Here is a 57201-nt window from a genome sequence, read left to right on the forward strand (position 1 = left end):
CCGCGGCCGAGTACCCAGGCGACGGCGAGCTGCGCGGTGGTGACATCTCGCTCCCGGGCCAGTGCCGCCAAAGTATCGACGAGTTTCAGGTTGGCGCTGAGGTTCTCGCCCTGGAAACGCGGACTGCCCGCGCGGGAATCCGACAGGCCGGCACCGTCGCGGCCACGCAGCGAATCGCTGAGCAGGCCGCGGCTGAGCACGCCGTAGGCCGTGATACCGATACCGAGTTCGCGGCAGGTGGGCAGGATCTCGGCCTCGATACCGCGGGAGAACAGCGAATACTCGATCTGCAGGTCGGCGATCGGGTGGACGGCGGCTGCCCGGCGCAAGGTTTCGGCGCCCACCTCGGAGAGGCCGATATGCCGGACGTAACCGGCGTCGACCATTTCGGCGATGGCACCGACGGTGTCCTCGATCGGCACCGCGGGATCCAGCCGTGCCGGGCGGTAGATATCGATATAGTCCACGCCGAGCCGGCGCAGGCTGTAGCTCAGGAAGTTCTTCACCGCCGCCGGGCGGGTGTCCATACCCTGCCAGCTGATATCAGGGCCCAGCATCCCGCCGAATTTCACGCTGAGGGTGACCTCTTCGCGCGGCCGGTCGGCGATCGCCCGCCCGACCAGCATCTCGTTGTGGCCGCTGCCGTAGAAATCGCCGGTGTCGATTAGGCCGGCGCCGGAGTCGAGCGCGGCATGGATGGCGGCGACCGATTCCGTTTCGTCTGCGGGCCCGTATACGCCCGACAGGCCCATGGCGCCGAATCCGATACGGCCGACCGTGGGACCGGTGCGGCCCAGCCGCGAGGTCTGCATCTGTGTCTCAGTCATGCGTTCCACTGTGGTGACTCGTTCGCGGCCTCGGCAGAGACGCTTGATCGGGGGAGCGGCGATCCCTGGCTGCGGGCGCCGCGGTGCGCGACAGTGGAGGTATGGACCGCAGCGAACTCGCCGACTTCCTTCGCCGGCGTCGCGATCAGTTGACGCCCGCGGACGTCGGGCTGCCGCCCGGTTCGCGCCGCCGGACACCGGGGTTGCGGCGCGACGAGGTGGCGGCGCTCGCCGGGATCTCCACCGACTACTACACCCGGCTGGAACAGGCGCGGGGGCCGCGGCCATCCACCCAGGTGCTGGCCGCGCTCACCCGGGCGTTGCGGTACACCAGCGACGAACGCGACCACGTCTACTTCCTGTGCGATCATGCCCCACCGAGCGGTAGCGGCCCGGACAAACACATCGGGCCGGGGATGATGCACGTCCTCGCCAAACTCGACGACACCCCGGCAGCCGTCGTCACCGACCTCGGCGAAACGCTGGCGCAGAACCGGTTGCACACGCTGCTGATCGGTGATCAGACGGCGCTGTCCGGCCGGAACCGCTTCTTCGCTTGGCGGTGGTTCACCGACCCGGCGGCCCGTGATTTCTGCCCGCCCGACGATGTGGACCGGATATCACGCCGGCAGGTGGCCGATCTACGTGCCACCGCGGCGCGGCGCGCGAAGGACCCCGATGTGCTGGATCATGTGGGCGCGCTGCGCGCGGCCAGTGCCGAGTTCGAGCGGCTCTGGAACGAGCATCTGGTGAGCGTGCGGCTTTCCGATGTGAAAAGCATTGTGCATCCCGAAGTCGGCGCGATCGCCTTCGATTGCGAAACGCTGCTCACCACCAGCGCCACTCAGCGGCTGCTGATCTACCGGCCGCGGCCGGGTACCGATGCCGCGGAGAAGCTGGACCTGCTCCGCGTCATCGGTACCCAGCGCTTGGACCGCTGCGAGCCGGTGACTGCGCCTGCGGCCACGCTGCCCGACCAGCGGCGATTCGCAGTGCCCGAGTAACGCCCCGGTGCCACTCGGCGGCGTGGTGGCGGTACCCCGGGCATACGCGTGCCTATTCGCGACCGGCCGAGGTGAACGACATATCCGCGTAGCGTGGGCCGGCGACCTGTTCGGCGATCGGTTCCAGCCGGGTCAGTTCGGCGGCGGTCAACTCGACCGTGGCCGCTGCGACGTTTTCTTCCAATCGGGTGCGGCGGCGGGTGCCCGGGATCGGCACGATCGGCAGTTGGTGTTCCCCGGCCCGGGAGTGCACCCAGGCCAGGGCGATCTGCGCGGGGGTGAGTCCCCGTTCTTCGGCGATGGTGTACAGCGGCGTCAGCAGGGCCGCGTTGTGCGCCGCGTTGCCGCCGGTGAAACGCGGCATATGGCGCCGGAAATCGGTATCGCTCAGTTCGCCGGCTTGTGCGAACGAACCGGTGAGGAAACCCCGGCCGAGTGGCGAGTAGGGAACGAAGGTGACGCCGAGTTCGGCGGCGGTGGGTACCGCGGTGCGTTCGACGTCCCGGGAGAACAGTGACCATTCCGATTGCACCGCGGCGATCGGATGAACCGCGTGGGCGGCGCGCAGTTCCTCCCCGGTCACCTCGGAAAGCCCGAGAGCTCCTACCTTGCCCTGCTGGACGAGTTCGGCCATCACGCCGACGGTCTCCTCGATGGGTACTTCGGGATCGCGCCGGTGCATGTAGTAGAGGTCGATGGTGTCGATTCCCAGCCGGCGCAGGCTGGCGTCCACGGCGGCGCGGATATGTTCCGGGGAGTTGTCGATGCCGCGGTAGTGGGGGTCGTCCGGTTTACGGACGATGGCGAACTTGGTGGCCAGCACGACCTGTTCCCGGTTGGTGCGCACGAAATCGCCCAGGAATTCTTCGTTGTCGCCGGAGCCGTAGATATCGGCGGTATCGAACAGCGTGATGCCGAGTTCCAGCGCGCGGTCCAGGGTCGCGCGGGCTTCGGCGCGGTCGGTGGGACCGTAGAACTCGCTCATACCCATACAGCCCAGACCCTGGATGCCGACCCGGATCCCCTCGGGGCCCAGAGGGGTGCTCGGCAGTGTTGCGGGGGTGGTCATTCGCGGGAATCCCTTCACGATGCGGCGTTATCGGATGACCGGGCGGCGTCGGCTGCAGTGTGCTCCTCGTAGAGCGCGATCTTGTAGTCCAGTACCGCCACGGTCTGCTGGAGTTCGGCGATACGGTCGAGGGCCTCGGCGCGGGTGGCGCGGAACATGGCGAGCCGTTCCGGGATGGTGTTCTCCCCGGCCCGGACCAGTTCCGCGTAGCGGATCATGTCGGCAACCGACATACCGGTGGTGCGCAGTCGCGTGATCAGCGTCAGCCATTCCAGATCACGGTCGCTGAACCGGCGTCTGCCCGTGTGATCGCGACCGATATGGGAGAGCAGGCCGATCCGCTCGTACCAGCGCAGGGTGTCCTGGCTCAGCCCGCAGTGCCGGGCGGCAGCGCCGATCGTATACCGGGGGATATCCCAGCCGGGCTTGTCGCCGGTCGGTGCGGAAAGACTCACGGAATTCCCTTCGATCCTGAAAAGCGTTGCGGCCCAGCGTCTCTGTGCGGCGAACCGGGTCCTCTCGTCGAACACCGACAACGCTAGCCACCTGGAGTGGACTCCAGGCAAGCGGCGCGGCAGGAAATACTCAGCCGCGTGGCCGGCGGCCGCGGGGTTTCAGCCGGCCACCGGGTAACGGTGGCGCGGGGATGCGCTGCTCGGGTGGGTGACCGGCGATATCGCCGAAACGCGCGGTATTGCGCTGCTCCCAATCCGTGCGGGCCGCGGCTATCTCCGAGTGTTCCCGGGCGACGAAGTTCCACCACATCACCAGTTCCTCGGCCAGCGGCTCGCCGCCGATCAGCGCGAACCGGCCTCCGCCGGTACTGGACAACTCGAGTTCAGCGCGCCCGGTCCCCAGGTACAGCAGCGGGCCGGGGGTCGTCTCGATACCGGCCACGGTCACTTCCCCGTCGATCACCAGGACCGCGTACTCGTACTCCGGGTTCGTCCGCAGCGTGGCCGTGCCGGCGGGATCGATCGCGATATCCGCGCCGACCAGCGGTGTGTAGATCATCGCCGGTGAGGTGACGCCGGCCAGTGTGCCGAGAAGCACAGTCGCCCGCAATCCCGGAGCGCGGTGCACCGGCAGATCCCGGTGCTGTTCGAAATGCGGGGCGATATCGCGGTGATCGTCGGGCAGCGCGACCCACAGCTGTAGTCCGCGTCCGGCCGGAGCATCCGGCACGGTGTACTCGGAATGGGCGATCCCGCGGCCGGAGGTCATCAGGTTCAGCTGGCCCGGTTCGATCAGTACATCCGAACGTACCGAATCGCGATGCCGGATGCGGCCCTCCAGCGGCCAGGTGACCGTTTGCAGGCCGATATGGGGGTGCGGGTCGATATCCGGCGGCAGATCCGTGGTGGTCACCGTCGGGGCGCCGAAGTAGTCGAGGAAGCACCAGGCCCCGACGGTCGGCAGATCCCGCTGCGGCAGAGTGCGTTCGACGTACGTGCCGCGCACTCCGCCCAGTGGCACTTCCCGGGCCGGATAGAGTTCGGCGACCGGGCCCGGCCCGTTCACCGGCATGCACAGCGTTTCGGCCGGATGCGGGTCGAGATCACTCACCGGCTACGCCGGTCACATGCTCGGCATATTCGGGATGCCGCTCCAGATAGCTCCGGATGAAGGCGCATTCGGGGCGGATGCGGTGTCCGCGGTCGATGGTGTCGCGAATCGCGAATGCGGCCAGTTTGCTGCCGAGCCCTTTGCCTTCGAAGGCCGAATCGACCTCGGTATGGGTGAAAACGGTTTCCGTGCCGCGTTCTGTGTACTCGGCGAAACCGGCGAGATCGCCGCCGTAGAACACCTCGTAACGGTCTTTGTCCGCGTTGCGGACGACTGCGCGCTCCTCGGTCGTTCCGGTCATCTGCGCACTTCCTCTCGGTCTGCGACTACCGCCCCGGCGGCGCGGCCGGCCACCGGGACCCCGAGGGCCAGCGTACTCAGCCCGCCGTACCGTGGCACGAGCCGGACAGCGCCGAATTCCGCAGCCGGCAGCGCATCCGATTACCAGCACGTAACCTGGGATCATGGCCAAGGAAATCGACCGGATCCGGGCGCGTTCGGCCTGGGCCACGGTCAAGGAGAGCCCGGTGATCACCACCATCGCGGTGGCCCCCATCGTGGTGGTGTTCGGACTGGTGTGGTGGCTGCTCGGCGGCTGGGCGGCGTTCCTGCTCCTGGTTCTGCTGGGCGTGGGCGCCGTCTTCGGCGGCAAGCTCCTGCGCTGAGCCCGCGTACCGGTCAGCGCGGGATGTGGAAGGCCAGGTCGCCCGTGCCCGGCGCTACCCGGTCCCACGGCCGGTCGAAGCGCAGTACCGCCAGGGCCGATGTGGGGAACTTGCGGCCGAGCTGTTGCGCGTCGTCGGTATCGTGGTCGGCCGCCAGGTCCCAGGCGGCCCACGGCATACCCGGTGCGTGCCCGATCACCAGCAATGTGGACAGCGCCGGATCGGTGAGCTGGACGAGTTCGACGAGATAGTCGGGCTGCGCCTCGTAGATCCCGGCATCGAATTCCACCGGCGCGGTGATCGCGGTGGCCGCGAGGGTCTCCCGGGTGCGGGTCGCGGTCGAGCAGCGGACTGCCGATATAGGCGGCTGAGTGGCGCGTAACCAGTCCCCGGCCAGCGCGGCTTCGCGCCGGCCGCGCGGTGCCAGCGGGCGTTCGTGGTCGTCGATTCCGGGCGGGTACGCCGACTTCCCGTGCCGCATCAGGATCAGAGTCCGGGTCATGTGACCACCGTAAGCACCCTCCGTGCGGAGATGGACAACACACTCGAGGCAAACTGAAAGCGGCGTCACAATGGAGGGTGGGCCGGTGACCCCGGCCCGCAACCGATTGTCTGCCCTGCCCACCGTGACCCGGAAGGCACCAGCCCGCACATAAGTCTCGAGGATCTGCACAAATATGGCCTACGTAATCACGCAGCGTTGTTGTAACGATGCCAGCTGCGTTTCCGAGTGCCCGGTCGACTGCATCCGCCCGACTCCGGACCAGCCGGAATTCGCCACGACCGAAATGCTCTACATCGACCCCGACACCTGCATCGACTGCGGCGCCTGTGTCGACGCGTGCCCGGTGGAGGCCATCTTCTCCGAAGACGATCTCACCGCGTCGCTGGCCCGCTTCCGCGATATCAATGCCGCCTGGTTCGAGCGGCACCCGCTGGAATCCAATCTGGACCCGATCGCCACCCCCGTACGCCCGCCCAAGGACCTCGGGACGCTGCGGGTCGCGATCGTCGGTGCCGGTCCGGCGGCCGCCTATGCCGCCGACGAGCTACTGCGCCGTTGCGATGTCCAGGTGGAGATGTTCGATCGGCTGCCCACCCCGTGGGGTCTGGTTCGCGCCGGAGTGGCCCCGGACCACCCCGGTACCAAAACGGTGGCCGGGATGTTCGAATCGGCCGTCCGCCGCGACACCCTGCAGTTCTACCTGAACGTCGAGGTCGGCGAGCACATCAGCCACGAGGAGCTGCTGGCGCACCACCATGCGGTGCTCTACGCCGTCGGCGCCTCCTCGGACCGGCGGATGGGCGTACCGGGCGAGGAGCTGCCCGGAAGCCATTCGGCCACCGAGTTCGTGGCCTGGTACAACGGGCACCCCGACTACGCCGACCGCACGTTCGATCTGTCCGGGGAACGGGCGATCATCGTCGGAAACGGCAATGTCGCGCTCGACGTGGCGCGCGTGCTCACCGTGCATCCCGACGAACTCGCCAAAACCGATATCGCCGACCATGCCCTCGCCGCGCTGCGCAACAGCAATATCCGCGAGGTGGTGGTGCTGGGCCGGCGCGGACCGCTGCAGGCCGCCTACACCTCACCGGAATTCCTGGCGCTCGCGCACCTGTCCGGGGTCGACGTGGTCATCGATCCGGCCGAACTGAAACTCGATCCCGTCTCGCAGGCAGTGCTCGACGACCCCGAGGTCGAACCGCCATTGCGGCTGAAGTACACGCTGGCCGAGGAGTACGCCGCCAAACCGCCCACCGAGGGCAACAAGCGGATCGTGTTCAAGTATCTGGCCTCGCCTACCGCGGTTCGCGGAACCGACAAGGTCGAGGGCCTGGATTACGCGCACAACGAGTTGGTGGACGTGGACGGCGTGCTCAACGCCCGCGCCACCGACAGCACCGGCAGCTACGACGCCTCGCTGGTGCTGCGCTCGATCGGTTACCGCGGGGAACCGGTGCCGGAGCTGCCGTTCGACGATACGCGTGCCGTGGTGCCGAACGAACACGGCCGGGTGACCGGTCCCGACGGCTCCCCGCTGACCGGTGTGTACGTGAGCGGCTGGATCAAGCGCGGCCCCCGCGGCGTCATCGGCTCGAACCGGATCGATTCCGAGGAAACGGTCGAAGCCCTCATCGCCGATTTCATCGCCGGCAAATTGGCCGCGCCCACCGGCGACCGGGATGCCCTGCGGGCCCTGGTACAGCAACGCCGGCCGGACCTGGTGGACCGCGCCGGTTGGAAGGCTATCGATCAGGCCGAGCGGGGCGCCGGGAAGGAAGCCGGGCGTCCGCGGGTCAAGTTCACCACCCGCCCCGACCTGCTCCAGGCCGCCAAAGGCAGCGACTGATCCGGTCTCTACCCGGCGCCGGTGGATCGAATGCACAGCCGGGCGTCGTGCTTCGGACGCCGATACTCGCCGTATCCGGCGTCCGAAGCACGACATGTTCTTCCTCCCCGTGGCGCCCACTGAGATCGGTCTCCGCGGCGGCGCACAGTATGCGTGCAGCTCACCGGTCCGGTGAGCTCCGGCCGACCCTCGCAGTGACACCGGCAATTCGGCCCGACGCGGCTATCGCCGGCGCTGCGGCGATGACTCTCACCCGATCCGCCGATCTCAGCGGCCATGTCTGCACTTTCGAGAGTCTCGACGGCTAGGTGGTGCTCTTGTACGTGTCGCCGCGGCCGACGACGACGGTGATGTCCGGGCGATGCCGGATAAGCAACAGAACCCGCGCCGCCGGAGGTGGCGCAAATACTACAGCGGCGCGATGCGCACGATGGTGGTGGTGATTCCGTCGACCACGAACCATAGACGCAGAGTGGGATTCCCGTGGCTGTCGCCGGGTTCGTAATGGCTGCGGATGCTGATCTGCCGGCGCGCCAGCACCGGCGCGATGTATTCGATCACGGCCCGGTGCGGACCGGCCGCCAGTTCGGGATGGTCCACGAGATACCGCTCCACCGCCTGCCAATAGCAGGCGTTGTTCACGTGGTTGTACTGGTCGATATCGGTGGCACGCAGCGGGAACGGCAGATCGCTGTCCGATTCCGGCGGCGCGGGATCGGTGAGCCACGGCCGCCAGCGCAGGCGTTGTTCATTGGTTGTCTGCGCCAGATAGGCCAAACCCGCATCACTGATCCGGGCGGGCATATTGTTCGTCTCGTTGATCTTGATCCAGAAACCCTCGGTTTCGATCAGGCCCCCGCGGTCGCTGGTTATCCGCACCCGCATATTCGACCAGCGGGTGGACATACTGGAGCACCAGCGCAGCAGATGCACGGTGTCGGGCCACCGGACGGGCCGGATCACATCTATCACCGTGCGCCGGATTATCCAGTGCGGGTCGGTCTGCTCCAGGATGGATTGCTGCAGGTGTTCCCAGGCGATGTCCTGGAGGTAGCGGGCGATGCCGTCGAGACGCACGCGGTTGTACGGGTCCACGTCACCGGCTCGTACCGGCCACGCCGAAACAAACCCCATACCCTCCTGGGGAAGCGGGGCGAGTGGCTGATCGAGTGACACTTGCGCTCCTCGCGCGGCGGGTCGCGCCGCGGTACTTCTACTGAATTTCCTGTGCCAAGACTTTACGGTGACGTGCGTAACGCGGAGTGGGTGGTGTCAGTAGCCGACATAGCCGGAGCCGTTGGACACGCCGACCACACCTGGCACATTGTTCAGCGAGCCGTACCGTTCGATGGCGTAGCGGGTGCCGGCGATGATCGGATAGTTTGAGGTGGACGTATGGATTGGTACATATCAGCCGGTGCGTCTCATGCTCGCCGGTGAACGAACGAAAGAGGTCGGCATATGCGCGCAGCTCAGGTCAGCAGACTCGAAGGCCCCGAAGCGATCGAGATCGTCGACATCCCGGAACCGGAACCGCTGCCCGGTGGCGTCGTCATCGACGTCCACGCGGCCGGAGTCGCGTTCCCGGACGTGCTGATGACCCGTGGGCTGTATCAGATGAAGCCCGAGATGCCGTTCGTCGTCGGCGGTGAGGTCGCGGGTGTGGTCCGGGAGGCTCCCGAGGGTGCGCACGTGAAACCCGGCGACCGCGTCTGTGCCCTGACCATGCTGGGCAACGCCATGGCCGAGGTGGCCACCACTGCCGCCGAGATGGTTTTCAAGCTTCCGGACAACATCTCCTTCGAAGAGGGCGCCGGGATCCTGTTCAACGATATGACCGTGCACTTCTGCCTGCGAAACCGCGGCCGGCTCGCCGACGGCGAAACCGTACTCGTGCACGGCGCGGCCGGCGGAATCGGCACCTCGACCCTGCGGATGGCGACCGCGCTGGGCGCTGGACGGGTGATCGCGGTGGTCAGCACCGAGGCGAAAGCCGAAATCGCCCGGGCGCACGGCGCCACCGATGTGGTGCTCGCCGACGGCTGGCTCGACCGCGTCAAGGAAATCACCGGCAACCGCGGTGTCGATATCGTCCTCGACCCGGTGGGCGGCGACCGCTTCACCGACAGCATCCGATCGCTGGCGCGCGGCGGCCGGTTGCTGGTGGTGGGCTTCACCGGCGGTGACATCCCCACGGTCAAGGTGAACCGGCTGCTGCTCAAGAACGTGGAGGTCGTCGGCGCCGGCTGGGGTGAATGGATGCTGTCGCATCCCGGGTACCTCAGCGAGCAGTGGACCGAGGTCGGGCCACTGCTCGAGGCCGGCAAGATCGCCCCGCCGCAGCCGGTGCTGTTCCCGCTGGAGCAGGCCGCACAGGCCGTGGCCGCGCTGGAAAATCGCGCCGCCGCGGGCAAGGTCGTGGTGACTCTGCGCTGAACCGATACCGGCGGTGCGGGATCCATGGGCGACCTGCACCGCCGTCGGGGCCGCGGTTTCGTCGGTATTGTTCACAGCATGCGGATCAGGTCGGCGATAGTCCTCGGGTTAACCGCGGCATTTGCTCTGACGGGGTGCGGTTCCGACGCCGGCTCCGAAGAAGCCGACGGCCCTCGGGGGCCCGCGCCCAAGGTGGCCGCACTGGGTCCGTTCGTGGGGGAGTGCGGACACGTCACCGACGACGAGGTCCGCGATATCGGGGGGCTCGGCCAGATCACCCAGTCGTTCAAGAACGCGGTCGGTTGTAACTGGCAGTCCGGCGGGCTGAGTGGCTCGTCCATAACGTTCGCGTCGTATCGGGGCAGTCCGCTGGAGCGGGAGAAGGCCTGGGTCACGACGCACGGCCGCCCACCGGAACCGATCACCGTGGGTGGGCGCCCCGGCTTCGCGGCGCTGGACCCCGAGGGCCTCATCTGCGATCTGGCGGTGCAGCTCGACGACGATTTCTTCGAATGGTCGACCGCGCTGGGCAGATATTCGAATACCGGCGGCGATCCGTGTGATCGCAGCCGCGCGCTCGCCGAACTGACCATCGAGCGGCTGGAGTGAGACGATGACATTCCCCGGACGAGCCGGTCACGGCCGGATCCGCGCGCTGGCCGCGTCGGCGGCGATCCTGACGGCGGCGGTCCTCGGTGCCGGCTGCGGTAGCACGGTGGACGGCACAGCCCTGCCGGTCGGCGGCGGCGAAACCGTAGACACCGCACAGATCGACAAACTGCTCCGCGAATGCGATGTGGTCACCGACCAGCAGATCATCGATGCGCTCGGCGGTAACACCTACATCAGAGACTCGTTCTTCGGCGCGGTGTGCATGTGGGATATCGGCGGTGGTTCCGGGATGCTCACACTGAACTGGTACGAGAACGGCTCGCTGCGCAACGAACAGGAAACCAACGACAAACTCGGCTATATCACCACGAAGACCACGGTGCAGGGCACGATTGCGCTGGAGATACGCCGGCCGGACGATCCCAACTCGTGCGGGATGACGGCCAGCGCGGCCGATTCGGGAGTTATCGGGTGGTGGGTGAACTCGTCGCCCGGCGCCACCGCCGACCCGTGCGCCGCCGCGAAGAAGCTTCTCGAACTCACGCTCAACATCGCCCGATAAGGGGTACAGTTCCCACCCTGTTTTGACCGTATTCGCTGCGTCCGAGTACAGTGGACGGCTGTGCCCGGAAGGATACGGGCAAGTTCGAGCGCAGACGTAGGCCAGCGAGAGCGGCTGACGATTCCAGCGTGCCTGTAATTCGGGCCCTGAACTGCGCACGACACGCCCGACCCCGGGACGCGAGAAACGTGGTTGGACGTGCGGGTGAAAGCTCGATGAACAGACCTGACACCGCCAGAACCGATTAAAGGAAAGCCGGTCTATGCCAACCATCAACCAGCTGGTCCGTAAGGGTCGCCGCGACAAGGTCGCCAAGACCAAGACCGCGGCCCTCAAGGGGAGCCCGCAGCGTCGTGGCGTGTGCACCCGCGTGTACACCACCACCCCGAAGAAGCCGAACTCCGCGCTCCGTAAGGTCGCGCGTGTTCGCCTGACCAGCGCGGTCGAGGTCACGGCCTACATCCCCGGTGAAGGCCACAACCTGCAGGAGCACTCGATGGTGCTCGTCCGCGGCGGTCGTGTGAAGGACCTTCCCGGTGTGCGTTACAAGATCATTCGCGGTTCGCTCGACACCCAGGGTGTGAAGAACCGTAAGCAGGCCCGCAGCCGTTACGGCGCCAAGAAGGAGAAGAGCTGATATGCCGCGCAAGGGCCCCGCTCCCAAGCGTCCGCTGATCAACGATCCGGTGTACGGGTCGCCGCTGGTCACGCAGCTGGTCAACAAGATCCTGCTCGACGGTAAGAAGTCCACCGCCGAACGCATCGTCTACGGTGCGCTGGAGCAGGCGCGGGAGAAGACCGGCACCGATCCGGTCGTCACCCTCAAGCGCGCGCTGGACAATGTCAAGCCGTCGCTCGAGGTCAAGCCCCGTCGTGTCGGTGGCGCCACCTACCAGGTGCCGGTCGAGGTTCGTCCCGGCCGCGCCAACACCCTGGCCCTGCGCTGGCTGGTGAACTTCTCCCGGGCCCGCCGGGAGAAGACCATGGTCGAGCGCCTGGCCAACGAACTGCTCGATGCCAGCAACGGTCTGGGAGCCTCGGTCAAGCGCCGTGAGGACACCCACAAGATGGCCGAGTCCAACCGGGCCTTCGCGCACTACCGCTGGTGATGTCTGTCCGGCCCATCGCTCGGGTCGGGAGGCTTACGGAAGCACCGCTTCCGCTTTGACAGATATGGCGACCGCAAGGTCGTCGGCGAGAATCCCAACTAGCTACGAGCGGGGAAGAATTCCGTGGCACAGGACGTGCTCACCGACCTGAACAAGGTCCGCAACATCGGCATCATGGCTCACATCGATGCGGGTAAAACCACTACGACCGAACGCATCCTCTTCTACACCGGTGTGAATTACAAGCTCGGTGAAACCCATGACGGTGCGTCGACCACCGACTGGATGGAGCAGGAGCAGGAGCGTGGTATCACCATCACCTCCGCGGCGGTGACCTGCTTCTGGAACCAGAACCAGATCAACATCATCGACACCCCCGGCCACGTCGACTTCACCGTCGAGGTGGAGCGCAGCCTGCGCGTGCTCGATGGCGCCGTCGCCGTCTTCGACGGCAAGGAGGGCGTGGAGCCGCAGTCCGAGCAGGTGTGGCGTCAGGCCGACAAGTACGACGTGCCGCGGATCTGCTTCGTCAACAAGATGGACAAGCTCGGTGCGGATTTCTACTTCACCGTGCAGACCATCAAGGACCGCCTCGGCGCCCGGCCGCTGGTCATCCAGCTGCCGATCGGTGCGGAGGACACGTTCGAGGGTGTCGTCGACCTGGTCGAAATGAAGGCCAAGGTCTGGACCGGCGAAACCAAGCTGGGCGAGAAGTACGAGCTCCGCGACATCCCGGCCGATCTGGTCGAGAAGGCCGAGCAGTACCGGCAGGAACTGCTGGAGACGGTGGCGGAGTCCGACGAGGCGCTGCTGGACAAGTTCTTCGGCGGGGAAGAGCTCACGATCGAAGAGATCAAGGGCGCCATCCGCAAGATGACGGTCAACTCCGAGCTCTACCCGGTGCTGTGCGGTTCGGCGTTCAAGAACAAGGGCGTGCAGCCCATGCTCGACGCCGTGATCGACTACCTGCCTTCGCCGCTGGACGTCGAATCCGTGCAGGGTCACGTGCCCGGCAAGGAAGACGAGGTCATCACTCGTAAGCCGAGTGCCGACGAGCCGTTCGCCGCGCTGGCGTTCAAGATCGCCGTGCATCCGTTCTTCGGCAAGCTGACCTACATCCGCGTCTACTCGGGCAAGGTCGATTCCGGGGCCCAGGTCATCAACGCGACCAAGGGCAAGAAGGAACGTCTGGGCAAGCTGTTCCAGATGCACTCCAACAAGGAGAACCCGGTACCTTCGGTCAGCGCCGGCCATATCTACGCGGTCATCGGCCTGAAGGACACCACCACCGGTGACACCCTGTGCGATTCGAACAACCAGATCGTGCTGGAGTCCATGACCTTCCCGGATCCGGTCATCGAGGTCTCCATCGAGCCGAAGACCAAGTCCGACCAGGAGAAGCTGGGCACCGCGATCCAGAAGCTCGCCGAAGAAGATCCGACCTTCACGGTGAAACTGGACGCCGAAACCGGCCAGACCGTCATCGGCGGTATGGGCGAGCTGCATCTGGACATCCTCGTGGACCGGATGAAGCGCGAATTCAAGGTCGAGGCGAACGTCGGCAAGCCGCAGGTCGCCTACCGCGAAACCATCACCAAGCCGGTGGAGAAGCTCGAGTTCACCCACAAGAAGCAGACGGGTGGTTCGGGTCAGTTCGCGAAGGTCATCATCGGCCTGGAGCCGTTCGTCGGTGAGGACGGCGCCCACTACGAGTTCGAGAACAAGGTCACCGGTGGCCGTGTGCCGAAGGAATACATCCCTTCGGTGGACGCGGGTGCTCAGGACGCCATGCAGTACGGTGTGCTCGCCGGTTACCCGCTGGTCAACCTGAAGGTGACCCTGCTCGACGGTGCCTACCACGACGTCGACTCCTCGGAGATGGCGTTCAAGATCGCCGGCGCGCAGGCGCTCAAGGAAGCGGCCCGCAAGGCCGGTCCGGTGATCCTCGAACCGCTGATGGCGGTCGAGGTCACCACGCCCGAGGACTACATGGGCGATGTGATCGGCGACCTGAACTCCCGCCGTGGCCAGATCCAGGCCATGGAGGAACGCAGTGGTGCCCGTGTCGTCAAGGCGCTGGTTCCGCTCTCGGAGATGTTCGGCTACATCGGTGACCTGCGGTCGAAGACCCAGGGCCGGGCGAACTACTCCATGGTGTTCGATTCGTACGCGGAGGTTCCGGCCAACGTGTCGAAGGAGATCATCGCCAAGGCGACCGGCGAGTAACACCTGCCGGGCGTCTGCACGACCCCCTTGTAAACAATCCGCACTGCTGCAACTGCAAGCAACAACAAGTCCAGGAGGACACCACAGTGGCGAAGGCGAAGTTCGAGCGGACGAAGCCGCACGTCAACATCGGCACCATCGGTCACGTCGACCACGGCAAGACCACGCTGACCGCAGCGATCACCAAGGTGCTGGCGGACAAGTACCCGGACCTCAACGAGAGCTTTGCGTTCGACATGATCGACAAGGCGCCCGAGGAGAAGGCCCGCGGTATCACGATCAACATCTCGCACGTCGAGTACCAGACCGACAAGCGCCACTACGCGCACGTCGACGCTCCCGGTCACGCCGACTACATCAAGAACATGATCACCGGCGCGGCCCAGATGGACGGTGCCATCCTGGTGGTTGCCGCCACCGACGGCCCGATGCCGCAGACCCGTGAGCACGTGCTGCTCGCCCGTCAGGTCGGCGTGCCCTACATCCTGGTCGCGCTGAACAAGTCGGACATGGTCGACGACGAGGAAATCCTCGAGCTCGTCGAGATGGAGGTCCGTGAGCTGCTGGCTTCGCAGGAGTTCGACGAGGATGCTCCCGTCGTGCGGGTTTCCGGCCTGAAGGCGCTGGAGGGCGACGAGAAGTGGGCCGAGTCCATCGTCGAGCTGATGAACGCGGTCGACGAGTCCATCCCGGACCCGGTGCGTGAGACCGACAAGCCGTTCCTGATGCCGATCGAGGACGTCTTCACCATCACCGGCCGTGGCACCGTTGTCACCGGTCGTGTGGAGCGCGGTGTGGTCAACCTCAACGAGGAAGTCGAGATCGTCGGCATCCGTCCGGAGAAGACCAAGACCACCATCACCGGTATCGAGATGTTCCGCAAGATGCTGGACACCGCTCAGGCCGGTGACAACGCGGGTCTGCTGATCCGTGGTATCAAGCGCGAGGATGTGGAGCGCGGCCAGGTCGTCATCAAGCCGGGCACCACCACCCCGCACACCGAGTTCGAGGGTCAGGCCTACATCCTGTCGAAGGACGAGGGTGGCCGCCACACCCCGTTCTTCAACAACTACCGTCCGCAGTTCTACTTCCGTACTACTGACGTGACCGGTGTTGTGACCCTGCCCGAGGGCACCGAAATGGTTATGCCCGGCGACAACACCGAGATGTCGGTGAAGCTGATCCAGCCGGTCGCCATGGACGAGGGTCTGCGTTTCGCGATCCGTGAAGGTGGCCGTACCGTCGGCGCCGGTCGGGTTACGAAGATCGTCAAGTGATTCGCTGAATCGCTGGGAACGGCGTCGCTCCGAAAGGAGCGGCGCCGTTCGCTGTTTCCGGGACCTCGGGTGGTACTCGGTACGCGTATGATTCCGGTATGTCCAGGATTACGTTCGATCCGAACCAGCTCGGTGGTAGGCCGTGTATTCGTGGTATGCGTATCCGGGTCACGGATGTTCTGGAGTTGTTGGCGGCGGGTGAGAGCGAGGATTCGATGCTCGAGGACTACCCATATCTCGAGCGGGAGGACATCCGGGCCTGCTTGATGTTCGCCGCAGCGGGAGCCGACCGTCCTGTGCTCCGAACCGCGTCGTGAATTTTCTGGTCGACGCTCAATTGCCGCCCGCACTGCACTGGGCTTTTATTATTGCGAGATATGAATTCTCATCGGATATCGATGAGAATGGCAAACTTTGATATCGGCGACCTGCCGCATGAAGCGCAACTTGCGTTAATAGATCGAATGGTCGATCTGCTGATCGACTACGACGCATACAGAGCTGTTGGTGCATGAACCGGAACGGTTTGCTGCGCCGTCCGCGTTTCCGGCGCCGGAGTACTACACGTTGGTGACCGTCGACTTTTTTCCGGGGGGACTGTGGTGGCGAAACGGCGGCTCTACCGGGAAATCGTCGGGCGGCTGGGCGTCTTCGGGATTCCGGAAGATCATGTGACTGTGGTGGTCCGGGATACTCCGTGCGAGAGCTGGGGTTTTCGTGGCGGGCAGGCGGCATGCGATGTCGATCTCGGATTCGATATCGATGTCTGATTGCGGTGGGATAGGGCGGTGGGGTGGAGAATCGCCATCGGGCCGCTGCTCGGGCGATAGTGCTGAGAGGGATGAGTCGACAGGGTCCGTTGAGGGCGGCTAAGGTCCGACTCGGCCTGGTAACCGGTGGGGCACATCGTCATCAGTCGCGCCGAACAGATTCGGCGGATGATATGCCGGACAACCGGATACGCCGTACATGGCGGGCCGAGTAACCGGACGGGGGCTCCGAGTGGTGCCGGCGCCGGGGGTCGGGTCCGAAGAAAGCAGGACGAGGTAGATGACGAACCCGCAACAACCCGGTGCCGGCGATCAGCAGGGGGGATTTCCGCCGCAGCCGCCCGGGGGGACGCCGCCTTCTTCCGGCGGGCACCCGCAGCCCGGGATGTACGGGCCCGGACCGCAACAACCGTATGGTCCGGACCCGCAGCAGTTTCCGCCGCAAGGTATGCAGCCTGGATATGGGCAGCCGCCGTACCCGCCGCATCCCGGGGGACCGTACGCATCGCAGCCCGAGGGGCCGTACCCATCGCAGCCCGAGGGGCCGTACGCATCGCAGCCCGGGGGACCGTACGCATCGCAGCCCGAGGGGCCGTACCCATCGCAGCCCGGGGGACCGTACGCACCGCAGCCCGGGGGACCGTACGTATCGCAGCCCGGCGGGCCGTATCCACCGCAGCCCGGCAAGAGCCGCGGGACCGTGGTGATGGTGACGCTGGCAGTGGTCGCGCTGGTGATCGGTCTCGGCGTCGGCGGGTATTTCCTGCTGTCCGGCGGCGGGGCCGGGGATCCGCGCGCTGTCGCTCAGCAATTCGTGGACGGTGGCGGCGAGAACAAGGAGCTGATCTGCGCATCGGACCTCGCGAAGATCGAGGAAGCCGGAGCGTCGGCGCCTCGCCCCACCGAACCCGTCACGATGCCGGACGGTACAGCCGCGACGAGTGAGCTGGTAGATGTCGATGTGCCCGAGGGAAGCGACCGGGGGACCTTCACCGTCGAGACGGACGTGACGGTCGGTACGCAGAACCACAGCCAGACCTTCGAGTACGACCTCGTCCGCGAAGACGGCGAATGGAAGGTCTGCGGCATTCTGGGGGCTTCGGCGCCCGGAGACAGTGACTCCGACGGAAGCGGTGACCCCGGCGAACCCGGGAACAGCGATACCGGCGAGCCCGGCAGTAGTGACTCCGACAGCAACAGCGCCGGTGGCAGCGGCTCGGGCGATCCGCGCGATACCGCCCAGCAATTCGTGGACAGCGACGGGACAGACAAGAGGCTGATCTGCGAAGCGGATGTCGCGGCGCTGGAGCTGGCGGAGAAGGCGGGGACCGGACCGATCCAGCTGCCGGATTCCGAGTATTCGACGAGGACGATCACGAATATCGATGTGCCCGCAGGCAGCGATAGTGGGTCCTTCACCGTCGAACTGGGTGCGAAGGGGGCTGCCACACCCCTCAGGTCGCTCGACTACGAGCTTGTCCGGGAAAACGGTGCCTGGAAAGTTTGCGGCATCCTGGACGCTTGGCTCGGTTGATCCGCTGCATGCCTGCGAAGGTTGCTGCCTTCGCAGGCACGGGCAGGCGCCGGTTGCTCCACTCAGGAGCGGTGCCTGTGGGCGAGGAGCTGGGCGGCGGCAAGTACCGGGGCTACCGCGGTCGTGGCCGCCGCGCCGAGCGGGGAACCGGTGGCGCGCATCAGACCGACGGTGCGCATGGCCGCGACGAGTACTTCGCTACCGCGTACCCGCATATCCGCCTCGAAGCGGCTCACCGCGACAGGCAGGGTGACCGTGCCGGCAGCGACCGCGCGCAGGTTGGCGACCAGGCTTGCGGCGTCCCGGATGGCAGCGCCGGCTCCCATACCCGCGGTGGGTGGGGTCGCATGGACGGCGTCGCCGAGAGCGGTGACGGCGCCGGCGGGCCACGGCGCGAGATCGCGGGCCCGGGTGGAGGCGGCATTGAAGCGGAACGCGCCGATACTGCCGGGTTCGGCACGTTCGATGACCTCGAGCGCCGACCGTCGCCACCCTTCGCGATCGAACGCGGTGAGAAGCGCGGACCGCAGCTCGGCGCCCCGCAGCGCGCGCAGCGCATCGGTCGCGGCGGATTCGGCGAACATGGCGCCCCAGATGTAGGTGGGGCCGGTAGTGACCGACTCCCTCGGACCGGTCGTGTGGAGGACGGCATTGCCCACCGGGTCGAGGTAACCGATGTACAGGGCGGTGGTGCGCGGCCCGAGCACCATACTGGAGCGCGGTCCGAGCCGCTGCCGCTCGGCGGCGCCGAGATCTCCGGCGGCGGTGCGGCCGGAAAAGCCGATGATTCCGGTCGGTTCGCTCGTCGCGCGGCCCGCGAGCCGGCGGGCGACCAGCGAGTGCGCACCGTCCGCACCCACCAGAAGATCGCCCGAAACGGTGGTTCCGTCGGCGAGCAGCGCCTGCGGTGCGCCGGTGGGGGTGCGGGCGATATCGGTGACCGGTGAACCCAGTTGCAGATCGGCGCCGGCCGCATCGGCCAGAATCGTCCGCAGGGTGATGCGGTCGATATCGACGCCGGGATTGTCGTCGAGGCTCGGCCCGTGACCCAGCAGCCGGCCGTGCCGGTCCCAGAAGGCGTCTCGGGCTCGTAACCGCAACGCCGAGGACGATCCCAGCAGCCGTTCGAAGATCTCCGGCTCGACGAGTTCCTGCAGCGCCGCCTGCGCTCGGCCGTCGAGCGTGATGTGGTAGCCCCCGGTCTGCGCGATATCGAGATCGCGATCGAAAACCGAGACCTCGAAATCGTGCCGGCGTAGCCCGGCGGCCAATGCCAGGCCGCCGATTCCGCCTCCGACGATGATGATGCGCACTAACGGTCTCCCGGATTCGTGGTGAGTTACTTCCGGGCCCCGACAGTGCCATCGGTAGTGGCCATCGAATGTCCACTACTTTGGTGCCGGTGGCCGAAACTTCCCGGCGCGCTCTGCGCCTGCTGTCACTACTCGCCGCCCGGCGCATCTGGTCGCTCGGTGACCTGGCGGCCCGGCTGGAGGTGAGCACTCGAACGGTCCGGCGGGATATCGATACGCTGCGCCGGCTGGGCTATCCGGTCGTATCGTTGCGCGGCCCGGACGGGGGCTACCGGCTCGAGGCGGGGCATACACTGCCACCTCTGCTGTTCGACGCGGAGCAGGCGCTCGCCGTCGCGGTGGCGCTGCAAACGGCCCCGCATTCGGTGTCGGGTCTCGGTGAAGACGCCGCGCGGGCCCTGGATGCCCTCGAACAGGTCATGCCCCCCAGACTGCGGGCCGCGGTGGAGGCGCTGCGGCTCACCAGATTGCAGAACTACTGGGAGTTTCCGGCGCCACCTATCGAGGCGACGGCGTTGCAGGTTGCGGGCAGTGCCGTCCGCCGGCACGAAATGCTCATCGTCGAACCCTTCGGCCCCGACGGCATCCGCTCGGATCCGGGTACGGCGGGTTTCACCCCGGCCCGGCGCCTCGAACCGCATCACCTGGTGGTCTGGGCGGGCCGGTGGTATCTGGTCGGATTCGACCACGCCGACAATGCCTGGCGCGTGCATCGCCTCGACCGTCTCCACCTGCACGCGCCCACGGGAATTCGGTTCGCTCCGCGAGAACTGCCCGGCGGCGATGTTGCCCACCTGGTCATGACCAGCTATGACCGCGGCGATACGCCTGCTGCGTGGAAGTACACCGGAAGTGCCCGGCTCGATCTTCCGGCCGAGACTGTCGCGCGCTGGGCACCCGGCGGATCGGTTGTCGAACATCTCGATTCCGGCCACTGCCGCCTCACCGTCGGCGCATGGTCGTGGGCCGGAATCGCCGGACTACTCGCCACCTTCGATACCGACATCACCGATGTCCAACCCCCGGAACTGGTAGCCGCGTGCAGTCGGCTCGAGGAAAGATTTCGGACCGCCGCGGGTATCGATCGGACGCGGTGCAGAAGGGCCGGCGCGACCTGGACCCCGGATTCCCTATCTACCGCGGCCGAGCCGAGCGCACCCGAGTAGTCGCCGATCGGTGGCCCGACGGGACCGGCGTCGACGGGCTGAATCTCGGGGCCGGTTCCGACGGCAGCGATGTGGCCGTAGGTATCACTCGGCTACAGCCGGCCGGTACCGGCAGTTCGGCTCAGCGCCGCTTCACGATTCGCGGGCCGCCTGCAGTAGGGCGTTGGCGAATTTCACCATCTGAGCCGGACCGCCGTACCAGGCGGAAACCGCCGAGAGCACCGCAGCACGCGCTTCCCGTGCCGCCTGGGCGACCTCGGTGGTCGATACCTCGCCGGCTTCCGCCTTACCGGCGAGAACCTCGAGATCATCGCTTGCCGTGAGCAAACGCATGATGAGGTGAATATCGATATCGGCGCCTTCCTCGCTGCGGCTGTGCCGGGATGGGGTGTCGGCCGGTACCGGGCCGCGCTCCGGTTCGGTGAGCGCCGGGGCGGTGAGGTCGGCCGTGATCGGCTCCGGCCGGTCGGCCGGCAGTGGTGACGGGGCTTCCGCGGCTTCGCGGGCGCGCCGGGACCGCCGGGTTTCCAGTGGTGGGCGCGACTGGTCGTTACCGGCCGGCGCTTCCGGTGCGGTACGGGGTTCGTCGGGCACCAGAGTCAGCGGTGTCGACGTTGCGCGGCGCGCAGTGGGCTGTGGATCGGCCGCCGCTTCGGCTGCGGTGCTCTCGGCGTGCCGGGAGGCGGGCGGTTCCTGCTCGGACTCCAGGATGCGGGTGAGGATTTCGGAGACGGGGGCCGTGCCGGAATCATCGTCGGAGTCGCTGCTGTGTGCCGATTCCGGATCGAGCAGGCGATCGAGTATCGGGGTGGCGTCCGCGGGCGGCGCGAGTCGCGGGGGCGCTTCGGCCTCCGGCGCAGAATCGATACCCTGACCGCCGGTATCGGTCTCCTCCACCGGCCCTTCGGCGCGGGATGCGGCGGCATCCGGTTGCCGGCGGGCGGAGCGTTCGCTATCCGGCTTGTAGCGGGACGCGGACCGCGGCATCCGGCGTGGAGCCGGGAGTTCCGCGACCGGTTCGGATTCCTGGCTGCCGAGATTCGGCGGGGACGAGGGCGGCGAGTCCGCGACGGTAGCGGCCGCCGGAGAGTCCCCGGTGCCGGAACCGGGTGCCTCCTCGATTCCGGCGGGGGCGTGCCGGGCCGCGGACCGGGGCAGGCGGCGGGCCGGTAGCGCGGGCGGGGCGGATTCGTCTTCGGTGGTAGTCGCCGGTGCGGGGGCGTGACCGCGCGAAGTACGGGTGGGCAGGGCGGACCTGGCGGATTCGGGACCGTCGGCGGACTTGCCCGCGGAGGGCAGCTCATAAGAGGCGCCGGAACGGGAGCCGGATTCTTCGGGGCGGTGCTGGTCTTCGAACGGGTTGAACTGGTCCGCGTCGGATTCGGCCGGTTCGGTCAGCGCCGGTTTACGGCGCCGGCCACCACTTTCGAGCGCCTGCGGTACCGGTTCCTCGCCGATCGAACTGAGCCAGCTGGGCAGCGAACCGGTATCGGCGGACGATCCGCCGCAGGAATCGGATTCGGGGGCCGGACGATAGGTACCGGGATCGCCGGCCGGCGGCAACGCGCCGCCCGAACCGCCGTCGTCGTTCTGCTCGGCGGTGTGCAGTTGAGTGGTTGCGCGGGGCATCTCGGCCGGGCCGCCGGACGGTACGGTCAGCTCGTCGGGGCGCTGGGAATCCGGCTGGTACGCCGCGGGCATCGGGATCCGCGATGACGACGACAGTGCGGGCGACGGTTCGCCGGACTGGGAAATCCGCGGCAGTGCCGCGGAATCGGCTTGACCGGAAACCTGATGCGATCCGCCCGTTGCCGCGGCGCGCGTGTGCAGCGCGGCTGTTTCGGGACCGTCGTCCGGTACATACGGGGGCCCGTCGGCCGGTGGCGTGGTGAAACGGGAATTCGATTCGTGCTCCACCGGGCTCATCGCCTGGACTTCCGGTGCGTCGCCGATGACACCCGAGGTGTTCCAGGCGGCGAACGGGTCGAGAGCCGCTGACCCGGCAGTGTTCTGGGGGTTCTGGTGTGGGGCGGACGGTGGTGCGGGGGTCCACGTGTAACCGCGGTCCGGAACGGACTCGGGCAGGTTCGTGGCGCCGTTCGAACCCTCCGCCGAATCGAATCCGTTGGATCCGAAGCCGGCGAAGCCCCTCGACTCGGAGTTGCGCGGCCCGCGCCCGTACTCCTCCGGGCGGGCGCGGCGTTCGTCTCCGAGGCTGGCATTTTCGGCATCCATGCGCTCATTCTTACCCACCCGAGTGGGATTCGTTCTAGTGCGCGAGGCTCCTCATCTCCGCACGCGGTACTCAGGGTGACGAGGATTACAGCGACGCCGAGTTCGCGCCCGACGCCGTCGGGTTCCGCAGGTTTTCCGGACATGCCGCGCTGACGTGCTCCTACGGTGAGAAGTCCCGGCACTGGCGAGGAACGGCTCGGGGACGCGGTGGCACGCACGTCGATCAGCGCCCGCGCCGCGGTTGCCCTCGGGTGGCGATGGCGCAAATGCGCCCCGTTGGTGCCCCCTGGACGCGACGCGCAGGGACGAAGTGCGCAGTTCGGTGAATTCGCACCGGTAACCTGGTTCGTTGCGCTGTAGGCAGGAAGGCGGGTGGCCTGTGTGCAGGCCGGATGAATCCGTCGCCGGAGCAGCGGAATCGAGCCGGGTGAGCTTGGCCGGTGAGCCGAGCGCTCACCCGGCAGGGCGCCCCGGTGGGCGAGCGGGAGCGGCCGCGATCACCTGCCCGCCGAGGCAACCGGCGGGAAGATCGGTGGCGCCGGGATCAGTGGTGCGGCGCCGCCCGGTGCATTCGTCCCGCGACGGCCGGCAATGCCGCGACCGCCAGTACGACGGTGACGATGCCGACGACCCACGACGTCCATGCCGCGCCGTTGTATGCGGTGTAGTCCATGACCCAGGGTGCGAGGAACAGCAGCGCGCCGAACAGGCCCATCGCGTAATCGGTGGCCGCCAGCGCCGGCCGGTACATCTGGGCGAGCCCGGTCAGTGCGATGAGTAACCCGAGCACGATCATCGTCCACACGGCCCGATCGTTGGTGGCCACCCAGATCGGCGAGAGGGCGGTGAAGATTCCGAGCACGACGGCCAGGAAGTCCTGGGTCCGGCTTTCGGTGAACATAATGGCCTCCTGAAAGTGGAAACAGGTCCGTTGACAGGGCCTGACCTCGGTATAGCTGGCGCAGCGCGGCCGGTCGATATCGCGATGGACACGATTGCGCGGCGAAACGATGCGGAAGGTGTCGCTGGCCTCGACCGGGCTGCCCAAGTTAGGGTGGGCTACACATTTTTCTAGAACACGTTTCAGTCGCGGCGCGAGCGGGCCGCAGGAGGGAGTTCGGTATGTCCGCGCCGATCGTGATCGCCGGTGCCGGCCTGGCCGGGCTGCGCACCGCCGAAGAACTGCGCCGAGCCGGGTACGCCGGGGAACTGGTACTGCTCGGCGACGAGGCGCACGCGCCCTACGACCGCCCGCCGCTGTCCAAACAGTTCGTACGCGGCGAAATCGACTCGACCCCGTTGCGTCCCGAGGAGTTCTACGGCGAGAAAAATATCGATCTCCGCCTGAAAACCGCGGCCGTCGGCGTGGACTCCGCCGCTAAGAAGGTGCGGTTGGCCGACGGTTCGGCGCTCGAATACGAACACCTCGTGATCGCCACCGGACTGACCCCCCGCCGCCTGCCCGGCACCGAGGATGTCACCGGCGTCCACGTGCTGCGCAGCCACGACGATGCCGTAGCCATCCGGGAAAGCGCGCGCACCGCCGAGCAGGCCCTGATCATCGGCGCCGGATTCATCGGCTGTGAACTCGCCGCCAGCCTGCGCGCCGACGGAACGGCTGTGGTGCTGGTGGAACCGCAACCCGCTCCGCTCGCCGGTGTGCTCGGTGTGGAAGTCGGGGAACTGGTGGCCCGCCTGCACCGCGCCGAAGGGGTCGACCTGCGCTGCGGTACCGGTGTCGACACCCTGCTGACCGATCCGGACGGCCGGGTCCGCGGTGCTCGGCTCGCCGACGGTTCGGAAGTTTCGGCGCAACTGGCGGTCGCGGGTATCGGCTCCCGTCCGGTCACCGATTGGCTGGCCGATTCCGGGATCGAACTGGCCGAACCCACCGCAGGCGGCGGTGTGTTCGCCGACGAGGCCGGCCGCACCAGCGTGCCCGGTGTCTGGGCGGTGGGCGATGTCGCGGCCTGGCGGACCCCGACCGGTGAGCATCGCCGGATCGAACACTGGACCAATGCGGGCGAACAGGCCAAACTGCTGACCTGCGCCCTGCTGGGAACCGAACCGCCGAGCGCGCCGCAAGTGCCGTACTTCTGGAGCGACCAGTACGACCTCAAGATCCAGGCGCTGGGCACCCCGCGCGCCTCCGACGAAATCCGTATTCTCGCCGACGACGGCCGCAAATTCCTTGCCTACTACATTCGCGAGGGCCGGCTGGCCGGGGTGGTGGGTGCCGGAATGACCGGCCGGGTGATGAAGATGCGGTCCGCGATCGCCGCGGCCGCCCCGGTGGACGAACTGCTGGGCGCCACTCAATAACCTGTTCGGTGTGATCGTCGCGCTCATCGATTCGGGTTTCGGGCTGCTGCCCACCGCGGCGTGGCTGCGCAAGCTACGCCCCGATGTGGATCTCCTGCTCCAGTTGGACCCAGACGGCGCGCCGTGGGGTCCCAAACCACACGACTGGGTGATCGAGCGGGTGGTCTCGACCGCGCGCACTGCCCGCGACCTGGGCGCCGAGGTGGTCGTGCTGCCCTGTAACACCGCCAGTGTGACCGCGCTCGAGCACGTCCGCGCCGAGCTGGGCTCGCAGGTCCCGGTGGTGGGTACCGTTCCGGCCATCAAACCGGCCGCCGCGGCCTGCCGGTCGATTGCGGTGTGGGCGACTGCCGCGACCACGGCCAGCCCTTACCAGGCCGATCTGATCGCGCGGTTCGGCGGGGACGCGAAGGTGACCGGTGTGGCCTGTCACGGGCTTGCCGAAGCGGTAGACCGCGGCAGTATGGCCGAGGTCCGGGCGGCGGTGGCCGATGCGGCGGCCCGCACCCCCGCCGATGTCGAGGGCGTGGTGCTCGGCTGCACTCACTACCCGTTGATCGTGGACACGATAGTCGCTGCGCTGCCGGACGGTGTCCGTTTGTTCGACAGCGCGCAGGCCGTCGCCGCGCAGACGGTCCGGCGGATGGAGGCGTTGGGGGATATGGTGCCCGGTGACGGCACCGTGCAGGTCCGCCTGAGTGGACTGCCCGGGGCGCTACCGCTCGGCGCCGCGGCGTACGAGTCCGGGCGCATTTTGGGTGCCGGCCGAAAGTAGCGGACAGTCGCTCGAACTTCTCGGCCGGCGGTTCGCAGGTCGACGGGACGTCAGCCCGGGCGTTCGACGGCCGGCTGGATATTCAGGTCCGCGGCGAGCAGCCGTGCCGATCTCCTCGCCCGTCGCGACGCCGTTCCGGACAGATCGGCGTGCGCGAGGCTGTCGAGCTGATGCCATGCCGCGACACTGCGGAGCTCGGCCAGGGCATCGATGGCGCGGTTGCGGCAGTAGTCGTCGAGTCTCGGGATGGTATGGCCGAGAAGGTGAACGGTCGTATCGTCACCCAGTAGTCCCTGGGTCCGCAAAACCCAACGGCTTACCGGCTGGGATGATTCGCGACCTGGGCGCGCGAAGTTCGCGTACCAAGCGCGGAACAACGCCCGGGCGAACGCCGCGAGCGAGCGCGGGTCGGCGGCCTCGATCAGCGCTCGAACGCCGTCGTAGGGTTCGTGTGATTGCCACATTGCGAGCATGGTGCAGATCCGTGCGGTCGTCGGCCTCGGTAGCGCGGCGTGGCCGTCACGCAGCAGAATCTGCGGCAGCAGCGTCGGCTGTACCCACTGCGGCACGGGCGGAATGTATCCCGGAAGCTGCCAAATGCGTCTGCTGGGATGCAGCATGGCGTCTGCTTCCCGCAGTGCGGCGTCGCCGTATTGCTCTGCGGCAGCGCGAATCGCCCCGAGGTGGCCTTTTCGAACCAGCTGGTGCAACGCTGATTCGGCCCGGTTTCGCATCGTGCCGTGCGCGCCCAGCGCCCAAGCCACCAGATCGACGGCGGCGGTATCGATATGCCGGTCGAACCATGCGGCGGCTGCGTGGCGCGGTGCCTCGCTGTCGAGGAGTAGATGCAACATCAACCGCGTGACGGCGGTACCGTCCATCGTGGCCAGGGCGGGCGCCATGGCCGCCGGGTGTCGCTGGGCGGCTTCGAGGGTTATGTCGAGTGCATCGCGTTCGAACCGGCCGATCATCCGCCGATAAGGTCCGAACCAGTAGGGGTACGACCACTTGGTCTCGCGCTCGAGCTCACGCAGCCGCTCTCGTGCCTCCGCCTCGGGCCCCAATGCGATGGCGGTGACCATATCGTAGCCCCAAGATCCCCATTTGTTTTCGGCCAGCACCCCCTGTGCCCATCCGGGTTCGAGTTCTCGCACGGAGCCGGTCGGCGTTCGCGCCCAGCGTTCGCGTTCGCCGGGAAGCCACTTCACTTCGAGCGGCCGCCCGGGTGGTGTGCGTACGACGCGGCGGGTTCGCGGCCGTCGCCCAAGGTCTTCCCAGGGCGGATTTTCCAGCAGACCGGACAGTTCCGCCGGTATGGATTCGGGGAACTGCTCACCGAAGCCGAGCTCGTGCAGGTCGTGCGGCGAGTTTCGGCGCTGCGTAATCAGCAGGCCCGGGTTTCGGCGGGCATGTTCGTGCAACAGCCGTTGGAGCTCGGGTAGCGCGCTGGTTGTGCCTCGTTGCACAAGTATCCGCATCGCGCGCCGCGGAAATCGGCGTGCTGCCTGCTGCAGGGCATCGACCACACACTGCTGGGGCTCCCCTTCGTCCGTTACGGCCCGCGCGAGCAGCAGCTCGAACGCTTCGTCGGTCGGAAAACGAGCGAGGGTCGAGCACAGTTGTTCGGTACTGATCATCGCAGGGGTTGCCGGCACCTCGGTCCGCCTCGGAACCTGCAACTTCTCGTCGAGATAACGGGCAAGGACCGGTGCCGCCTTCGGACCACAGTTGACGATCACGTCGGGGTAGCGCTGGGCCATCGGTGCGAATCCGGCCAGCTCTACGATGCGTGCAAGCTGTTCACCGGTGGTGGCGGAAGCCGCGAGCAGCGCGTACTTGCCGGTCTCGGCGAGCGAGGACAGCTCTTCGACCGGTTGTCCGGACGCGAGCTCCTTATTGAGCCAGCGCTGTTCGGTCGGCACCAAGAACACGGAAGCATATGCCACGTCCGACAACATGTGGTCGGCGCGCAGCCGAGCGAGTCGGGCCACCGCGAGTCGGTAATCGCTCTCGGATGCTTCCGCCAGGCGCTCGCGCACCCGTTCGACTGCCGCCGACCACACCTCGAGAGGGTGGTCCTGAGGTAAAACCTTGTGCAACACACCGCCGGTCCACAACTGCCCTGGGTCACCGCGGTAGTGAACGACGGTGATCGAAGCCCGGACACCGCCCCACACTGCGACCCGGCGCGGGCGCAGCCCATAGAGGTCGCTCTGTAATTTCGTGAGCCGGATGGCGGCTTCGGCCGCGAATACGAGGCCGTGTTCGGCGACCCAGGCGTCGGCGACGGCTCCCGCGGCGGCGGCATCGAATCCGTCGCGTGTACTGGCCAGCACGCAGATCAACGCCCCGGCACGTGGGGTGCGGTCCGGGTGTGCGAGTTCGGCCACCGCACCGCTGAGAGCCGTCGGACCGTAGTCGGCGTCGGCTGCCAGCAGACTATCGACCGTATGGGCGCATCCGCCCATAAATTGCGCCAGCGAAGTGCCGATCGCGGCAAAGCGTTCGAGATCGCCGGCCCGCCCCGACCCGCGAAACGGAGCAGCGTCCGCCCACCAGTGCTCGGGTACGACCCAGGTGTCCTCCGCCGCTTCCGGCGCAATTTCCACCATGAACGATCCCTACCGAGAGAAGTCCGATTCGAACGGAGCATGCAGTCTCTCAGCGCCGCGGCGGTACCGGTTCGCTGTTGTTCTCAACCCTGGCGAGAGCGGGACAAGCCGACCTCAGAACTGAATCCGCAGCCGATCCGTAACCGGCCGTGCCTGGCAGCCGAGGATGTACCCGGCCTCGATGTCCTCGGGGTCCAGAATCTCGGCGTTCTCCATTTCGACCTTGCCCTCCAGCACCGTGCAGGCGCAGGACCCGCATTCGCCTTCCTGGCAGGAGTACGGCACATCGAGACCTTTGTCGAGCATGATGTCGACCAGCGTCTGTTTCCGCGGCCAGCTGAGGTTGTGTACCTCGCCGTCCAGTTCCACTTCGACCGTGGCCGCGTCGGCGGCTTCTTCCGCCGAGATCTCGACGGGCGCGCTGTCGGCGAAGGGGTCACCGGCGAGGGAGTTGAAGATTTCGGCGTGCGTGCGGTTACGCGGGACACCGAGCTGGCCGAGGGCGTCGTGGACGCCGTCCATGAACGGGCGTGGCCCGCACATGAAGGCCGAACGGTCGGTGTAGGGGCGGAACAGTTCGGCCAGTGCGGTGACGGTGGGCAGCCCCTGCAGTGTTTCCAGCCAGTGCAGTACGACCAGCCGTTGCGGGTGCTTTTCCGCCAGTTCGCGTAGTTCGGTGGCGAAGATGACCGATTCGGGGTCGCGGTTGGCATAGAACAGCACGATCCGGCCGGTGCCGCGGTCGAGCGCGGATTTGAGGATCGACATCACCGGGGTGATACCGCTGCCGGCGGCGCACAGCAGCAGGTCTTCGTCGAGGTTCTTGGGGGTGAATACGCCCGACGGCGGCAGCACCTCCAGTTCGTCGCCCGGTTTGATGTTGTCGCAGAGCCAGTTGGATCCGTAGCCGTCCTTGGTCCGTTTCACCGTGACCTTGGGCAGGTCGTCGGTGAAGGGGGAACTGGCCAGCGAATAGCATCGCGCCACCGACCCGGTGCGGTCGCTGGGGATACGCAGAGTCAGGAACTGGCCGGGCTGGTAGGCGAACTTTTCCCGGGCCTGCTCCGGTACCTCGAAGACCAGCGAGCTCGCGTCGGTGGTTTCCGCGATGACCTGGGCGACCCGCAGTACGACGGATCGTGACCCATGGGGTACTTCGACGGTGGTCATCTCGTCCTCTCGACACCTGATAGCCGACGGCATCCAGCCTACGGCAAAACTAGAACGTGTTTCAATTTTAGCCTATGTCGGCTGCCTGCTGTCGAGTGAGCTGGCCCTCGAGTCCGGCGACCAGCACGCCGACCCCGAAATCGTAGGAGTATTTGCCACGCAGATCGGGCAGGTATTCCATTGCGCGGGCAACTCGCTCCGGCATCACCACATCGGGCGGGGTGTCGAGGTTGCGCGGGTTCACCCGGCGGCGACCGAACAGGTAGGTGTGGATGGTCGCGTAACCGGCCAGCACATTGCGGTCGTCGAAGCCGGCCTCGTAGAGGATCTCCATGATCGCGGCGATCAGATCGAGCTGCTTACCCAGCATCTGCTCGATGAGAATGTCGCCCAGACCGGGGTGACGGCGCAGGCGTTCGTCGATCTGGGCGAGGAGGTCGATCAGCCGGTCCTGCCAGGTCCCTGATTCGGGCGGAGGTTTGCGGACTCCGGTGAGCGCGGCCGTGGCGACCAGGTCGAGCAGTTCACGCTTATCGGCCACGTAGTAGTAGGGGGCCATGGGGGAGACGCCGAGTTCGCGTGAGAGTCGTCGCATGGATAGTTTCTCCACCCCGTCGGCGCGCACGACCCGGAGCGCCGCCTCGACGATCTCCGTCTCCGAGAGGGTACTTCCGTTACCGCCCCCGCCCCCACTCGTCTGCATTCGCACGACTCCCATTGCCACCTCTACATGCTGGGCGGCACGCGCCCGTCACGTTCTGTTCAGCTGCTTTGCCCCCGCAGTCTAGAGGTCGCGTTCCGGCGTGAGCGTCCACATTACTCGAAAACCCTTTCTTTTTGTCAGTGTATGACGTTATGGTGTGACTGCGGTCGCATCCGGCGACCGCAGCGCCGGCCCTGTGCCACCGCTCACCAGCGGTATCCCATGCGGTACCGCGGGGCAGCGTCGTGGCAGCCCCTGGCCGGCGCAGGCGCCAATCAGTGGAGGTAGCCATGGCGGACAACCGTTCCTTCGGACCGGCCGAAACCGATCACCGCGGACCGATCGGCACAGTCGAGAACCAGGCGAGCGAGGACGCTCCCATCGTCGAGGAGACCCTGATCGAAGAGGTGTCCATCGACGGTATGTGCGGCGTCTACTGATCGGGCCGGAGATGCTCGATCTGGAAACCCGCTGGCAGTTACATCCCCGCGTGGCATTGCGGCCGGAACCCTTCGGTGCGCTGCTGTACCACTTCGGGACCCGCAAACTGTCGTTCCTGAAGAATCCGCGGATCGTCGAGATCGTGCGCTCCCTGCCCGGGCACACCTCGGCCCGTGCGGCCATCCGGGCCGCCGGCATCGGGGACTCCGCCGCCGATCCGTATGTGCAGGCACTGGCCGACCTGGCCGAATCGGACATGATCCAGCAGGCACCGGAAACGGCCGCGCTCACCGAGACCGCGCCGTTCACCGGTGTCGGGCCCGCCGATCCGGCGATCCGGCTGGTGGATCGGTTCGAATCCGGGCTGGCCGCGCCGATCTGCCTCACCTGGGAACTCACCTACGCATGCAACCTGTCGTGCGTGCACTGCCTGTCCTCCTCGGGCCGGCGCGATCCCGACGAACTCAGCACCGAGCAGTGCAAGGCGCTGATCGACGAGTTCCAGCGGATGCAGGTGTTCTACGTGAACATCGGCGGCGGTGAGCCCACCGTCCGCCCGGATTTCTGGGAACTGGTGGACTACGCGACCTCCCATCAGGTGGGCGTGAAGTTCTCCACGAACGGTGTGCGCATCACCCCGGAGGTCGCGCAGCGACTGGCCGCGAGCGACTATGTGGACGTCCAGATCTCGCTGGACGGCGCCGATGCCGAGGTGAACGACGCGGTGCGCGGGCCGGGGTCCTACGATACGGCGATCCGGGCGCTGGAGAATCTGGCGAACGCCGGGTTCGAGGATGCGAAGTTGTCCGTGGTGGCGACCCGGCACAATATCGACCAGCTCGACCAGTTCAAGGAGATCGCCGATCGTTACGGCGCCACCCTGCGGCTCACCCGGCTGCGGCCGTCGGGTCGCGGTGCGGACGTCTGGGACGAACTGCATCCGCTGCCGGAACAGCAGCGGACTCTCTACGACTGGCTGGTGCGCAACGGTGAAGGTGTACTCACCGGCGATTCGTTTTTCCACCTCTCCGCATACGGCGAGGCCCTGCCGGGGCTGAACATGTGCGGGGCCGGGCGGGTGGTGTGCCTGGTGGATCCGCTCGGCGACGTCTACGCCTGCCCGTTCGCGATCCACGAGCGGTTCCATGCCGGAAACGTCGTCACCGACGGCGGTTTCGCCACGGTGTGGCGGGAATCGGAGCTGTTCAACGAGTTGCGGGAGCCCAGCGATGGGGGTGCGTGCAGCAAATGCGCGCATTACGACTCCTGCCGCGGCGGCTGTATGGCGGCGAAGTTCTTCACTGGGCTGCCCGCCGACGGGCCGGATCCGGAATGCGTTCAGGGTTACGGGGAAGCGGCGCTGGCCGACGCCGGGCGGATCATCCCGCGTCCGGCGGTCGACCATTCGCGCAAGAGCTCCCCGCGCCGGCCGCGTTCGGGTGGACCCGTTCCGCTGACGTTGCTGCCGCCGGCGAAACGTCCGGCGCGTGCCTGCGACGAGAGTCCGCTCGTGTGAAAATTGTTGGATGACACCGCCCCGAGCAACGATAGCCGGATCGTTGCTCGGGGCGGTTCCTTATGTCCGTGCTACCGCTCCGGTGACCCATTTCATGACTGTGTCCACCGTCGTTCGGCAAATTTCTCCCGAACGAAACACTTTTTCCCGGACTGCTGATGTCTCGTAACGAATCGGCAGTTACCATCCGTGGAATGCGCCATGATCGCCTGCCCGACGGATTCGGGGTGCGGATCGACCCACGGGTACGCGCATACTCGGGGGGACGCATCCTGATCGGTGGCTCACCCGCTCGTTTGCTGCGCCTCGCTCCCGAGGCCGCGGAGATGATCGGCGACGGCTACCTGGAAGTGAACGGCCCGCAATCGGCGGTGGTTGCCAGACGGCTACTGGATTCCGGTGTCGCCAACCCCCGGCCCCGGCTCCTGCCGAAACCGGAGGACGTCACCGTCATCGTCCCGCTGCACAACAACCCGGACGGTCTGCGGCGGCTCCTGGCGACCTTGAGCGGCCGCACGGTCATCGTGGTCGACGACGGTTCCGACGAGCCGGTGCAGGTGCCCGACGAACACGGCCGCCGGTGTCAGGTGAAGGTGCTGCGCCACGAGCAGCGGCGGGGTCCGGCGGCCGCCCGCAATACCGGTCTGCGCGCCGCGTCCACCCAGTTCGTCGCTTTCCTCGATTCCGACGTGGTCCCGCGCAGCGGCTGGCTCGAGGTGATGCTGGGTCATTTCAGCGATCCGCAGGTGGCGCTGGTCGCCCCGCGGATCGTCGCATTGGACCCGGAATCCACGACGCTGGCCCGCTACGAACACACCCGCTCGTCGCTGGATCTGGGCCGGCGGGAATCGGCGGTGCAATCCGGCGGTGTGGTGTCCTATGTTCCGAGCGCGGCGCTGCTCGTGCGTCGTGCGGTCCTCGAAGCCGAGGGCGGGTTCGACGAAAGTATGCAGGTGGCCGAGGATGTCGACCTGTGCTGGCGGCTGGAACGCGCAGGCTGGCGGTTGCGCTACGAACCGGCGGCGCATGTGGCCCACGATCATCGGGTCTCGTTCCGCGAATGGTTCCGGCGCAAATTGTTCTACGGCACCGGCGCCGCACCGCTGAGCCGGCGGCACGCCGGGAAGGTCTCGCCGCTGCAGATACCCAAATGGACCGCGCTGTCCGCGATCTTCCTGGCGACCCGCAACCGCTGGGGCCTGCTGGCCGCGGTACTGACCCTGCTGGTGCCGTTGCGCCGGCTGCGGATCGCGTTCGCGGGCGTGGACAACCCGACCGGGGTCGCGGCGATCTATGTGGCCCGGGGTTTCTTCGCCGGACTGTGGCGGCTGTCCTCGGCCATGTTCCGTCACTATTGGCCGATAACCCTTGCGGCGATGCTGTTCTCCCGCCGGGTCCGCCAGACCGCGCTGACCCTGGCACTCGCGGAGGGCGCGGTCGACTGGTACACCCATCGGGAGCCGGGCGGGCTGGACCCGCTGCGCTATATCGCGTTCCGGCGGGTCGACGATATCGCCTACGGAACCGGTCTCTGGGTGGGGGCGTGGCGGGCCGGCAGCCCGGCCGCGTTGAGACCCACCGCCCCACCCCGGTAGCGGAAGCGGGCACCATGGTGGACACGCTGATCATCGGTGGCGGAAGCGCCGGTTCGGTGCTGGCCGCGCGGCTGAGCGAGGACCCCGGGCATACCGTGCGGTTGGTGGAGGCCGGTAGTCACCGCCGGTCGGCGGCCGATTTCCCGCCCGAACTCGCCGACAGCGCCGCGTTGCCGGTGGGCGGCGCAGCGCCGTGGCTGTGGCGGTATCCCGCGGCGCTGACCCCGGAACTGCCGGGGCAGATCGTGCGCGGTCGCGGGATCGGCGGTTCGGGTGCGGTGAACGGCTGCTACTTCATCCGGGCCGCGGCCCGCGATTTCGCGGCCTGGAGCCGGGAGGCGGGCACGCTCGCCTGGGATTTCGAGGAAGTGCTGCCCTACTTCCGGTCGCTCGAGAACGACGAGGACTACGGCGACCACGCCGGGCACGCAAGGACGGGGCCGGTACCGGTGCGCCGGATCGCCCGGCCCACCCGGCTGGCCCAGGAATTCGCCGAGACCTGCATGGATCTCGGTTTCTGCGAAGTGCCCGACTGGAACTCGATGCCCGGCGGGCCGGATGCGGGTGTCGGTCCGGTGCCGTGCACGATCGGGCCGCCGGATGCTTCGGGACGGCATCGGCGGATCGGTCCGGCGCATTCCTATCTTCTGCCCGCGCTGTCACGGCCGAACCTGATCGTGCGCGGCGATACCGTGGCGGTCCGCCTGCGCTTCGCGGGAAACCGGGTCGTCGGGGCGGATTGCCTGGCCGAGGGGAAACCCGAGACGATCCATGCCGATCGGGTGGTGCTGTGCGCGGGGGCGATCGAATCCGCTGCGTTGCTCTTGCGTTCCGGCATCGGTCCTGCCGGTCAGCTCACCGAGCTGGGGATCCCGGTTGTCGTCGCGGCGCCGGTCGGCGAATGGGCCGTCGATCATCCCGAGATCGGTATCGAGTACCGGCATCCGGCCCCCGCGGCCGGTGCGGTCCCGCTGGAATACGTGCTGGGATTCGACGATATCGAGATCCGCCCCTATACGGTGGGTTTCGCTCCCGGGGTGCACCGGATGGGCGTCGCCCTGATGCGGCCGACCAGTCCGGGCCGGGTCCGGTTGACCGGCTCCGATCCGTTCACGCCCCCACTGATCGAACAGGGCTATCTCGCTACGGCCGCCGATCGTTCACGGTTGCGGGCGGCGGTGGGGCTGGCCGGCAAGATTCTGGACGTGATGTCGGCGCAGTGGTCCGGCGCAACGGACGAGGACGCGATCTCGGATCGCTGGTTGTACGAACGTCTCGGTACGTCTCAGCATCTGGCGGGTACCTGCCGGATGGGCCGCTCCGACGATCCGCGGGCAGTGGTCGACGAGCGGTGCCGGGTGCACGGTGTGGCCGGATTATCGGTGGTCGACCTGTCGGTGGTGCCGGTACCGCTCAGCCGGGGCCCCCATGCGACGGTGGTGCTGCTCGCCGAACGCGCCACGGCGGATCTGCGCTGAGCCGTCCGGCCGGATACGGTGGCGCACCGGGCAGGTCGAATCGCCCGGCGCTATTCGGGACACGTACCGGCTATTGTCGCGCTAACGGCCGCCGGACCGTGCCGTGGCGGAAGGCATCCATCACCCGGCTCCCCCCGGGTGGCGTCGCCGGTTCCACTGGGGTACTTTCCTGCGGTGCGGTACGCCGGTCGGGCCGCGCCGCCCGGATCGTAGATACCGCCGCGGCCACGATTCCCGCCTGCGAACCGCCCGCCCGCGGGTGCGGCCACCGGCCATCGTCGCACCTCGACAGCCTGCGCCGGGGCAACCGGTCCGGTAGGTGAGCTGTATCGGTCGGGGATACAGCTCACCGGGTGGCCCGGACGAAATACCAAGTGGCGCCGGGCAATATTGCATCTCCATTTTCGACACCCCGGCCCGATCTCCCCGGTTATCCGCGCCGAGCAAGTACTCTGGTCCCCCGGGAGGCCCGGAGCGGCAACGCGATCCGGCCCCCGGGAATCCGCACCCGGCGCCGAACACCGGGGAAGGTACGGCGCCGGTGCGGAAGGTCCCAGCGAACTTCCCGCGACTCCGCTGTCCTGCGGCGATCCGATCTATCGGCCGCGGAGTCCGGACAGGGTGATACCGCGGACGAATGCCTTCTGCGCGAGAATGTAGGCCAGCAGCAGCGGCAACAGGATAAGCATGGACGCGGCCATCAGTACCGGCCAGTTCGAAACGTACTGCCCCTGCATCCACACCAGTCCGAGGGTGACGGTGGAAATGTCCCGGCGCTGAATCATCACCAGCGGCCACAGGAAATCGTTCCAGACGTTCACCCAGGTGAGCACCGCCAGCACCATAACCGCCGGTTTCGCGTTGGGCAGCAGCACCCGCCAGTAGATCTGCCACGGTGAGCAGCCGTCCAGTACCGCGGCTTCTTCGAGTTCGGCGGGCAGCGTCCGGAAGAACTGCCGCATCAGGTAGGTGCCGAAGGCATTGCCGAACAGACCCGGCACGATCAGTGCCCAGGGCGTATCCGCCCAGCCCAGCGTGCGGATGAGCAGGAACTGCGGAACGACAGTCACCGTGAGCGGGACCATGAGCGTGGCGAGATAGGCCACGAACAGAACCTCCCGGCCGCGGAAGCGCAGCCGGGCGAACGCGTATCCGGCCAGTGAACAGAAGAAGACCTGTCCGGCCGTGATACACCCCGCGTAGACGACGGTGTTGACAAACATCCGGCCGAACGGCATCAGCTCGAAAACCGCCGCATAGTTGGACCACTGCGGATCCCGGGGGAACAACGCCGGCGTGGTGACCTCCGACTGTTCTTTCAGCGAACCCGACAGCGCCCACAGGATCGGCAGCAGGGCACACCAGGCCATCGCGATGAGGACCAGATACAGCGCCACCGCCCGGCCGGCAGCGCGGGGCGGCCGCCACTGTGCCGGCCTCACGTATCCGCGGCGTTCTTGCGCGAGAACCGAACGTGCGCGGCGGTGAGGGCCAGCAGCACCACGAAGATCAGCCACGCAATGGCGCAGGCATAGCCGGCGTCACCGAATGCGAACGCGTACTGGAAGATCATGATGCCGAAGACGTAGGTGCCGGTCTCGGGGCCGCCGTGGCCGCCGGTGAGAACATAGATCTGGTCGAAGGCCTGTACCGCGTTGATGATCGAGACCACCAGGATGAACGACAGCGCGCCCCGGATCATGGGCACGGTGATGGATACGAACCGCCGGATCGCGCCCGCGCCGTCGATTCTCGCCGCCTCGTAGAGATCGTCCGGTACGCCCTGCATCGCGGCGAGCAGAACAACTGTCGCGAACGGCACGCTCTTCCAGATGGTGACCAGGCAGACCGAGACCATCGCCCACGACGGGTCCACCAGCCAGGGCACCGGGCCGACTCCGGCCCAGCCGAGCATCGTATTGAGTAAACCGTTGTTGGTATCGAAAACGAAACGCCAGATCACCGCCATCACCACGCTCGACACCGCCAGCGGCAGGAACATGACGGCCCGGAAGACGGTGATTCCCTTGATCCGCCGGTTGAGCGCGCCGGCGACGACCAGGCTTATCGCCACGGTCGGTAGCACGGTGCCGAGCGTGAAAACGATCGTGTTCCGCAAGGCGATGACGAACAGCGGGTCGGCGGTGAGCAATCGGCGGAAGTTCGTGAAACCGGTGAACCGGATCGGGCCGAACAGGTCCCATTCCTGAAAGCTCAGGTAGAGCGAGAATCCCAAGGGGAACAGCAAGAACACCAGGACGGCCAGCAGGTTGGGGGCGATGAACAACCGTGCCGCCCGGGCCCGGCGTACGGCCAGTTCCGGGGGCCGCCGGGCCGGAACGGGTGCGGCGGATTTCGCGAGGACGGTCTTCTCGGTGAGAGTCATTGGTTGCGCAGCACCTCGTCGGCTTCGGGAGCGAGTCGGTTCTTCAGCGATACGGCGGGCCTGGCGCCCCGGAGCACCGGGCCCAGATAGCGATCCATCAGGGCATCTATTCGCGCCCAGGCCGGAGTGACCGGTAGTGGTGCGGAATTCGTGGGTCCCTCGACGAGGATGTCCAGGTTGCCGATACTCGTATGCGCTTCGGCGAACCCGCGCGACCGTACCGCGGATTTTCCGGCCGGTACGAAAAGCCCGGTTTCGGCCACCACGGCCTGCCCGGCCGGTCCCGCCGCGAATTTCAGGAATTCCCAGGCTTGCTCTTTGCGCGGGCTGTCGGCGGCGATGGCCAGACCGGTGGTTCCGATATTCGACCGGGCCCGACTGCCGTTCGGCCCCACCGGTAGTGCGGTGATATCGAAGTCCAGTTCGTCGGCGGCCGAGAATGTCTGGTAACGCCAATGCCCGCCCAGGGCGAGCGCGGCCTTGCCCTGCGTGAACAGGTCCATGGTCGAAATCGACTGCTGATCCGCCGGGGTCGGGGCCACACCGTGCCTTGTCGCCAGATCGGCGTAGAACTGAACGCCTTCGATGAATGCCTCGTCGGCGAAGGCCGAGCGGTCCGGTACGGTCCGCGGGATGGTCCATTCGGCGCCGTTGTCGATGGCGAACAGGCCGGCCGAATAATACGGCACCCAGGTGTCGACGAACCCCCACTGCCCGACCCGCCCCGACCGGTCACGCTCGGTGAGCGCCCGGCAGATATCCAGGAACTCGGCAAAACTCCAGGCTCGGTCCCAGTGCCCGGGTGGTCGGATACCTTCGGCATCGAACAGGTTCCGGTTGTAGTACAGGAAGTTTCCCGACCACTGCTCCGGCAGCGCGTACTGACCACCTTTGTAACGGAACGTGTCGTACAGTGCCGCGACACTATCGGCTTCCAGTTCGGCGGCGAACCCCGGATCGCGCTCGAGCATGGTGTTCAGATCCAGCAGGACGCCACGATCCGCGAGCCCGGCATAGGTCTGCTCCCACGCCATCAACACGTCCGGGCATTTACCGCCCGCGCAGAAGGTGAGCATCTGCTGCATCGGATCGGGACCCGACAGCACCGTCCGCACCCGGATCTCCGGATACCGGCGGGCGAACTCGTCGATCACTCGCTGCCGGCCATCGGCTTCGGCAGGGTTGGCCTGGAAGAAGAACGTCAGCGCATCGTCGTCGCCGGTGCATCCGGTCAGGATCGGAGCCGCCAGCGTGACGCCGATTCCACCGGCGATACCCAAGAATTCGCGCCGGCCGAGCGCTGGTCCAGTCTGCTGCACGCCGCGTCACCTCGTTCCTGCGCGGCGTCCGCCTACGCAGAATCATCCGGATCGGGAACCGTGGATCTCCTACCGTCGCCGGTTCGGCAACGTCGGTACCCGCAGATTGTCCAATGCCGGACGGCGAATCGGCCCGAACGACTCACCGCTCCGCACCGCGGTCAGTGATTTGCGAGCACACGGTGATATCGCAGGCGACCGAAGGCCGGCGCCTCGGCGGCGAGGCCGGGTGAGTCTCGCTCGGTGGGGCGACCGTATGCGGTCCGCCCGGTTGCGTAGCGTGCACGACCGACAAGATTCCGGTGCCCTGGCTGCCGCGAGATCACGCGTGAGGTGATCACAGGGTGCGCCGCCGGGCGTCAGAGGAGTTTCTTCTGTTTCTCGATGCGCCGGCGGACATCGGCCATGAGGGCGTGGCTGCCGCCGTGGCGCAGGAAGCGGGGGATGAAGCGGTTGACGAACCCGACGAAGAGGAAGAGATTTTCGAAGCGGCGCTGATCGGCGGCGGACCATTCGACCTGCATCTGTTCGCGGAAGTACGGGGCGAGAAAGCCGATGGTGAGGAAGCGCAGCAGGCCGCGGAACGGCAGGCGCAGGTACCAGTGGATCATGCGCAGGTTCAGCAGGTCGTCGAGATAAGCGCGGACGTAGTCGTCGAGAACGGCGTCTGCACAGGCATCGTTCCAGTATTCGTCGAACTCGGCGCGGGTGGCCGGCCACATCTCCTCGGTGACCTGCAGAGTCGTGGCCAGCGACGACGATGATCGGTAGAAGGCCTCATTCTGTTCCGGGCCCATCCTTCCGGCGAGTAGCTGGTAGGTGTCCTCGAAGCCGATGTAGAGGCAGGCCGCGACCCAGAGTTGCAGCTTGCGGTCGAAGGCGTTGTATTTCACCGGGGCGCCGGGTTCGGAGCGCACCTGCCGGTGGACTACGTTCACCGCCGCACGGAAGATCTTCTTTTCCTCCTCGTTGCCGAGGATGGCGACGGCCAGGTACTGGGTGGTGGTGCGGGCGCGTTTCCACGGGCGCTTCATCAGCGACCCCGATTCGACCTTGCTCTCGGCGACACCGTAGCCGACACCGGGGTTGGCCATCTGCATGATCACGTTCGCGGCGGCGCCGGCGAACTGCCAGAAGTCGAGGGCGTCGGTGAGTTTCAGGGGGCGTCTGGTGAACGGGCGGTGGGTGGTGGCGATCCGGATACGGGTCTGTTCGGTGGTCAGCGGCAACTGGTTTCCCGGCTGCGGACCGTGCGGGCTATCGGGTTGCCAGGAGTGTGCTGCGGCTGTCATGAGTGTCCTTCCTCAGGGATCAGATGTGGTCTAAGTTACTCCAGATTCTCACAACAGTCGCTTGATATGAAGGAACGGTCACTAACTTTTGAGCCGGTGAATTGATTGGTAAACGTACCTAGATCAGGTGCGTAGCCGTTATCGGCGACCAGTGATCTTCGCGAAAACCTTCCGCTGTGGCGTGAATCGTGCGTAACATACCGCTCCAACCCGACCGTCTCAGACGTTCCCCGGCGGGGAGGGCGCGTAGCGGCCGGACAAGGAAGGAGCGCAGCATGCTCAAACGGCTGGATCGCATATTCAGCTATGAGATGAAGGTGTCGGAGTTCCTCGGCACTCTCATCATCCTCGGAATCCCGTACGGAATCATCGGAATCGTCTGGTCACTCACCCACACCTCGCATCTTCGCGAGCTGCACGGCCTGGACGTGATCATCTCGTTCCTGGGTTCGATCGTGTGCTGGCCGGTGCTCCTCTTCTCGAACGTGACGATGACCTGATGATGGCGCTGGTGTGGCTCATCGACCTCTTGGTGATCGTCGTCAAGATCCTCGGTGGGCGGACGAAAGTGAACCCGGTACTGCGCTTCGGGTTGTGGCTCGCCCTGCTCTGTGTGCTCGCCGCCGGGCTCGCGGTGGTGGGCGCCGGACTGGTGCTGCTGCAGCAATACCTCGGCGGTGACTTCGAGACGACCGGGCCGGAACTGCCATGGTGACCACTGGAAACAGCCAACCGGAGCAGCGCACCGACCTCGAACAAGCCGTCGACGATCTGTTGGGCCTGTGGCAACGCCACCCCCAGCGCTCCCTGGAAACCCTCGGCCGTCAGGTCACGCTGGGCCGCGAGGCCGTGGTGGAGACGGTGAAATCCATCGCCGCACGCCGATTCCCGTTCGCCGAGTTCGCGAAACAGTGCGCGTTCATGGCGAACGTCTCGGCCGCGCCCACCATCTTCGTCGCCATGCCGATCGCGGTCGTGGTGTCCATCCAGATCGGTGCGCTGGTGAACCAGGTCGGCGCCACCACGTTCATCGGCGCGGTCGCGGGCCTCGGCATCATCCGCCAGGGCGCCCCACTGGTGACCTCGCTGATGATCGCGGGCGCCGTCGGTTCGGCCATCTGCGCCGACCTGGGTTCGCGCACCATCCGAGAAGAGATCGACGCGATGATGGTGATGGGGGTCAACCCCGTCCGGAGACTCGTGGCGCCGCGGCTGGTGGCGGCCGTGGTGGTGAGCATGCTGCTGTGCGGGTTCATCGTGTTCGTCGGATTCGCGACTGCCTACATGTTCAATGTCTACGCCCAATCCGGCACACCGGGCTCGTTCATCGGCTCGTTCGCATCTTTCGCGGTGGCCAACGATATGGCGGTGGCGCTGGTCAAATCGGCGATCTTCGGGCTGCTCACCGCGATCATCGCCTGCGATATCGGGCTGCACGCCAAGGGCGGTCCGGGCGGGGTGGCCAATGCGGTGAACTCGGCGGTCGTGTCCTCGGCACTGATGCTGTTCGCCACCAACATCATCATCACGCAGGTGTACAACACCGTCTTCCCGACGAAGGTGATCTGACGTGGGCACTCCGTATACGCCGCCGGCGCTCAAACCGGTCCGTATGGTGGCCTCCGCGGCGGCGGTGCCGGTGGAAGCCAACCGGCGGCTGGGCCACCAGGGGATCACCTTCGTTCAGGCACTCATGGCGATCCCGTTCGTGCTGAAGCACTATCGCAAGGAAGTGCTGCGGCTGACCGCCGATGTCGGGTGGGGCAACGGCTCGCTGGTCGTGGGCGGCGGCACCGTCGGTGTGGTGATCATTCTGTGCGGTTTCGGCGGAATCACCGTGGGGATGGAGGCGTTCAGCGCGCTCGAGCTGCTGACCATGGGGCCGCTCACCGGCGCGATATCCGGGTTCGCGACCACCCGTGAGTTAGCGCCGATTCTTGCCACGCTCGCATTCGCGATCCAGGCCGGCTGCCGGTTCACTGCACAGCTGGGGTCCATGCGGATCGCCGAGGAGATCGACGCACTGGAATCCATCGCCATCCGCCCGCTGCCGTATCTGGTGACCACCCGGATGATCGCGGCAACCCTGACCATCATCCCGCTCTACAGCGTGGGCCTGGCAGTGGCGTACCTGGCCACGAAGCTCTCGGTGCTGATGCTGGGCGGGACCTCCGCGGGCACCTACGATCACTACTTCTTCCAATTCCTGCTCGGCCCGGACCTGTTCTTCTCGCTGCTCAAAGTCGTGGTGTTCGTCCTGCTGGCCACATTCATCCAGTGTTACTACGGCTTCTTCGCGGCGGGTGGCCCCGAAGGCGTCGGGGTGGCGGCCGGACAGGCGATCAAGATGGTGATCGTCGTGATGGTGTTCGCGAATCTGTTCTTGACACTGGCGATCTGGGGAATCGACCCCGGCTTCCGGATTTCGGGGTGAGGTGTCGATGATCATCGATCACAGCGGCCGGGGCCCGCGGCCGTGGCATGTGACCGTGGCCGGACTGGTGATGCTGACCGTTGTGGCGGTGCTGCTGGGTCTGCTCGGGCTGCGCTACACGGGACGATTCGAGGACCGGGTCCAGGTGCGGGCGGTGCTCACCAGCACCGGGGACGGATTACCGGAACGCGCGGACGTGAAATTCCGGGGCATGGTCGTGGGGGCGGTATCCGCCGTGGACGTCGTGGCCGCGGGGAAGCGGCAGCGGGTACAGATCGACCTGGACTCGCGGATCGCGCCGACCATCCCGGACAACGTCACTGCACGGGTCGTCCCGAACAACCTGTTCGGCGTTACCGGTATCGAACTCGTGGACAACGGCAGCACACCGGGCCGGCTGACCGCCGGCGCCGAGATCGCCGAGGACACCAGTGCGGGCACGGTCCAGCTACAGACCACGCTCACCGTGCTGCGGGATGTGCTGAACAAGATCCAGCCGGAGAAACTCGGCCGGGTACTGGCCACCTTCTCCGAAGCGCTCGATCCCGGCGCGCGCGCCCCGGGTTCGACGATCGAGCGGCTGGACACCTGGGTCACCGAGGTGCGCAAGATCGAGGGCGTCGGCGAGTTGCTGGGCGATCTCGGCCGTGCGACCACCGCGCTGAGCCGATCGGCGCCGGAGCTGGTGGGTGTGCTGTCCGAATCGGTGACCACCGCACGCACCGTCACCGAACGACGCGAGAACCTCATCACCATGCTCGCCAACGCCAGTGGCGCTGTGGGTTCGGTGAACAGTCTGTTCGCGCGGAGCCCGGACGCGGCCAAGGAACTGGTACCCGGACTCGACGGCCTGTTCGGTTCGCTGGCCCGGGATCCGGAGGCCATCCCGACCGCTGTCGCCAACCTCGATACCGCACTCGGGAAACTGTCCGGTGCGTTCGGCTGGGGAGCGCAACGGCAGATGCGCTGGAGCCTGGACGTGTCGTTCACGCCGTTCCAGCAGTACACGGCGCAGGACTGCCCCCGCTACGGCGAGATGGCCGGCCCGCGCTGCGGTGGCCCGTCCGTCCCGCAGGTCGCGCCGGTACAGCAGTACCCGCCGAACCTGCTGCCCGGCTGGTTACCGGGCGCGGGACCGAAACCGCAACTACCCACCGCGCCCGCGCCCGTACCGAAACCAGTGCTCCCGCAGATCCCGGGACTGCCGGTACTGCCCGGCCTGCCCGCCATCCCGGGGATCACCGTGCCTCTGTTTCCGGCCCCGCCGGGACAACCCGCACCGCCGGGGCAACCCGCACCGCCGGGGCAAGCGGTACTGCCGGGGCAACCGGCGGTGACACCGGCCGGGCGGCCGATCGCCCGGTTGCGCGGGCACGCCGCCGTCGCCGCGCTGCTCGGCCGGCAACCGAGCACCTCCGAATTGCTCCTGCTCACACTGGTACTGGCGGGCGGCACGATCGACGTCTACTCCGAGGGGGCTGCCTGATGCGCCTGGCGCGGACAATAGCCGGTTTCAGTATTTTCGCCGTGATCGCGATCGTGCTGACCTACACGATCTGGTCCACGCTGCAACGGTCGGTGCCGGGGGAGACCGAAACCTATTCGGCCACCTTCACCGATGTGATGGGCGTGCGGGTCGGCGACGATGTGCGCATGGCCGGGGTGCGGGTGGGCCGGGTCGATGCGATCGAGTTCGAACCGGATTACCAGGCTCGGCTGGTGCTGCGGATCGAGGAACGGCAGCGGCTCACCGACACCACCAAGGCGCTGGTGCGTTACCAGAACCTGATCGGGCAGCGCTATATCGCGCTACTGCCGGGTGCCGAGAAGGGCGTGGAGGTTGCACCGGGATCGCATATTCCGGTGGAACGTACGGAGCCTTCCTTCGATGTCTCGGCGCTGTTGTCCGGGTTCGAGCCGCTGTTCAGCGTGCTGCAACCGGATCAGATCAATTCGCTGTCCGACACCCTGATCCAGGCGTTGCAGGGCGACGGGGTCTCGTTGAGCGCGCTCATCACCCAGGCCGCGGAACTGGCCACCACCTTCGGTGAACGCGACGAGATCCTGGGCGCGGTGATCACCAACCTGAGCAGCGTGATCGCCGGTCTGGCCAACCGCAGCCAGGAACTGGAAACGTTGATAACCCAGACCAGGGGCCTGATGGACGCGTTGTACGCGCAGGGTGAAACCCTGAAGGCGTCGGTGGATACCGTGGCGCGTTCCACCGATGCGCTGACCGGCCTGATCGCCACGGTCAAATCGGATATCGCGCTGGCGCAGGACGAGGCAACCACCGCGGTGGAACTGCTGCTGCTCAACGGTGCCGCGCTGGACCAGGCGGCGATCGAACTGCCGAACGTCCTCAACGGGCTGGCCCGGTTCACCGGCTACGGCGCGTACGGCAACGCCTATATCTGCAACCTGGACGTCTCGCTGTGGGGTGTGCTGTTCCCGCCCGGACTGTTCTCCCAGATCGGCGGCGATTCGCAATCGGAGGTGTGCCGCTGATGGCGAGGCTAGGAATACCTTTCGCGAAGAACCGCTTCCTGTGGCAGGGATTGATCGCCGCGGCCGCCGTGGCGTTGCTGGTGGCCGGCTCCAGTGTGCTCTCGCAGATGCGGCTCACGGACAAGACCGTGGTCGCGGAATTCGCGCAGGCCGCGGGAATGCGCGCCGGAGCAACGGTGGACGTTTCGGGAATCGAGGTCGGCGAGGTGCGCGCGGTGCGGCTGGCCGGCGACAGGGTCGAGGTCGAGATGAAGATCAGCCGGGATATCCGGGTGGCCACCGACGCCCGCGCGGCGATCAAGATGTCCACCATTCTCGGCCGGTTGCATATCGAACTGATCCCGGGCGTGGGCGATGAGTCACCGGACAACCGGATCGCGCTGGCCGATACCACCGTTCCGTACAACCTGGCCAAAGTCATCCAGGACCCAACCTACAAATCGTCGTTCGAACGGATCGAGCGGATCGACCCCGCCAAGTTGCGGCAGGCTCTGGACGTCTTCTCTCGGCAGATGGGCGATTCGCCGGAGCTCGCGGTGACCGCACTGGACTCGATCGGCTCGCTGGCCGAGGTGATCAATGCCCGGCGCGACGAGGTCGATGTGCTGCTCAAGAGCATGGACCAGGTTTCGCAGCTGGTGGCCGACAACCAGAACAGTGTGCTCATGCTGCTCACCCGCGGTGAGGCGATCGGCAACGCGGTGGCCCTGCGCCAGGACATGCTGCGCCGGCTGCTGGACAATGTGGCCGCACTGTCGAGCCTGCTGCGGGATATGGGGCTGGAGAACAACGGCCAGCTCGGCCCGCTGATCCAGAACCTCGACACCATGACGCAGGGCCTGGAGAAGAACAAGGACAACCTGGACCGGCTGTACGAGATCATGCCGGTCACCCTGCGGCAGTTCAACAATGTGCTCGGCAACGGGCCCTACGCCGATGTGTGGGCGCCCTGGTTCCTACCGGACAACTGGTTGTGCTTCGCGCAGGTCGTCGAGGGGTGTGGTAAATGAGGCTGCGGAGGATCGCGCGCGTGCTCGCCGCCGGAATCGCCGGACTCTGCGCGGCCGGTTGCTCGGTGCTGCCCGACAGTATCGCCGGGCTGCCGGAACAATATCTGGGGGAACATATTCGGATCAGCGCCGATTTCGAGAACGTGGCCGGCCTGTACGCCGGTAACGAGGTCGCCGTGCTCGGTGTGTCCGTGGGCCGGGTGGAAACGGTGACCCCGCGCGGAAGCTTTGTCGAGGTCACCATGGCCCTCGACAAGGATGTGGAAGTGCCGGCCGATGCGATGGCCGCGCTGATCTCCCCCCAGCTGATCACCAACCGGCATGTCGAGCTCGCCCCTGCCTACAGCGGTGACGGGCCCACACTCACCGACGGTGCGCATATCCCGTTGGAACGCACCCGGGTACCGGTGGAACTCGACCGGATCCTGGAGAATTTCGACCAGCTCGGCGCCGCGCTCAAAGGCGATAACGAGGTCGGGCCGCTGGCCAGCCGGGTGCTGTTCCCGCTGCTCGAAGGTAACGGTGACCGGCTGCGGGAAACGCTCGACGACCTGTCCGCCGCCTTCGAGGTGACCTTCGCCAACAAGGACCAGATCGCCGGCACCATCATAAAACTGAACGAGATCACGCACGTCGTCGCCCAGAACGATCAGACCGTCCGTGATTTCAGTGCCCGCCTCACCGAATTGGTGCAGTTGATGGGGGAGCAGTCGCCGGGTCTGCACGCGGTGCTCGTGCAGTTGAACGATTTCGTGAACAACACCTCGACCCTGGTCGGACAGAACCGCGACCAGCTCGCGGGGGCGTTGCAGCGATTCGTCACCATCACCGACCAGATGCGTGCCAACGCCCGCGGCCTCACCGAACTGGTGGACGTCGGCCCGCTGTTCTTCGAAAATCTCGCCAACGGTGTGAGCCACGAGCATCGGGCGTTCCGAGTGCACGCGCTGTTGGACAAAGCCCTGCTGGACAACGAGGTGCTGTCCACGTTCTGTGAACGGATCCAGCTGCGCGCCGACGGCTGCCGCACCGGCCGGGTCCAGGACTTCGGCCCCGATTTCGGGATCACCGCGGCGCTGCTGGGGTTGACCCGATGAAACAGATTGTTGTGCCGGGTATACGGCGGCTTGCTCTGATGTTGACGGCGGTGCTTGCGGTTTCGGGCTGTGGTGCGCTGACAGTGCAGGAAATACCGATGCCGGAACCGGGAATCGGTGGTCCCGGGTATACCGTGCGGGCTCGTTTCGAAGACGCGCTCAACCTGCCCGACCGCGCCCACGTGAAGATCGGCGGCACCGATATCGGGGTGGTCACCGATATCTCCACCACCGACTTCGTGGCCGATGTGGATATGTTGATCCGCGCGGACATCCGGCTGCCGCGCGGTACCACCGCCGAATTGCGGCAGGCCACGCCGCTCGGCGATATTTTCATCGCCATGACCCTCCCGAGGGAGGAGCCGAACGCGGCACTGCTCGGCGAGGGCGATGTCATCGATACCGATCACACCGGTGCCGGTGCGTCGGTGGAAGAACTCATGGTGTCGGTATCACTGCTGCTCAATGGTGGTGGCCTGAACCAGGCGGCCCGGATCACCGCGGAAATGGATTCGATGTTCGGCGGGCGCGCGCCGCAACTGGCGCATCTGATCACCGAGATGACGCAGGTGCTGAGCGCCCTGAACGCGCGGACCGCCGATATCGACAGTGTGTTGCACGGGCTGAACGTTCTCACCGGTGAACTGGCCGCCAGGAGAAACGAACTGGGACAAGCGGCGGAAACGTTCCCGGATCTGCTGGGCCTCGTGGCGGAGAACAACCGTGATATCACCGCCTTGATCCAGAAGATCTCGGTGACCATGGCGGCACTGGGCGATTTCACCGATACGACCAGTCCGGAGTTCATCAGCCTGTTCGACAGTATCCGCCGGCTCATGGGCGGGTTCACGGCGATGGGCGACAACCTACGGCAGACACTGGACGGCTTGCATGCCCTGTATCCCTCGCTGGAGCAGTCGTTCGAAGGACCGACTCTCGCGGTGGCGGCACGGGTCTCCTACCTGAGTGTCGGCGCGCTGACCGATCCGACCCGGAGCCGGTTGCCCGACGGAACCGATATACCCGCCTTCATCGGCAGCCTCGCCCAGGTATTGCAGAAGATCCAGGGCCGGCTGACCAGTCCGCCGCAGCCCACCCCGGCACCACAGGAAGGGCCGCGATGAATATTCCGTTGTGGAACTGGCTGGTCCGGCATCGGATCAGGGTCGCGAATCTGGGGCTCGTGGTGGTGCTGATCGCCGGTTGCGGATATCTCGGCGCGGAAGTGCTGCGGATCAACCTGTTCCCCAACAGCACCTACCGGGTGACGGTAGAACTCGCCGGGTCGGGCGGATTGCTGACCGGCAACGATGTGAACTTCCGTGGGACCCGGGTGGGACGGGTCGCCGATGTCCGGGTTTCCGATACCGGAATCGAGGCGGTTGCCGAAATCGACTCCGGCATGCGGATTCCGGTCGGCGGCACGGTGGTGGTCGGGCGGCTGTCCGCAGTGGGCGAGCAGTACCTGGACTTCCGGCCGGACTCGGATACGGGCCCCTACCTGCGCGACGGTGACCGGGTGGCGGTCGAGCGCACCCATATCCCGGTGACGGTGCATTCGCTGCTGTCGAATATGAGTGCCATGATCAGCGGTCTCAATCCCGACCGGCTCACGGTGATCGTCGACGAACTGGACAAGGCGCTGGCCGGTGGCCCGGACCGGCTCCAGAACATGATCTCCGGGATCAGCCGGGCAATGGCGGGCCTGGAAAATCTGCTGCCGCAGACCCGGCAGCTCATCGAGAACCTCACGGTGATCGCCGAGACCACGCAGTACGCCCAGCCCGATCTCGGCACCCTGACCGGTTCGGCGAGCGCGCTGTTCCAGCAGTTGACCGCCGCCGATCAGGAGGTCCGGCGACTGCTGGACCTCGCGCCCGGGCAACTCGCCACGCTGGGCGGTTTCATCGACGAAACCCAGGACCCGATCACCAATCTGGTCACCAACTTCGTCGCCATCACACGGGCCGCGAAACTACGCCGGCCCGCGATCGCGGCCCTCTTCCCGGCTCTGCGGGCGGGGACTTCGGCGCTGAATGTGCCGGTCCACGACGGGATGTTCCACACCCTGGTCGATATCTGGCCGCGACCCACCTGCGAGTACAACACCATTCCACTGGTTCCCACCGAACCGGTGGCCGATACCCGGGTCCGTTTGTACAACTACTGCGTCACGAACGATCCGGCGCTGCAGGTGCGCGGTTCGGCCAACGCGCCGCGGCCGAATGTTCCCGACAACACCGCCGGCCCGCCGCCGGGAGTCACCGGTAACGAACTGTCCCGTCCCATCCCGGGCCGTTAGGAGACGACGAGAATGAGCGATGAACCCGCCGAATCCACCGCCGATGAACCGGAGGACGACGCGAAACCGGGGACCGGTGAGAAGTCCGCCGATCCGGCAGCGACCGCCGAGTCCGGCTCGGCGACTCCGGACGCCGCCGAGCCGATGCGGTCCGATCCCGGCCTCGGCGAATCGGCGGGAACCGGGTCCGCGAGCGTGGAGGCAGATGAGCCCCGGCGCGCCGACAGCGGCACGGCGCCGAGTGCGTTCGCGTCCCCGAGTGCGGATTCGCCGGAACCAGCGGTCCGGACCGCGGTAGACGGTTCAGCGACGGTGGGCGGCTCGGAAACGACTGCGGAACAGGGGAAGGCTGTTTCGATGAAGAAGCTGCTCGCCGGCCGGAAAACGGGTGGATCCGCCGGCGCGCCGGAACAGGCCGGCTCGGGGGTGCGGCCGCGAGTACTGTCCGGCGCGCTGGCGATGGCGGTGCTGCTGCTGATCGGGGCGATCGGGGTCGCCGGGTACCTGTACGTGCAGGAGCGGGACAAAGCCGAGTTGCTGGCCGCCTACGACGAGGTACAGCGGGCGGCATGCCGATACGCGCCGGTACTGGCCAACTATGACGCGAAGAATCTGGAACCGTACTTCTCCGCCGTCCTGGACGGCGCCACCGGCGATTGGAAGAAAGAATTCGAGACCACCACCGGCGAACTGCGCGAGGCCCTCGTGGCCGGTGAAGTCGTCTCGACGGCCGGGGATATCCAGTGCGCGGTGAAGACCGCGGATACCACATCCGCGCAAGTCGTGGTGGTGATCGGACAGACCATCACCAGCCTGGGCACCCAGGGGCGGCCCGCCCCGGGACAGTTGGCCATGGTGATGCGGATGCAGAAAACCGACGGCCGCTGGCTGGTCGATCAGATGACCTCACCGCTGACGGCGCCGCGGCAGTGAACAACCGGTGCGGCCACCCCGCCCGGGCTCAGCTTCCGGCGGGGTGGCCGTACAGGACGGTCTGCATGAGCAGCGTGACCCGCTCCTGGGACGCGATCGGGACGGTACCGAAGGATCGGCCGAGATCGACGACCAGGGCGAATGCCGCGTGCACCAGGAATCGCGCCTGCGGACCGGACAGATCGGGGCGGACCTGGCGCACCAGCCGGGCCCATTCGTCCACGCTGAGCCGCTGTACGTTGCGCAGCGCGGCGCGTTCCTCGGCGGGGACGTGCTGGAACTCGGTGTAGTACACGAAGGTGAGTTCCCGCTCGGCGAACGACCCGGCGACGTACTGTTCGATCAGCGAATCCAATGCTTCGCGGGGGCCGGCCGCGGACGCCACGGCCGGCCCTATGGCGCTCGACACGCGTTCGGCGGCGCGCCGGAACGCGGCGGTGAGCAGATCGCTCTTACCGCGATAGAAGCGATATACCGCGGACGCCGCGGAAAGTCCCGCGGCGGTGGCGATATCCTCCACGCTCACATTGGGATAGCCGCGCGCATGGAACAGTTCCACGCCTTTGCGCAGCAGCAGTTCGTGTTTGAACGAGTCCGGAATTTCCACCGGCGGGGCGGGCGCGGTGTCCACCGGTGGCGGCAAAGTGACTTCCGCAATACCGGCGCAGATCGAAACCAATAGAGCGACAAGAGGTTTCGTGGGAAGCGCCGCATGGTGGTCGGCGATGCTGGTGATGACCGACAACAGCGATATCGCCAGCACCTTGCGGTCGCCGTTGCTCAGGCCGGGGCAATACGCGGTGAGCCGGCTCTCCAGCGCGTCCAGCACCACCGCCTGCTGCTCGGCGCGGACCTCCTGATCCGCGGGTTCCAGATAGCGACCTTCCCAGCGCACCAGCGCGACACTGGCCCGGTTGGCGACGGTGACCGCGCTCAGCGCCTCGAGCACCTGCCGCAGCGCCTGCTGCGGCGGCAGGTCCGCGGCGTCGGCCGGCAACCGGACCGATTCGGCCATCGCCTGCCCGACCCGCAGCGATTCCTCCTGGAACAGCGCGTACTTGCTCGGGTAATGCCGGTACAGCGCCGCCGAACTGATCCCCAGGCCGCCGGCGATATCCTCCATGCTCACACCGTGGTAGCCCAGGGACCCGAAGGCATTGGCCGCCGCGGCGGCAATCTGCGCCCGCCGGTTCTTCGGCCGGCGCCGCACCGGGCGCGCGGGCAGATCACCCGTGCTCTTGCGGGCGTCGGCGCCGTCTCCGGCCAGGTCGTCGCGGCCGCGCACGCGCACCGCGGGCGTGGACGGCCGGGCCCGGCTGTTGTCGACGCTCATCCCGTAATCCTATCGTCGGCCGACCGGCGTCCGAGCCCCGCACCCCGGTCAGGCAGGTATTCCGTGCTGCTCGGGATGGGGTATCGCCGGTGGGCGAGTTCGTGGCCGGCCGAGACCTGCCGCGAACTCGGTGGTAGCTGGTAGTCCTGTGGGCTACGGCACGATCACCGCTCGTCCCCGCAGGGTTCCGGCGGCGAGCCGGCGGTAGGCCTCCGGCGCATCGTCCAGGGAAAACCGCTCGACCGCGATATCGAGAACGCCGTCGCGCGCGAGATCGATCAGCTCGATCAGTTCGGCACGGGCTCCCCAATACGGGGAGGTCGCGGTCGCCTCGTACGGGCTCACACCGAAACCGATTCGCGCGGCCGATTTACCGTCACCGATACCGACGATGGTCACATCGGAGTCCACGCCCGCCACCGCCATCGCGGTATCGATGGTCGGCTGGAAACCGACGAAATCGAGTACCAGGCTCGCACCGGCCGGCCCGGTGAGCTTGCGGACGTTGCCGGCGGCGTTCGCATCGGAGAGCACGGCCTCGTGGGCGCCCACCGAACGTGCGAAATCGAGCTTGTCGTCGTTGACGTCCAACGCGATGACCCGGGTGGAAGTCAGATGCCGCAGTAGCTGGATGGCGACATGGCCGAGACCGCCGCTGCCGATCACGACTGTCCAGGATCCCGGGCGCAGTTTGCCCAGCGAGCGTTTGATCGCGTGATACGGGGTGAGCCCCGCATCGGTGAGCGGCACGGTGGCCACCGGGTCCAGATCGCCGATCGGCACCAGGTGGCGGGGCGAATCGACGATCAGATATTCGGCGATGGCCCCCGGTGCGCCGAGACCGGGCGGAAGAATGCGCAGTTCGGCCGCGCGGGAACAGTAGTTCTCCAGACCTTGCGCGCAGAACCAGCAGTTACCGCAGCCCCACGGGCCGTAGACCACGACACTCGTGCCGATATCGATCCCCCGGACCCCGGCGCCGACGGCCGCGACCTCACCGGCCCCTTCGTGCCCGAGTGTCAGCGGAAGTTCGATACCGAAGTTCTCCGGCGGGTTGTTCATGACGAAATCATCGGAATGGCATACACCGGCCGCAGTCACCCGGAGCAACACCTCACCGGGGCCTGGTTCGGGGGTGGGAATTTCACGGACCTCCGGTTCCGCACCGACGGCCACATGCTGCAGAGCCTTCATAAGCGTGTCTGTCCTCTCCCTGAGCCGAACGACTGTGTGCGTACAGATGGAGCGGGACTTGCTTCTGGATCAGCTCGGTTCAGGCTAGTTCGCCCACCTGCCCGTCCGGTGGATTTTGCGGTTACCGGGACCTACCCGCCGCACCGGCATCGCCGCGCTGGGCAGCTCCACGATCGGCGAGTCGGGCACCCCCGCCGCGTATATCTACGCGTGGCCGCGCTCGTGGTGGGCGTTCGGCTGTATCCGATTCCGTCGCCCGGGGCGCATGTGTACGACGTGTGCGGGCAGCAGGTACGAATGCCGTGCCGGTGGTGGTGGCGGGTTGCCGACGAGTGCAGTTGTGTATGGGGTCGCGCTGGGGTGGGCCTGCGGCCACCACCAGTTCCGCCGCTCGGCCGATCGATACGTCATGCGCGCGACCGCCGGGGGCCGGGTGGTCGGTGATCGTCGGCCCACGGGCCCGGTTCGGGTGATGTGCGTGGATGGTGTGTGTTCTGGCCGGCGCCGACGTGGCAGTCTTGCCGCCCGGTGTGCATGCGTGCCTGCGCGGGACGGTACGGGCGTGTGACCGCCGCGTCACAGAGGCCGGACCCTGCGGGATCGGGCGCGGTCAGCGGCTGCCGGGTGGGCGGATACCGCTGTACCAGTCGAGTAGGGCCGGATCGTCGACGGCGCTGCGTTCCACCACCCGGGCCGGGTCGGCGCCTTGGAACAGGCGTTTGATCGGCACCTCGAGTTTCTTGCCGGTGCGGGTGTGCGGGACGGCGGGTGCGGCCAGGATCTCGTCGGGGACGTGGCGCGGGGAGACCTCGGTGCGGATCACCTCTTTGATCCGGTCACGCAGGTCGTCGGTGAGTTCGGCCCCCGGGGCGAGTACGACGAACAGCGGCATCCAGTAGCCGCCGTCGGCCTGCTCCGCGCCGATGACCAGGGCTTCGCTGATCTCGGGCAATCGCTCCACCGCCTGGTAGATATCGGCGCTGCCCATCCGGATACCGTGCCGGTTGAGAGTGGAATCGGAGCGGCCGTGCACCACCACGCTGCCGTGTCCGGTCAGGGTGATCCAGTCGCCGTGCCGCCAGACGCCGGGATAGGTGTCGAAGTAGGCGTCGTGGTAGCGGGCGCCCTCGGGGTCGCGCCAGAAGCGGATGGGCATGGACGGCATGGGGGCCGTGACCACCAGTTCGCCCACCTCGTCGCGGACCGGCTGACCGGACTCGTCGTAGGCGTCGAGGGCGACCCCCAGGTACGGCGCCGACAGCTCGCCCGGCCACACCGGGACGGTACGCACCCCACCCGCGAATGCCGACACCACATCGGTGCCGCCGCTGATGGAGGCCACCGGGACCCCACCCGCGTTCTCGTGCAACCACAACGAGGAGGCGGGCGGCAGCGAGGAACCGGTGATTCCGATGAGTCGCAGTGCGGACAGGTCGTGATCGGCGGCCGGTGTCGAGCCCGCCTTCATACAGCCCAGGACGTAGCCGGGGCTGGTGCCCAGCACGGTGGTGCCGGTGCGGGCCGCGATCTCCCACAGCGTGTCCGGCTGCGGATGGGCGGGACTGCCGTCGTAGCAGACGATGGTGGCGCCGGTGAGCAGGCCGGCGATCTGGAAGTTCCACATCATCCAGCTCGGGCTGGTGTACCAGAGGAAGGTGTCGTCGGTTCCGATATCGGATTGCAGTGCAACGGCTTTGAGGTGTTCCAGGACCACGCCGCCGTGACCGTGCACGATTCCCTTGGGAAGCCCGGTGGTGCCGGAGGAGAAGACGATCCACAGCGGATGCGCGAATTCGACCGGCTCGGTCTCGGGCAGCGCCGGCGTAGGCCCGGCCGGATCGGCGGCCACCGACCACGGTGTGCTGTCGGGGATCTCGATACCCAGCCGGGACACCACGACGGTGGCACGCAAGGTATCCAGTCCGGCGCGCAGCGCGGCGATATCGGCGCTCTTGTCGTGCGCCTTGCCGCCGTAGCGGTAGCCGTCGGCGGTGACCAGGATCGTGGGTTCCAGCTGGCCCAGCCGGTCCAGGGCGGCCTTGGCCGAATAGTCCTGACCGCAGGCGCTCCACACGGCGCCGACCGCCGCGGTGCCCAGGAAGGCGATTACGGTTTCGGTGATATTCGGCAGATAACCGATCACCCGGTCGCCGGGCCGGACCCCCAGTTCGCGTAGCGAATGGGCGAAAGCGGCCACCGCAGCCAGCAGTTCGGCCCAGGAGGTTTCGGCGACCTCGCCGGTCTCCTCGGTGACCTGCAGTATCGCCGGGCGGTCGGTGCGAGCCTGGGCAACCACCCGGTCCACGTAGTTCAGGCCGGTCCCGGGAAACCATTGCGCCCCCGGCATATCGGGCCGGGGCAAAACCTCGCCCGCGACGGGGCCCAGATCGAAGTAATCCCACAGCGCTGCCCAGAAATCGGCGAGATTGTCCACCGACCACCGCCACAGGGCGTGATAGTCCGGTAGCTCGGCGCCGGTCCGCGTTTCGACGAAACGGGCGAAATCGGTAACCCGGGCATCGGCGATATCGTGTGCGCTGGGGACCCACTGTGGTTCCACCACAGAAACCTCCTATTTTCGATCAGTGCTCATCATCGCGCAGGTGCAGGTCGCGCAACCGGTTGTAGGGGTGAGCTTCGGGAGCCGGCGTCGACAGCTCGGGCAACCGGTGTGTACTGTGCGCGTCCGGGCGGGCCGCTGCCGGGCGGCGATGAAACTCGAGCACGGGGTGGTCCGCGGTGCGGAGAGGCCGGATCATCTGCATATCAGCCGGTGGCCCGGTCGCCGATTCGCTGGAGGATCTGTTCGGCGTGGCGGAGTAGCGGGGCATCCACCATGCGGCCCTCATAGGTGAAGACGCCGCGGTGATTCGGGGCGGCGGCGAGGACACCCCGCGCCCATTCCACCTCCGCTTCGGAGGGCGCGTAGGCCGCGCGGATCACCGGGATCTGGGACGGGTGGATGGCGACCTTGATATCGAACCCCACGGCCACCGCGTCCTCGGCTTCGGCGCGTAAACCGTCGAGGTCGGGGATGTTCAGGTACACCATGTCCAAGGCGAGCCGCCGGTGTGCCTTGGCGGCGAGCAGGCCGGTGCTGCGCAGGTGCAGCGCCACATCCCGGTAGCCGCCGTCGGGGCGGCGGGTGCCGGTGCCGCCCATGGCGGCGACGAGATCCTCGACACCGCACATCACGCCCAGCGTGCCGGGTGCGGCGGCGATGGATTCGATGGCCAGCGCGCCCGCGGGGGATTCGACGAGCGCGAAGACTTGGTAGCCGGTGAGACCGCCGATCTGTTCGGCGGATTCGGCTTTCGGCAGCATGATCAGCCGGTATTCGGTGCCGCGCAGGGCCTGTAGGTCCAGGTCGTGCTCGGCGGTGCCGGCCGGGTTGACCCGGACGACGGTGGTGGCGGGGTCGAGCGGGGTCTGGGTGAGAGCCCTGCGGGCCGCCGGTTTATCGGCCGCTGCGACACCGTCCTCGAGGTCGAGGATCACCACGTCGGCGGCGTCGGCGGCCTTGCGGTAACGCTCCGGGCGGTCGGCCGGGCAGAACAGCCAGGCGGGCCCGGCGGGCCGCCATCCGGTGTCTGCGGTGGGTGGCACGGTCACCGGCCGGTCTCTCATCCCTGCTCCACCGGCCGCATCCGGATCATGGCGTGCCGGGTCGCGATACCGACGATGGTGCCGTGCTGATTGCGCGCCACATGCCGGAACGTGACCACGCCCTGACCGGGCCGGCTCTTGGATTCGCGTTTGTTCAGGACAACGGTTTCGACATAGATGGTGTCGCCGTGGAACAGCGGTGCCGGGAATTTCACATCCTCGAAACCGAGGTTGGCGACCGTGGTGCCCTGGGTGAGATGCGCGACCGCCAGCCCGACCATCGTGCCGAGCGTGAACAGCGAGTTAACCAGCCGCTCGTGGAACGGTTCCTGGGCGTCGCTGTAGGCCTTGTCGATGTGCAGGCCCTGGTTGTTCATGGTGAGGGTGCTGAACAGCACATTGTCGGTTTCGGTCATGGTGCGGCCGGGCCGGTGCTCGTAGAGCACACCT

55 protein-coding genes (2 of these 55 running past the window's edge) are annotated in these 57201 nt (G+C 67.0%); 32 read left to right on the forward strand and 23 right to left on the reverse strand.

Features of this window, described 5'->3' with window-relative positions; all coding sequences use genetic code 11:
- Window positions 1-827 carry the 5' portion of an aldo/keto reductase gene (locus tag IU448_RS27390; RefSeq protein ID WP_228814395.1) on the reverse strand. The gene continues 184 nt to the left of window position 1, outside the view, so 827 of the gene's 1011 nt are visible here — the first part of the coding sequence; it begins with the start codon at window positions 825-827; its stop codon lies beyond the left edge, outside the window.
- A 101-nt stretch (window positions 828-928) separates the two neighbouring features.
- Here IU448_RS27390 and IU448_RS27395 point away from each other — a divergent pair, with 101 nt between their 5' ends.
- A complete protein-coding gene (locus IU448_RS27395) occupies window positions 929-1831 on the forward strand; it encodes a helix-turn-helix transcriptional regulator (RefSeq protein WP_195058578.1) in 903 nt (300 codons plus the stop codon).
- A 52-nt stretch (window positions 1832-1883) separates the two neighbouring features.
- Here IU448_RS27395 and IU448_RS27400 read toward each other — a convergent pair whose 3' ends face one another.
- The 4 genes from IU448_RS27400 to IU448_RS27415 form a co-directional block, all read right to left on the reverse strand.
- Window positions 1884-2900: an aldo/keto reductase gene (locus IU448_RS27400; protein WP_195058579.1), complete on the reverse strand. Its 1017-nt coding sequence runs from the start codon at window positions 2898-2900 to the stop codon at window positions 1884-1886.
- A 14-nt stretch (window positions 2901-2914) separates the two neighbouring features.
- The gene (locus IU448_RS27405; RefSeq protein ID WP_195058580.1) at window positions 2915-3355 is read right to left on the reverse strand and encodes a MerR family transcriptional regulator; all 441 of its coding nucleotides are present in this window, start codon (window positions 3353-3355) and stop codon (window positions 2915-2917) included.
- A 130-nt stretch (window positions 3356-3485) separates the two neighbouring features.
- The gene (locus IU448_RS27410; RefSeq protein ID WP_195058581.1) at window positions 3486-4466 is read right to left on the reverse strand and encodes a pirin family protein; all 981 of its coding nucleotides are present in this window, start codon (window positions 4464-4466) and stop codon (window positions 3486-3488) included.
- The gene (locus IU448_RS27415) at window positions 4459-4767 is read right to left on the reverse strand and encodes a GNAT family N-acetyltransferase (RefSeq protein WP_195058582.1); all 309 of its coding nucleotides are present in this window, start codon (window positions 4765-4767) and stop codon (window positions 4459-4461) included. Before IU448_RS27415 ends, IU448_RS27410 begins: the two co-directional genes overlap by 8 nt.
- Window positions 4768-4930: 163 nt before the next feature.
- Between IU448_RS27415 and IU448_RS27420 the strand changes: the two genes are divergently transcribed.
- Window positions 4931-5131: a hypothetical protein gene (locus tag IU448_RS27420; RefSeq protein ID WP_228814401.1), complete on the forward strand. Its 201-nt coding sequence runs from the start codon at window positions 4931-4933 to the stop codon at window positions 5129-5131.
- A 13-nt stretch (window positions 5132-5144) separates the two neighbouring features.
- Here IU448_RS27420 and IU448_RS27425 read toward each other — a convergent pair whose 3' ends face one another.
- A complete protein-coding gene (locus tag IU448_RS27425; RefSeq protein ID WP_195058583.1) occupies window positions 5145-5633 on the reverse strand; it encodes a SixA phosphatase family protein in 489 nt (162 codons plus the stop codon).
- 175 nt (window positions 5634-5808) lie between these two features.
- Between IU448_RS27425 and IU448_RS27430 the strand changes: the two genes are divergently transcribed.
- Window positions 5809-7485, forward strand: a complete 1677-nt coding sequence (locus tag IU448_RS27430; RefSeq protein ID WP_195058584.1) for a 4Fe-4S binding protein — start codon at window positions 5809-5811, stop codon at window positions 7483-7485.
- Window positions 7486-7893: 408 nt separating this feature from the next.
- Here the strand turns inward: IU448_RS27430 and IU448_RS27435 are convergent, their stop codons facing one another.
- The gene (locus IU448_RS27435; protein ID WP_195058585.1) at window positions 7894-8661 is read right to left on the reverse strand and encodes an acyl-[acyl-carrier-protein] thioesterase; all 768 of its coding nucleotides are present in this window, start codon (window positions 8659-8661) and stop codon (window positions 7894-7896) included.
- Between the two features lie 285 nt (window positions 8662-8946).
- Here IU448_RS27435 and IU448_RS27440 point away from each other — a divergent pair, with 285 nt between their 5' ends.
- From IU448_RS27440 to IU448_RS27490, 11 genes are all read left to right on the forward strand, one after another.
- Window positions 8947-9921 carry an NADPH:quinone oxidoreductase family protein gene (locus tag IU448_RS27440; protein ID WP_195058586.1) on the forward strand — a complete coding sequence of 325 codons (975 nt, stop codon included), beginning with the start codon at window positions 8947-8949 and terminating at the stop codon, window positions 9919-9921.
- 78 nt (window positions 9922-9999) lie between these two features.
- Window positions 10000-10530, forward strand: coding sequence for a DUF3558 domain-containing protein (locus IU448_RS27445; RefSeq protein WP_195058587.1), 531 nt, complete (start codon window positions 10000-10002; stop codon window positions 10528-10530).
- Window positions 10531-10534: 4 nt separating this feature from the next.
- A complete protein-coding gene (locus tag IU448_RS27450) occupies window positions 10535-11095 on the forward strand; it encodes a DUF3558 domain-containing protein (RefSeq protein WP_195058588.1) in 561 nt (186 codons plus the stop codon).
- 262 nt (window positions 11096-11357) lie between these two features.
- Window positions 11358-11732, forward strand: a complete 375-nt coding sequence (rpsL, locus tag IU448_RS27455; RefSeq protein ID WP_014353064.1) for a 30S ribosomal protein S12 — start codon at window positions 11358-11360, stop codon at window positions 11730-11732.
- 1 nt (window position 11733) lies between these two features.
- Complete coding sequence (rpsG, locus tag IU448_RS27460) at window positions 11734-12204, forward strand: 30S ribosomal protein S7 (RefSeq protein ID WP_014353063.1); 471 nt, start codon at window positions 11734-11736, stop codon at window positions 12202-12204.
- Between the two features lie 123 nt (window positions 12205-12327).
- The gene (gene fusA / locus IU448_RS27465) at window positions 12328-14430 is read left to right on the forward strand and encodes an elongation factor G (protein ID WP_195058589.1); all 2103 of its coding nucleotides are present in this window, start codon (window positions 12328-12330) and stop codon (window positions 14428-14430) included.
- A gap of 86 nt (window positions 14431-14516) precedes the next feature.
- Complete coding sequence (gene tuf / locus IU448_RS27470) at window positions 14517-15707, forward strand: elongation factor Tu (RefSeq protein ID WP_195058590.1); 1191 nt, start codon at window positions 14517-14519, stop codon at window positions 15705-15707.
- Window positions 15708-15805: 98 nt separating this feature from the next.
- Complete coding sequence (locus IU448_RS27475; protein WP_195058591.1) at window positions 15806-16024, forward strand: DUF433 domain-containing protein; 219 nt, start codon at window positions 15806-15808, stop codon at window positions 16022-16024.
- Between the two features lie 60 nt (window positions 16025-16084).
- Window positions 16085-16222: a hypothetical protein gene (locus IU448_RS27480; protein WP_195058592.1), complete on the forward strand. Its 138-nt coding sequence runs from the start codon at window positions 16085-16087 to the stop codon at window positions 16220-16222.
- 87 nt (window positions 16223-16309) lie between these two features.
- Entirely contained in the window at window positions 16310-16477 is a 168-nt protein-coding gene (locus tag IU448_RS29255; RefSeq protein WP_324188733.1) for a tautomerase family protein, read from the forward strand.
- A gap of 706 nt (window positions 16478-17183) precedes the next feature.
- A complete protein-coding gene (locus IU448_RS27490) occupies window positions 17184-18011 on the forward strand; it encodes a hypothetical protein (RefSeq protein WP_195058593.1) in 828 nt (275 codons plus the stop codon).
- A 62-nt stretch (window positions 18012-18073) separates the two neighbouring features.
- On the opposite strand, the gene IU448_RS27495 is transcribed toward IU448_RS27490, so the two are convergent.
- Window positions 18074-19324: an FAD-dependent oxidoreductase gene (locus tag IU448_RS27495; protein ID WP_195058594.1), complete on the reverse strand. Its 1251-nt coding sequence runs from the start codon at window positions 19322-19324 to the stop codon at window positions 18074-18076.
- Window positions 19325-19413: 89 nt separating this feature from the next.
- Here IU448_RS27495 and IU448_RS27500 point away from each other — a divergent pair, with 89 nt between their 5' ends.
- Window positions 19414-20490: a helix-turn-helix transcriptional regulator gene (locus IU448_RS27500; protein WP_195058595.1), complete on the forward strand. Its 1077-nt coding sequence runs from the start codon at window positions 19414-19416 to the stop codon at window positions 20488-20490.
- Between the two features lie 132 nt (window positions 20491-20622).
- Here the strand turns inward: IU448_RS27500 and IU448_RS27505 are convergent, their stop codons facing one another.
- Window positions 20623-22725, reverse strand: a complete 2103-nt coding sequence (locus IU448_RS27505) for a hypothetical protein (protein ID WP_195058596.1) — start codon at window positions 22723-22725, stop codon at window positions 20623-20625.
- A gap of 544 nt (window positions 22726-23269) precedes the next feature.
- Entirely contained in the window at window positions 23270-23626 is a 357-nt protein-coding gene (locus IU448_RS27510; protein WP_195058597.1) for an SPW repeat protein, read from the reverse strand.
- Between the two features lie 221 nt (window positions 23627-23847).
- Here IU448_RS27510 and IU448_RS27515 point away from each other — a divergent pair, with 221 nt between their 5' ends.
- Both IU448_RS27515 and IU448_RS27520 read left to right on the forward strand, forming a co-directional pair.
- On the forward strand, window positions 23848-25047 hold the full coding sequence (locus IU448_RS27515) for an NAD(P)/FAD-dependent oxidoreductase (protein ID WP_195058598.1): 1200 nt from the start codon (window positions 23848-23850) through the stop codon (window positions 25045-25047).
- 10 nt (window positions 25048-25057) lie between these two features.
- On the forward strand, window positions 25058-25822 hold the full coding sequence (locus IU448_RS27520; RefSeq protein WP_195058599.1) for a glutamate racemase: 765 nt from the start codon (window positions 25058-25060) through the stop codon (window positions 25820-25822).
- A gap of 50 nt (window positions 25823-25872) precedes the next feature.
- Here the strand turns inward: IU448_RS27520 and IU448_RS27525 are convergent, their stop codons facing one another.
- From IU448_RS27525 to mftR2, 3 genes are all read right to left on the reverse strand, one after another.
- Window positions 25873-28434: a hypothetical protein gene (locus IU448_RS27525; RefSeq protein WP_195058600.1), complete on the reverse strand. Its 2562-nt coding sequence runs from the start codon at window positions 28432-28434 to the stop codon at window positions 25873-25875.
- Between the two features lie 114 nt (window positions 28435-28548).
- Complete coding sequence (locus IU448_RS27530) at window positions 28549-29604, reverse strand: ferredoxin--NADP reductase (RefSeq protein ID WP_195058601.1); 1056 nt, start codon at window positions 29602-29604, stop codon at window positions 28549-28551.
- Window positions 29605-29671: 67 nt separating this feature from the next.
- Complete coding sequence (mftR2, locus tag IU448_RS27535) at window positions 29672-30322, reverse strand: mycofactocin system transcriptional regulator MftR2 (RefSeq protein WP_228814520.1); 651 nt, start codon at window positions 30320-30322, stop codon at window positions 29672-29674.
- A 275-nt stretch (window positions 30323-30597) separates the two neighbouring features.
- Here mftR2 and mftA point away from each other — a divergent pair, with 275 nt between their 5' ends.
- From mftA to mftG, 4 genes are all read left to right on the forward strand, one after another.
- Window positions 30598-30747, forward strand: coding sequence for a mycofactocin precursor MftA (gene mftA / locus IU448_RS27540; protein WP_063916007.1), 150 nt, complete (start codon window positions 30598-30600; stop codon window positions 30745-30747).
- An 11-nt stretch (window positions 30748-30758) separates the two neighbouring features.
- The gene (gene mftC, locus IU448_RS27545) at window positions 30759-32264 is read left to right on the forward strand and encodes a mycofactocin radical SAM maturase (RefSeq protein WP_195058602.1); all 1506 of its coding nucleotides are present in this window, start codon (window positions 30759-30761) and stop codon (window positions 32262-32264) included.
- Between the two features lie 194 nt (window positions 32265-32458).
- Entirely contained in the window at window positions 32459-33859 is a 1401-nt protein-coding gene (gene mftF / locus IU448_RS27550; protein WP_195058603.1) for a mycofactocin biosynthesis glycosyltransferase MftF, read from the forward strand.
- Window positions 33808-35337, forward strand: coding sequence for a mycofactocin system GMC family oxidoreductase MftG (gene mftG, locus IU448_RS27555; RefSeq protein ID WP_324188734.1), 1530 nt, complete (start codon window positions 33808-33810; stop codon window positions 35335-35337). Before mftF ends, mftG begins: the two co-directional genes overlap by 52 nt.
- Window positions 35338-35933: 596 nt before the next feature.
- On the opposite strand, the gene IU448_RS27560 is transcribed toward mftG, so the two are convergent.
- From IU448_RS27560 to IU448_RS27575, 4 genes are all read right to left on the reverse strand, one after another.
- On the reverse strand, window positions 35934-36734 hold the full coding sequence (locus IU448_RS27560) for a carbohydrate ABC transporter permease (RefSeq protein ID WP_416383054.1): 801 nt from the start codon (window positions 36732-36734) through the stop codon (window positions 35934-35936).
- A gap of 41 nt (window positions 36735-36775) precedes the next feature.
- Window positions 36776-37723 (reverse strand): carbohydrate ABC transporter permease, encoded by a 948-nt coding sequence (locus IU448_RS27565; protein WP_195058604.1) that lies wholly within the window; start codon window positions 37721-37723, stop codon window positions 36776-36778.
- Entirely contained in the window at window positions 37720-39042 is a 1323-nt protein-coding gene (locus tag IU448_RS27570; protein ID WP_416383051.1) for an ABC transporter substrate-binding protein, read from the reverse strand. The genes IU448_RS27565 and IU448_RS27570 overlap by 4 nt, the downstream gene beginning before the upstream one ends.
- A 359-nt stretch (window positions 39043-39401) precedes the next feature.
- Complete coding sequence (locus IU448_RS27575; RefSeq protein ID WP_195058605.1) at window positions 39402-40334, reverse strand: oxygenase MpaB family protein; 933 nt, start codon at window positions 40332-40334, stop codon at window positions 39402-39404.
- A 275-nt stretch (window positions 40335-40609) separates the two neighbouring features.
- Between IU448_RS27575 and IU448_RS27580 the strand changes: the two genes are divergently transcribed.
- From IU448_RS27580 to IU448_RS27630, 11 genes are read left to right on the forward strand one after another with little or no spacing between them, the layout of a single operon-like run.
- Entirely contained in the window at window positions 40610-40834 is a 225-nt protein-coding gene (locus IU448_RS27580) for a hypothetical protein (RefSeq protein ID WP_195058606.1), read from the forward strand.
- Window positions 40834-41049: a hypothetical protein gene (locus tag IU448_RS27585; RefSeq protein ID WP_195058607.1), complete on the forward strand. Its 216-nt coding sequence runs from the start codon at window positions 40834-40836 to the stop codon at window positions 41047-41049. The genes IU448_RS27580 and IU448_RS27585 overlap by 1 nt, the downstream gene beginning before the upstream one ends.
- On the forward strand, window positions 41043-41903 hold the full coding sequence (locus tag IU448_RS27590) for an MlaE family ABC transporter permease (RefSeq protein WP_195058608.1): 861 nt from the start codon (window positions 41043-41045) through the stop codon (window positions 41901-41903). The genes IU448_RS27585 and IU448_RS27590 overlap by 7 nt, the downstream gene beginning before the upstream one ends.
- 1 nt (window position 41904) lies before the next feature.
- Window positions 41905-42768, forward strand: coding sequence for an ABC transporter permease (locus tag IU448_RS27595; protein ID WP_195058609.1), 864 nt, complete (start codon window positions 41905-41907; stop codon window positions 42766-42768).
- A 7-nt stretch (window positions 42769-42775) separates the two neighbouring features.
- Window positions 42776-44254, forward strand: coding sequence for an MCE family protein (locus tag IU448_RS27600; protein WP_195058610.1), 1479 nt, complete (start codon window positions 42776-42778; stop codon window positions 44252-44254).
- The gene (locus IU448_RS27605) at window positions 44254-45276 is read left to right on the forward strand and encodes an MCE family protein (RefSeq protein WP_195058611.1); all 1023 of its coding nucleotides are present in this window, start codon (window positions 44254-44256) and stop codon (window positions 45274-45276) included. Before IU448_RS27600 ends, IU448_RS27605 begins: the two co-directional genes overlap by 1 nt.
- Complete coding sequence (locus IU448_RS27610) at window positions 45276-46286, forward strand: MCE family protein (protein ID WP_195058612.1); 1011 nt, start codon at window positions 45276-45278, stop codon at window positions 46284-46286. The genes IU448_RS27605 and IU448_RS27610 overlap by 1 nt, the downstream gene beginning before the upstream one ends.
- Window positions 46283-47383, forward strand: a complete 1101-nt coding sequence (locus tag IU448_RS27615; protein WP_195058613.1) for an MCE family protein — start codon at window positions 46283-46285, stop codon at window positions 47381-47383. Before IU448_RS27610 ends, IU448_RS27615 begins: the two co-directional genes overlap by 4 nt.
- 38 nt (window positions 47384-47421) lie before the next feature.
- Window positions 47422-48507 (forward strand): MCE family protein, encoded by a 1086-nt coding sequence (locus IU448_RS27620; protein ID WP_228814528.1) that lies wholly within the window; start codon window positions 47422-47424, stop codon window positions 48505-48507.
- The gene (locus IU448_RS27625; protein ID WP_195058615.1) at window positions 48504-49685 is read left to right on the forward strand and encodes an MCE family protein; all 1182 of its coding nucleotides are present in this window, start codon (window positions 48504-48506) and stop codon (window positions 49683-49685) included. Before IU448_RS27620 ends, IU448_RS27625 begins: the two co-directional genes overlap by 4 nt.
- A 12-nt stretch (window positions 49686-49697) precedes the next feature.
- A complete protein-coding gene (locus tag IU448_RS27630) occupies window positions 49698-50618 on the forward strand; it encodes a hypothetical protein (RefSeq protein ID WP_195058616.1) in 921 nt (306 codons plus the stop codon).
- A gap of 28 nt (window positions 50619-50646) precedes the next feature.
- Here IU448_RS27630 and IU448_RS27635 read toward each other — a convergent pair whose 3' ends face one another.
- The 6 genes from IU448_RS27635 to IU448_RS27660 form a co-directional block, all read right to left on the reverse strand.
- A complete protein-coding gene (locus tag IU448_RS27635) occupies window positions 50647-51951 on the reverse strand; it encodes a TetR/AcrR family transcriptional regulator (protein WP_195058617.1) in 1305 nt (434 codons plus the stop codon).
- A gap of 153 nt (window positions 51952-52104) precedes the next feature.
- Complete coding sequence (locus tag IU448_RS27640; protein WP_195058618.1) at window positions 52105-53145, reverse strand: NAD(P)-dependent alcohol dehydrogenase; 1041 nt, start codon at window positions 53143-53145, stop codon at window positions 52105-52107.
- A gap of 610 nt (window positions 53146-53755) precedes the next feature.
- Complete coding sequence (locus IU448_RS27645) at window positions 53756-55705, reverse strand: acetoacetate--CoA ligase (RefSeq protein WP_195058673.1); 1950 nt, start codon at window positions 55703-55705, stop codon at window positions 53756-53758.
- A 22-nt stretch (window positions 55706-55727) separates the two neighbouring features.
- Window positions 55728-55904 (reverse strand): hypothetical protein, encoded by a 177-nt coding sequence (locus IU448_RS27650; protein WP_195058619.1) that lies wholly within the window; start codon window positions 55902-55904, stop codon window positions 55728-55730.
- Between the two features lie 7 nt (window positions 55905-55911).
- Window positions 55912-56772, reverse strand: a complete 861-nt coding sequence (locus IU448_RS27655) for an HpcH/HpaI aldolase/citrate lyase family protein (RefSeq protein WP_195058620.1) — start codon at window positions 56770-56772, stop codon at window positions 55912-55914.
- On the reverse strand, window positions 56769-57201 hold the 3' portion of the coding sequence (locus tag IU448_RS27660) for a MaoC family dehydratase (protein ID WP_324188736.1). The gene runs 98 nt beyond the window's last position; 433 of the gene's 531 nt are visible here — the last part of the coding sequence; its start codon lies beyond the right edge, outside the window; the stop codon is at window positions 56769-56771. Before IU448_RS27660 ends, IU448_RS27655 begins: the two co-directional genes overlap by 4 nt.

Origin of the sequence: Nocardia flavorosea (genome assembly GCF_015477805.1) — a bacterium.
In the GTDB taxonomy this organism is placed as follows: Bacteria; Actinomycetota; Actinomycetes; order Mycobacteriales; family Mycobacteriaceae; genus Nocardia; species Nocardia flavorosea_A.

Bases quoted from the DNA above. Each gene is read 5' to 3' on its own strand.
- IU448_RS27515 (WP_195058598.1), top strand. From the start codon at position 23,848: ATGTCCGCGCCGATCGTGATCGCCGGTGCCGGCCTGGCCGGGCTGCGC.
- IU448_RS27510 (WP_195058597.1), bottom strand. From the start codon at position 23,626: ATGTTCACCGAAAGCCGGACCCAGGACTTCCTGGCCGTCGTGCTCGGA.
- IU448_RS27475 (WP_195058591.1), top strand. From the start codon at position 15,806: ATGTCCAGGATTACGTTCGATCCGAACCAGCTCGGTGGTAGGCCGTGT.
- mftA (WP_063916007.1), top strand. From the start codon at position 30,598: ATGGCGGACAACCGTTCCTTCGGACCGGCCGAAACCGATCACCGCGGA.
- IU448_RS27530 (WP_195058601.1), bottom strand. From the start codon at position 29,604: ATGACCACCGTCGAAGTACCCCATGGGTCACGATCCGTCGTACTGCGG.
- IU448_RS27635 (WP_195058617.1), bottom strand. From the start codon at position 51,951: ATGAGCGTCGACAACAGCCGGGCCCGGCCGTCCACGCCCGCGGTGCGC.
- IU448_RS27490 (WP_195058593.1), top strand. From the start codon at position 17,184: ATGGTGACGCTGGCAGTGGTCGCGCTGGTGATCGGTCTCGGCGTCGGC.
- IU448_RS27450 (WP_195058588.1), top strand. From the start codon at position 10,535: ATGACATTCCCCGGACGAGCCGGTCACGGCCGGATCCGCGCGCTGGCC.
- IU448_RS27590 (WP_195058608.1), top strand. From the start codon at position 41,043: ATGGTGACCACTGGAAACAGCCAACCGGAGCAGCGCACCGACCTCGAA.
- IU448_RS27600 (WP_195058610.1), top strand. From the start codon at position 42,776: ATGATCATCGATCACAGCGGCCGGGGCCCGCGGCCGTGGCATGTGACC.
- IU448_RS27525 (WP_195058600.1), bottom strand. From the start codon at position 28,434: ATGGTGGAAATTGCGCCGGAAGCGGCGGAGGACACCTGGGTCGTACCC.
- IU448_RS27615 (WP_195058613.1), top strand. From the start codon at position 46,283: ATGAGGCTGCGGAGGATCGCGCGCGTGCTCGCCGCCGGAATCGCCGGA.
- IU448_RS27580 (WP_195058606.1), top strand. From the start codon at position 40,610: ATGCTCAAACGGCTGGATCGCATATTCAGCTATGAGATGAAGGTGTCG.
- IU448_RS27415 (WP_195058582.1), bottom strand. From the start codon at position 4,767: ATGACCGGAACGACCGAGGAGCGCGCAGTCGTCCGCAACGCGGACAAA.
- IU448_RS27420 (WP_228814401.1), top strand. From the start codon at position 4,931: ATGGCCAAGGAAATCGACCGGATCCGGGCGCGTTCGGCCTGGGCCACG.
- IU448_RS27650 (WP_195058619.1), bottom strand. From the start codon at position 55,904: ATGATCCGGCCTCTCCGCACCGCGGACCACCCCGTGCTCGAGTTTCAT.
- IU448_RS27400 (WP_195058579.1), bottom strand. From the start codon at position 2,900: ATGACCACCCCCGCAACACTGCCGAGCACCCCTCTGGGCCCCGAGGGG.
- IU448_RS27445 (WP_195058587.1), top strand. From the start codon at position 10,000: ATGCGGATCAGGTCGGCGATAGTCCTCGGGTTAACCGCGGCATTTGCT.
- IU448_RS27565 (WP_195058604.1), bottom strand. From the start codon at position 37,723: ATGACTCTCACCGAGAAGACCGTCCTCGCGAAATCCGCCGCACCCGTT.
- IU448_RS27480 (WP_195058592.1), top strand. From the start codon at position 16,085: ATGAATTCTCATCGGATATCGATGAGAATGGCAAACTTTGATATCGGC.
- IU448_RS27625 (WP_195058615.1), top strand. From the start codon at position 48,504: ATGAATATTCCGTTGTGGAACTGGCTGGTCCGGCATCGGATCAGGGTC.
- IU448_RS27620 (WP_228814528.1), top strand. From the start codon at position 47,422: ATGTTGACGGCGGTGCTTGCGGTTTCGGGCTGTGGTGCGCTGACAGTG.
- IU448_RS27425 (WP_195058583.1), bottom strand. From the start codon at position 5,633: ATGACCCGGACTCTGATCCTGATGCGGCACGGGAAGTCGGCGTACCCG.
- IU448_RS27505 (WP_195058596.1), bottom strand. From the start codon at position 22,725: ATGGATGCCGAAAATGCCAGCCTCGGAGACGAACGCCGCGCCCGCCCG.
- rpsL (WP_014353064.1), top strand. From the start codon at position 11,358: ATGCCAACCATCAACCAGCTGGTCCGTAAGGGTCGCCGCGACAAGGTC.
- mftC (WP_195058602.1), top strand. From the start codon at position 30,759: ATGCTCGATCTGGAAACCCGCTGGCAGTTACATCCCCGCGTGGCATTG.
- rpsG (WP_014353063.1), top strand. From the start codon at position 11,734: ATGCCGCGCAAGGGCCCCGCTCCCAAGCGTCCGCTGATCAACGATCCG.
- IU448_RS27640 (WP_195058618.1), bottom strand. From the start codon at position 53,145: ATGAAGGCTCTGCAGCATGTGGCCGTCGGTGCGGAACCGGAGGTCCGT.
- IU448_RS27630 (WP_195058616.1), top strand. From the start codon at position 49,698: ATGAGCGATGAACCCGCCGAATCCACCGCCGATGAACCGGAGGACGAC.
- IU448_RS27430 (WP_195058584.1), top strand. From the start codon at position 5,809: ATGGCCTACGTAATCACGCAGCGTTGTTGTAACGATGCCAGCTGCGTT.
- mftF (WP_195058603.1), top strand. From the start codon at position 32,459: ATGCGCCATGATCGCCTGCCCGACGGATTCGGGGTGCGGATCGACCCA.
- IU448_RS27655 (WP_195058620.1), bottom strand. From the start codon at position 56,772: ATGAGAGACCGGCCGGTGACCGTGCCACCCACCGCAGACACCGGATGG.
- mftR2 (WP_228814520.1), bottom strand. From the start codon at position 30,322: ATGGGAGTCGTGCGAATGCAGACGAGTGGGGGCGGGGGCGGTAACGGA.
- IU448_RS27610 (WP_195058612.1), top strand. From the start codon at position 45,276: ATGGCGAGGCTAGGAATACCTTTCGCGAAGAACCGCTTCCTGTGGCAG.
- IU448_RS27605 (WP_195058611.1), top strand. From the start codon at position 44,254: ATGCGCCTGGCGCGGACAATAGCCGGTTTCAGTATTTTCGCCGTGATC.
- IU448_RS27440 (WP_195058586.1), top strand. From the start codon at position 8,947: ATGCGCGCAGCTCAGGTCAGCAGACTCGAAGGCCCCGAAGCGATCGAG.
- IU448_RS27395 (WP_195058578.1), top strand. From the start codon at position 929: ATGGACCGCAGCGAACTCGCCGACTTCCTTCGCCGGCGTCGCGATCAG.
- IU448_RS27585 (WP_195058607.1), top strand. From the start codon at position 40,834: ATGATGGCGCTGGTGTGGCTCATCGACCTCTTGGTGATCGTCGTCAAG.
- IU448_RS27575 (WP_195058605.1), bottom strand. From the start codon at position 40,334: ATGACAGCCGCAGCACACTCCTGGCAACCCGATAGCCCGCACGGTCCG.